The sequence below is a fragment of the Amycolatopsis sp. NPDC028719 genome (genome assembly GCF_055565395.1).
This window is the reverse complement of the sequence record NZ_JBVHUL010000004.1, coordinates 918441-976111: the sequence shown is the minus strand read 5'-3', so window position 1 is coordinate 976111 and position 57671 is coordinate 918441. Positions and strand designations below refer to the sequence as shown.

The 57671-nt window shown below is 71.2% G+C and carries 46 protein-coding genes (1 of these 46 only partly in view); 34 read left to right on the top strand and 12 right to left on the bottom strand.

What is annotated here, in order from left to right; all coding sequences use genetic code 11:
• A protein-coding gene (gene trpS, locus ACZ4TR_RS23180) for a tryptophan--tRNA ligase (protein ID WP_465288939.1) crosses the window boundary here: on the bottom strand, positions 1–976 show its 5' portion. Its footprint begins 44 nt before the window's first position; 976 of the gene's 1020 nt are visible here — the first part of the coding sequence; it begins with the start codon at positions 974–976; its stop codon lies off the left edge, out of view.
• Between the two features lie 215 nt (positions 977–1191).
• On the opposite strand from trpS, the gene ACZ4TR_RS23175 reads away from it, so the two are divergent.
• Entirely contained in the window at positions 1192–1491 is a 300-nt protein-coding gene (locus ACZ4TR_RS23175) for a YciI family protein (protein ID WP_465288938.1), read from the top strand.
• A 25-nt stretch (positions 1492–1516) separates the two neighbouring features.
• Here the strand turns inward: ACZ4TR_RS23175 and ACZ4TR_RS23170 are convergent, their stop codons facing one another.
• The gene (locus tag ACZ4TR_RS23170) at positions 1517–1666 is read right to left on the bottom strand and encodes a hypothetical protein (RefSeq protein ID WP_167455137.1); all 150 of its coding nucleotides are present in this window, start codon (positions 1664–1666) and stop codon (positions 1517–1519) included.
• A gap of 194 nt (positions 1667–1860) precedes the next feature.
• On the opposite strand from ACZ4TR_RS23170, the gene typA reads away from it, so the two are divergent.
• From typA to ACZ4TR_RS23140, 6 genes are all read left to right on the top strand, one after another.
• Complete coding sequence (typA, locus tag ACZ4TR_RS23165; RefSeq protein WP_465288937.1) at positions 1861–3786, top strand: translational GTPase TypA; 1926 nt, start codon at positions 1861–1863, stop codon at positions 3784–3786.
• Positions 3787–4169: 383 nt separating this feature from the next.
• Positions 4170–5906, top strand: a complete 1737-nt coding sequence (locus ACZ4TR_RS23160; RefSeq protein ID WP_465288936.1) for an ABC transporter family substrate-binding protein — start codon at positions 4170–4172, stop codon at positions 5904–5906.
• A gap of 285 nt (positions 5907–6191) precedes the next feature.
• Positions 6192–8000, top strand: coding sequence for an ABC transporter family substrate-binding protein (locus ACZ4TR_RS23155; protein ID WP_364526341.1), 1809 nt, complete (start codon positions 6192–6194; stop codon positions 7998–8000).
• 191 nt (positions 8001–8191) lie between these two features.
• A complete protein-coding gene (locus ACZ4TR_RS23150; protein WP_364526343.1) occupies positions 8192–9208 on the top strand; it encodes an ABC transporter permease in 1017 nt (338 codons plus the stop codon).
• Positions 9201–10130, top strand: a complete 930-nt coding sequence (locus tag ACZ4TR_RS23145) for an ABC transporter permease (protein ID WP_465288935.1) — start codon at positions 9201–9203, stop codon at positions 10128–10130. The genes ACZ4TR_RS23150 and ACZ4TR_RS23145 overlap by 8 nt, the downstream gene beginning before the upstream one ends.
• A 78-nt stretch (positions 10131–10208) precedes the next feature.
• Positions 10209–11225: an ABC transporter permease gene (locus tag ACZ4TR_RS23140; RefSeq protein ID WP_465288934.1), complete on the top strand. Its 1017-nt coding sequence runs from the start codon at positions 10209–10211 to the stop codon at positions 11223–11225.
• Positions 11226–11378: 153 nt separating this feature from the next.
• On the opposite strand, the gene ACZ4TR_RS23135 is transcribed toward ACZ4TR_RS23140, so the two are convergent.
• Complete coding sequence (locus ACZ4TR_RS23135; RefSeq protein ID WP_465288933.1) at positions 11379–13160, bottom strand: ABC transporter ATP-binding protein; 1782 nt, start codon at positions 13158–13160, stop codon at positions 11379–11381.
• Positions 13161–13273: 113 nt separating this feature from the next.
• Between ACZ4TR_RS23135 and mshB the strand changes: the two genes are divergently transcribed.
• The 3 genes from mshB to ACZ4TR_RS23120 are packed head-to-tail and all read left to right on the top strand — an operon-like array spanning position 13274 to position 15280.
• Complete coding sequence (mshB, locus tag ACZ4TR_RS23130) at positions 13274–14116, top strand: N-acetyl-1-D-myo-inositol-2-amino-2-deoxy-alpha-D-glucopyranoside deacetylase (RefSeq protein ID WP_465288932.1); 843 nt, start codon at positions 13274–13276, stop codon at positions 14114–14116.
• Positions 14113–14508, top strand: coding sequence for a hypothetical protein (locus tag ACZ4TR_RS23125; RefSeq protein WP_465288931.1), 396 nt, complete (start codon positions 14113–14115; stop codon positions 14506–14508). Before mshB ends, ACZ4TR_RS23125 begins: the two co-directional genes overlap by 4 nt.
• Positions 14501–15280 (top strand): hypothetical protein, encoded by a 780-nt coding sequence (locus ACZ4TR_RS23120; protein ID WP_364524931.1) that lies wholly within the window; start codon positions 14501–14503, stop codon positions 15278–15280. The genes ACZ4TR_RS23125 and ACZ4TR_RS23120 overlap by 8 nt, the downstream gene beginning before the upstream one ends.
• A 25-nt stretch (positions 15281–15305) precedes the next feature.
• Here ACZ4TR_RS23120 and ACZ4TR_RS23115 read toward each other — a convergent pair whose 3' ends face one another.
• Complete coding sequence (locus tag ACZ4TR_RS23115; RefSeq protein WP_465288990.1) at positions 15306–16067, bottom strand: site-2 protease family protein; 762 nt, start codon at positions 16065–16067, stop codon at positions 15306–15308.
• A 261-nt stretch (positions 16068–16328) separates the two neighbouring features.
• On the opposite strand from ACZ4TR_RS23115, the gene ACZ4TR_RS23110 reads away from it, so the two are divergent.
• Positions 16329–16616 (top strand): WhiB family transcriptional regulator, encoded by a 288-nt coding sequence (locus tag ACZ4TR_RS23110; RefSeq protein ID WP_364524949.1) that lies wholly within the window; start codon positions 16329–16331, stop codon positions 16614–16616.
• Between the two features lie 264 nt (positions 16617–16880).
• Positions 16881–20171, top strand: a complete 3291-nt coding sequence (locus ACZ4TR_RS23105) for a glycosyltransferase (RefSeq protein WP_465288930.1) — start codon at positions 16881–16883, stop codon at positions 20169–20171.
• Between the two features lie 69 nt (positions 20172–20240).
• On the opposite strand, the gene ACZ4TR_RS23100 is transcribed toward ACZ4TR_RS23105, so the two are convergent.
• Positions 20241–20705: a metallopeptidase family protein gene (locus tag ACZ4TR_RS23100; RefSeq protein WP_364524925.1), complete on the bottom strand. Its 465-nt coding sequence runs from the start codon at positions 20703–20705 to the stop codon at positions 20241–20243.
• A 79-nt stretch (positions 20706–20784) separates the two neighbouring features.
• Between ACZ4TR_RS23100 and ACZ4TR_RS23095 the strand changes: the two genes are divergently transcribed.
• From ACZ4TR_RS23095 to manA, 5 genes are all read left to right on the top strand, one after another.
• Entirely contained in the window at positions 20785–21138 is a 354-nt protein-coding gene (locus ACZ4TR_RS23095; protein ID WP_026468546.1) for a DUF3499 domain-containing protein, read from the top strand.
• Positions 21139–21218: 80 nt separating this feature from the next.
• A complete protein-coding gene (locus ACZ4TR_RS23090) occupies positions 21219–22574 on the top strand; it encodes a phosphomannomutase/phosphoglucomutase (protein WP_465288929.1) in 1356 nt (451 codons plus the stop codon).
• 84 nt (positions 22575–22658) lie between these two features.
• Positions 22659–22880 carry a Trm112 family protein gene (locus ACZ4TR_RS23085; protein ID WP_364524921.1) on the top strand — a complete coding sequence of 74 codons (222 nt, stop codon included), beginning with the start codon at positions 22659–22661 and terminating at the stop codon, positions 22878–22880.
• Positions 22864–23958, top strand: coding sequence for a serine/threonine-protein kinase (locus tag ACZ4TR_RS23080; protein WP_364524919.1), 1095 nt, complete (start codon positions 22864–22866; stop codon positions 23956–23958). The genes ACZ4TR_RS23085 and ACZ4TR_RS23080 overlap by 17 nt, the downstream gene beginning before the upstream one ends.
• 54 nt (positions 23959–24012) lie before the next feature.
• Positions 24013–25242 (top strand): mannose-6-phosphate isomerase, class I, encoded by a 1230-nt coding sequence (gene manA, locus ACZ4TR_RS23075; protein WP_465288989.1) that lies wholly within the window; start codon positions 24013–24015, stop codon positions 25240–25242.
• 421 nt (positions 25243–25663) lie between these two features.
• Here the strand turns inward: manA and ACZ4TR_RS23070 are convergent, their stop codons facing one another.
• Positions 25664–28582, bottom strand: coding sequence for an AfsR/SARP family transcriptional regulator (locus tag ACZ4TR_RS23070; protein ID WP_465288988.1), 2919 nt, complete (start codon positions 28580–28582; stop codon positions 25664–25666).
• A gap of 148 nt (positions 28583–28730) precedes the next feature.
• On the opposite strand from ACZ4TR_RS23070, the gene ACZ4TR_RS23065 reads away from it, so the two are divergent.
• The 5 genes from ACZ4TR_RS23065 (at position 28731) to ACZ4TR_RS23045 (ending at position 32979) form a co-directional block, all read left to right on the top strand.
• Positions 28731–29093 (top strand): type II toxin-antitoxin system RelE/ParE family toxin, encoded by a 363-nt coding sequence (locus ACZ4TR_RS23065; protein ID WP_465288928.1) that lies wholly within the window; start codon positions 28731–28733, stop codon positions 29091–29093.
• Positions 29090–29407 carry a helix-turn-helix domain-containing protein gene (locus tag ACZ4TR_RS23060; protein WP_465288927.1) on the top strand — a complete coding sequence of 106 codons (318 nt, stop codon included), beginning with the start codon at positions 29090–29092 and terminating at the stop codon, positions 29405–29407. The genes ACZ4TR_RS23065 and ACZ4TR_RS23060 overlap by 4 nt, the downstream gene beginning before the upstream one ends.
• 84 nt (positions 29408–29491) lie before the next feature.
• Positions 29492–30409, top strand: a complete 918-nt coding sequence (locus ACZ4TR_RS23055; protein WP_465288926.1) for a cation diffusion facilitator family transporter — start codon at positions 29492–29494, stop codon at positions 30407–30409.
• 86 nt (positions 30410–30495) lie between these two features.
• Positions 30496–32022, top strand: a complete 1527-nt coding sequence (locus tag ACZ4TR_RS23050) for an amino acid permease (protein ID WP_465288925.1) — start codon at positions 30496–30498, stop codon at positions 32020–32022.
• Between the two features lie 261 nt (positions 32023–32283).
• Positions 32284–32979, top strand: coding sequence for an LPXTG cell wall anchor domain-containing protein (locus tag ACZ4TR_RS23045; protein ID WP_465288924.1), 696 nt, complete (start codon positions 32284–32286; stop codon positions 32977–32979).
• A gap of 65 nt (positions 32980–33044) precedes the next feature.
• Here the strand turns inward: ACZ4TR_RS23045 and ACZ4TR_RS23040 are convergent, their stop codons facing one another.
• The gene (locus ACZ4TR_RS23040) at positions 33045–35309 is read right to left on the bottom strand and encodes a hypothetical protein (RefSeq protein WP_465288987.1); all 2265 of its coding nucleotides are present in this window, start codon (positions 35307–35309) and stop codon (positions 33045–33047) included.
• A gap of 93 nt (positions 35310–35402) precedes the next feature.
• Here ACZ4TR_RS23040 and ahcY point away from each other — a divergent pair, with 93 nt between their 5' ends.
• Entirely contained in the window at positions 35403–36875 is a 1473-nt protein-coding gene (ahcY, locus tag ACZ4TR_RS23035; RefSeq protein WP_465288923.1) for an adenosylhomocysteinase, read from the top strand.
• A gap of 426 nt (positions 36876–37301) precedes the next feature.
• On the opposite strand, the gene ACZ4TR_RS23030 is transcribed toward ahcY, so the two are convergent.
• Positions 37302–38300 carry a hypothetical protein gene (locus ACZ4TR_RS23030; protein ID WP_285477926.1) on the bottom strand — a complete coding sequence of 333 codons (999 nt, stop codon included), beginning with the start codon at positions 38298–38300 and terminating at the stop codon, positions 37302–37304.
• A 247-nt stretch (positions 38301–38547) separates the two neighbouring features.
• Between ACZ4TR_RS23030 and ACZ4TR_RS23025 the strand changes: the two genes are divergently transcribed.
• From ACZ4TR_RS23025 to ACZ4TR_RS23015, 3 genes are all read left to right on the top strand, one after another.
• Positions 38548–39123 (top strand): papain-like cysteine protease family protein, encoded by a 576-nt coding sequence (locus ACZ4TR_RS23025; protein ID WP_465288922.1) that lies wholly within the window; start codon positions 38548–38550, stop codon positions 39121–39123.
• Positions 39120–39878, top strand: coding sequence for a hypothetical protein (locus tag ACZ4TR_RS23020; protein ID WP_465288921.1), 759 nt, complete (start codon positions 39120–39122; stop codon positions 39876–39878). Before ACZ4TR_RS23025 ends, ACZ4TR_RS23020 begins: the two co-directional genes overlap by 4 nt.
• Positions 39879–39942: 64 nt before the next feature.
• Positions 39943–40596: a dTMP kinase gene (locus ACZ4TR_RS23015; protein WP_465288920.1), complete on the top strand. Its 654-nt coding sequence runs from the start codon at positions 39943–39945 to the stop codon at positions 40594–40596.
• Here ACZ4TR_RS23015 and solA read toward each other — a convergent pair.
• From solA to ACZ4TR_RS23000, 3 genes are all read right to left on the bottom strand, one after another.
• Positions 40585–41715: an N-methyl-L-tryptophan oxidase gene (gene solA / locus ACZ4TR_RS23010; protein WP_465288919.1), complete on the bottom strand. Its 1131-nt coding sequence runs from the start codon at positions 41713–41715 to the stop codon at positions 40585–40587. The genes ACZ4TR_RS23015 and solA overlap by 12 nt on opposite strands.
• On the bottom strand, positions 41712–43769 hold the full coding sequence (locus ACZ4TR_RS23005) for an FAD-dependent oxidoreductase (RefSeq protein ID WP_465288918.1): 2058 nt from the start codon (positions 43767–43769) through the stop codon (positions 41712–41714). The genes solA and ACZ4TR_RS23005 overlap by 4 nt, the downstream gene beginning before the upstream one ends.
• Positions 43770–43856: 87 nt before the next feature.
• Positions 43857–44306 carry a hypothetical protein gene (locus ACZ4TR_RS23000; RefSeq protein WP_465288917.1) on the bottom strand — a complete coding sequence of 150 codons (450 nt, stop codon included), beginning with the start codon at positions 44304–44306 and terminating at the stop codon, positions 43857–43859.
• Between the two features lie 64 nt (positions 44307–44370).
• Here ACZ4TR_RS23000 and ACZ4TR_RS22995 point away from each other — a divergent pair, with 64 nt between their 5' ends.
• Positions 44371–45339 carry a helix-turn-helix transcriptional regulator gene (locus ACZ4TR_RS22995; RefSeq protein WP_465288916.1) on the top strand — a complete coding sequence of 323 codons (969 nt, stop codon included), beginning with the start codon at positions 44371–44373 and terminating at the stop codon, positions 45337–45339.
• On the opposite strand, the gene ACZ4TR_RS22990 is transcribed toward ACZ4TR_RS22995, so the two are convergent.
• Complete coding sequence (locus ACZ4TR_RS22990; RefSeq protein WP_465288915.1) at positions 45336–46160, bottom strand: IclR family transcriptional regulator; 825 nt, start codon at positions 46158–46160, stop codon at positions 45336–45338. The two genes, ACZ4TR_RS22995 and ACZ4TR_RS22990, sit on opposite strands and share 4 nt — an antisense overlap.
• A gap of 300 nt (positions 46161–46460) precedes the next feature.
• On the opposite strand from ACZ4TR_RS22990, the gene mtrA reads away from it, so the two are divergent.
• The 7 genes from mtrA to ACZ4TR_RS22955 all read left to right on the top strand — a co-directional run bounded on the left by mtrA (position 46461) and on the right by ACZ4TR_RS22955 (position 57294).
• Positions 46461–47138, top strand: a complete 678-nt coding sequence (mtrA, locus tag ACZ4TR_RS22985; RefSeq protein WP_005150760.1) for an MtrAB system response regulator MtrA — start codon at positions 46461–46463, stop codon at positions 47136–47138.
• A gap of 7 nt (positions 47139–47145) precedes the next feature.
• The gene (gene mtrB, locus ACZ4TR_RS22980) at positions 47146–48873 is read left to right on the top strand and encodes an MtrAB system histidine kinase MtrB (RefSeq protein ID WP_364527086.1); all 1728 of its coding nucleotides are present in this window, start codon (positions 47146–47148) and stop codon (positions 48871–48873) included.
• Positions 48874–48932: 59 nt separating this feature from the next.
• Entirely contained in the window at positions 48933–50666 is a 1734-nt protein-coding gene (locus ACZ4TR_RS22975) for an LpqB family beta-propeller domain-containing protein (RefSeq protein ID WP_465288914.1), read from the top strand.
• A gap of 50 nt (positions 50667–50716) precedes the next feature.
• Complete coding sequence (locus ACZ4TR_RS22970; protein WP_465288986.1) at positions 50717–51397, top strand: ComF family protein; 681 nt, start codon at positions 50717–50719, stop codon at positions 51395–51397.
• 868 nt (positions 51398–52265) lie between these two features.
• Positions 52266–52952 (top strand): ribosome hibernation-promoting factor, HPF/YfiA family, encoded by a 687-nt coding sequence (gene hpf, locus ACZ4TR_RS22965; protein WP_465288913.1) that lies wholly within the window; start codon positions 52266–52268, stop codon positions 52950–52952.
• 206 nt (positions 52953–53158) lie between these two features.
• Positions 53159–56050 carry a preprotein translocase subunit SecA gene (gene secA, locus ACZ4TR_RS22960; protein WP_465288912.1) on the top strand — a complete coding sequence of 964 codons (2892 nt, stop codon included), beginning with the start codon at positions 53159–53161 and terminating at the stop codon, positions 56048–56050.
• Between the two features lie 65 nt (positions 56051–56115).
• Entirely contained in the window at positions 56116–57294 is a 1179-nt protein-coding gene (locus tag ACZ4TR_RS22955; RefSeq protein ID WP_465288911.1) for a cytochrome P450, read from the top strand.
• Positions 57295–57671: the final 377 nt, after the last annotated feature.

The window sequence follows — 57671 nt, the reverse complement described above, 5'->3', positions numbered from 1 at the left end:
AGCCGCGCTCCCGGGCCCGCTCCGCGCCCGCCTTGCGGACCCGGTCCAGCTCCGCGACGTCGTCGAGCAGAGTTAACGCTCGTTCACGCAGGGGGCGCAGCTCCTCGATCACGGCGTCGGCGACGGCGTCCTTCACCGCTCCGTACGACGAGAACTCCTCCGCCAGGTCCGCCGGCGCGCCACCCCGGCACGCGGCCAGGATCTCCAGCAGGTTCGCCAGCCCCGGGCGGGTGTCCGGGGCGTGCACCGGCACCGTGCCGCCGTCGGTGACCGCGCGGCGGATCTTGCGGCGGATCTGGTCGGGCTCGTCGAGCGCGAACACCACGCCCACCGCGTCACGCGCCGACTTCGACATCTTGCGCGCCGGGTCGGCGAGGTCCTTGACGCGCGCCCCCGCCGGCGGGAGCACCGCCCGGGGGACGGTGAACACGTCGCCGTAGGTGCCGTTGAACCGCTTGGCCAGCGTCCGCGTCAGCTCGACGTGCTGGCGCTGGTCCTCGCCGACCGGCACCTCGTCCGCGCCCTGCAGCAGGATGTCCGCGGCCATCAGCGCCGGGTAGGTCAGCAGCGACAGCCGCACCCCGGCCTGCCCCTTGGACTTTCCATCCATGCCCCCGCCACCGCCCTCAACGGAGGCGCTGCGCGCCGCTGATTTTTCTTTGAACTGGATCATCCGCGCGGCCTCGCCGTAGTTGCAGGTGCACTCCAGGACCCAGGTCAGCGCGCCCAGCTCGCGGGCCAGGTCGGACTGGACGAACACCCGCTCCGGGTCGATCCCGGCGGCGATCAGCACGGCGAGCTGCTCCCTCGCCAGGGATCGGAGTTTCGCCGGGTTGTGCGGGGTCGTCATGCCGTGCAGGTCGGCGACGAAGTACAGGTCGTCCGCGCTGCCCTCACGAGCCCAGCGCCGCACGGCACCGAGGTAGTTGCCGAGGTGGACGTGACCGGAGGGCGTGATGCCCGACAGCTTGCTCATGGTCTTCCTTTCCGAGGGGGGACCACCCCGGAAAAGGCATGAAAAAGGCCGCCCGTCCGGGGCGGCCGCTGGTGATCAGCGCAGGACTAGACGGCCGCCGAGGGCGGCCACCAGTTGGAAGTCTGCGCGTGCATGCGCACCATCCTAGCCCACGCACGTCACCACTTGGCATCGTCCGGACGCGGGAACGCACTCGCGGAGTTACGGTCGTAACCATGTTCGTCGTGCTGCTGACCTACACCGCACCGATCGAAGAGGTCGACCTGGCGCTGCCGGATCACGTCGAGTGGCTGGACCGGCAGTACGAGCGGGGCCTCTTCCTCGCCTCCGGGGCGCGGAAGCCGCGGGTCGGCGGCGTGATCATCACGCGCCCGATGTCCCAGGGGAAGCTGGACGCCATCCTGGCGAGCGACCCGTTCGCGGTGCGGCACCTCGCGAAGTACGAGGTCATCCAGTTCTCGCCGACCAAGACCGCGCCCGCGCTGCGGGAGATCAACGAAGCCATCCCGCACTGAGGTTCCGGACAGCCGGGCCGTGAGACTAGGCCGCGAGGTCGAGCTTCGCCTTCTTGAGCGCCAGCACCGGGCACTTCTTGCACCGCGGCTTCGACCGGCAGCACTTCTTCTTGACCTTGCCGGCCTTCATCAGCTTGCGCACGACCTTCCGCGGGTCTTTCGGCTTCTTGCCCACGCGCACGCACCTTCCGGATCGGCGACGTTCACCGGGTTCCCACGTTAGGTCAGCCTAACCGACGTGGGGGCGTGGGGCCGCTCACAATGGGGTGGCAGGTATCCTGGGTGAGGTCCGCGTGTGACCAGAGCCGGTCACGGGATGCCTGACGGCTTGCGCGGGCCATCCAACCCTTGAAGTTCAGGAGTTCTCGCGTGCCCGCAGCCAGCGCTACCGTCGAAACCGGCCGGCCGACCGGTAAGACCCGGCCCGACCTGCGCAACGTCGCGATCGTCGCCCACGTCGACCACGGCAAGACGACCCTCGTCGACGCGATGCTGCGCCAGTCCGGCGCCTTCGCCGAGCGGGCCGAGCTCGTCGACCGGGTGATGGACTCGGGCGAGCTCGAGCGCGAAAAGGGCATCACGATCCTGGCGAAGAACACCTCGATCCACCGCCAGACGCCCGAGGGCTCGGTGACCATCAACGTCATCGACACCCCCGGCCACGCCGACTTCGGCGGCGAGGTCGAGCGCGGCCTGGCCATGGTCGACGGTGTCGTCCTGCTGGTCGACGCCAGCGAGGGCCCGCTCCCGCAGACCCGCTTCGTGCTGCGCAAGACCCTCGAAGCCGGCCTGCCGGTGATCCTGCTGGTCAACAAGACCGACCGCCCCGACGCCCGGATCGCCGAGGTCGTCGAGGAGACCCACGACCTGCTGCTCGAGCTGGCCAGCGACATCGAAGACGCCGACCACGACGCGATCCTCGACCTCCCGGTCGTCTACGCGTCCGCGCGCGCCGGCAAGGCGAGCCTGGAGCAGCCCGCCGACGGGGAGATCCCCGAGAGCGAGAACCTCGACCCGCTGTTCGACACGCTGCTCCGGCACGTGCCGCCGCCCGCGGCCGACCTCGACGCGCCGCTGCAGGCGCTGGTCACCAACCTCGACGCGTCGAACTTCCTCGGCCGCATCGCGCTGATCCGCATCCACGCCGGCAAGCTCCGCAAGGGCCAGACCGTGGCCTGGATGCGCGAAGACGGCACCGTGCAGAACGTCCGCATCTCCGAGCTGCTGGTCACCGAGGCGCTCACCCGCGTCCCGGCGACCGAGGCCAGCGCGGGCGAGCTCGTCGCCATCGCCGGCATCCCCGAGATCACGATCGGCGACACCCTCGCCGACGCGGACAACCCGGTGGCGCTGCCCCGGATCACCGTCGACGAGCCCGCGATCTCGATGACCATCGGCGTCAACACCTCGCCGCTGGCCGGGCGCAACGGTGGCGACAAGGTCACCGCGCGGCTGGTCAAGGCCCGCCTCGACCAGGAGCTGATCGGTAACGTCAGCATCCGCGTCCTGCCGACCGAGCGCCCCGACACCTGGGAGGTCCAGGGCCGTGGCGAGCTGGCGCTGGCCATCCTGGTCGAGCAGATGCGCCGCGAGGGCTTCGAGCTGACCGTCGGCAAGCCGCAGGTGGTGCTGCGCACGATCGACGGCAAGCTGCACGAGCCGTTCGAGCGCCTCTACATCGACTCGCCGGAGGAGCACCTCGGCGCGATCACCCAGCTCCTGGCCGCGCGCAAGGGCCGCATGGAGGACATGAGCGGCAACGGCACCGGCCGGATCAAGCTGGAGTACGTGCTCCCGTCGCGCGGCCTGATCAGCTTCCGCACCGACTTCCTCACCGAGACCCGCGGCACCGGCATCGCGAACCACGTGTTCGAGGGCTACTTCCCGTGGGCGGGCGAGATCCGCACCCGGCACAGCGGCTCGCTGGTCGCCGACCGCACCGGTCCGGTCACCGCGTACGCGATGATCCAGCTGGCCGACCGCGGCTCGTTCTTCGTCGAGCCGGGCGCCGACGTGTACGAGGGCATGGTCGTGGGCGAGAACCCGCGCTTCGAGGACCTCGACATCAACATCACCAAGGAGAAGAAGCTGACCAACATGCGTCAGTCCTCCGCCGACGTGATGGAGACGCTGGCCCGGCCGCGCAAGATGGGCCTGGAAGAGGCGCTGGAGTTCTGCTCGGTCGACGAGTGCGTCGAGGTCGCGCCGGAGGTCGTCCGGGTCCGCAAGGTCACCCTCGACATCAACACCCGCGCGAAGGAGCGTTCGCGCGCGAAGAGCCGCGACAACGGCTGAATCGGCAGAAATCGCGTAAAGACCTCCCGGCGTACCACGCCGGGAGGTTTTTGCATTGCGTGCCCGTCACCCTCGGTGGATAATCGACCGACGCGAAGTCACGAATTCGACGGTTCTCCTCCTTATATCTTTATAGGGGCATTCGGGGATTCGGCGCCTGGTGTTCACCACCGGGTCGATCCCGTCCCGTGTCCCGCGCGTGTTCGTTCCGCCGTTCCGGAACGGTCCGGGAACCCGGACGGTGTTCCGCGCGTCCTTTTCCATAGCGGCACCGTGGGGCGCCGGGCCCGCCCGATCCGGGTACGGGAATCCCGGTTCCGGCCGCGGACCCGGTCGTGGGAGCATGGCTGACCCGATCGGGGAGATTCTGGGAGGAACGGGGCGTGCGGGTGAATCGCAAGGCGGTGCCGGTGCTGGCGCTCGCGGCCGTGCTGGTCTCCGCCTGCTCGAACACCCCGCCACCGCCGGTGGTGTCCTCGTCGGTCCCGCCCGCCTCGACCACCGGGAAGACGCCGTCGCAGATCGTCGTCGGGGTCGACGACGTGCTCGGCGGGTACAACCCGCACAACCTGGCCGACTCCTCGCAGGTTACGTCCGCGCTGTCGCAGCTGCTGCTGCCCTCGGTGTTCCGGCAGAAGGACGACGGCAGCACCCAGCTCGACAAGAACCTGATGAAGTCCGCCGAGGTGGTCTCCCAGCAGCCGTTCGTGGTCGCCTACGAGATCCGCCCGGACGCCTCCTGGTCCGACGGCGCCCCCATCGCCGCCGAGGACTTCGACTACCTGCGCACCCAGATGCGCGACCAGCCCGGCGTGATCGGGCCGGCGGGCTACCGGCAGATCACCGACCTGCAGTCCCGCGAAGGCGGCAAGCGCGTCGAGGTCACCTTCGCCAAGCCGTACCCCGGCTGGCAGACGCTGTTCTCCGACCTGCTGCCCGCCCACCTGCTCAAGGACGCGCCCGACGGCTGGCGCGGGGCCCTGGCCTCGAACTTCCCGGCCATCGCCGGCCCGTTCTCGATCAAGAGCCTCGACATCGCCCGCGGCGAGGTGATCCTCGAGCGCAACGAGCGCTACTGGGAAAAGCCCGCGGCGATCGACCGGATCGTCCTGCGCCGCTCGGACCAGAACACCCTGCTGGCCGCGCTGCAGAGCGGCAACGACCAGTTCGCGCTGGCCCGGACGACCGGCGACGAGCTCAAGCGGCTCGGCGACCTCGGCCCGGCCGTGCAGCTGCACACCGTGGCCCGGCCGCTGGTCGCCGACGTGCTGCTGCGCCCGGTCAGCGCGACGCTGCACGACACGCAGGTCCGCGCGGGGATCGCCGCGCTGATCGACCGGGGCAAGCTGATCACCGAAGGCGTCAACGGCGGCCCGTCGTCGCAGCTGCACGCCGACGCGCAGGTGACGGCCCCGTCGGTGAAGGGCTACACCGCGACCATCCCGCCCGGCCCGCCCACCGCGCCCGACGTCGCGAAGGCCGAGGAGTCCCTGAAGGCGGCCGGCTACGCCAAGACCGCGGGCACCTGGCGCAAGAACGGCAAGGCGCTCTCGCTGGTCATCGCCTCGCCGGGCACCCAGGAGCCGTACGCGACGATCGCCAAGGAGCTCACCGGCCAGCTCGTCGCGCAGGGCGTCGAGGTCAACGCGATCACGCCGCAGCCGCGCGACCTGTTCAGCGGCCTGCTCGCGATGCCGGTCGCCGCCGGGGTCCAGCAGCCGACCGGCGATTCGGCGGGCAGCGTCGGCATCGACATCGCGGTCGTGCCGCAGGAGGTCGGCGGCGACACGGCTTCGGTGCTCGCGTCGACCTTCGGCTGCCGTCCCGAGCAGACGGCGTCGGGGGCGGACCCGGCGAAACCCGTCGTTCCGGGCAATTCGGCGGGTTTCTGCGACCCGGCGCTGCAGCCGTCGATCGACGCGGTGCTGTCCGGGTCGACCCCGATCGCCGAAGCGCTGACCACTCTTGAGCCTGAACTTTGGCGCCAGAACGTGGTGCTGCCGCTGTTCCAATTGGCTGACACCCTGGCGATCGGTTCGGGCATCTCGGGCGTAACCCCTGGTCCACCGATGGTGGGCCCGTTCGGGTCGGCGGTGAACTGGACTCGCGGCCCGAAGTAATCGCTCGGCTACGCATTCAGTACTACCGGGTGATCTTGACGCACGCCTTCGAGTGGGACCGGATGAATCCGTGAGGTAACCGTCGTATTTCTGGATGTCGGCTGGAAGTCACCCTTTGGTCACGATCGACCCTGAACTGGTGACTGTCGGTGCTTTTCCTTTCTAGCGTGCACCCGCAGTGCGCCAGTTGAGTGTCGCTTGGCGTGTCGTAGGCTCCGGCACCAAACCGGAGCGGTGTGGGTCCTTGTCACAATTCAAGGGCTCAGTGCTAGGAGGGCACACTTCATGAGGAGAACCAAAGCAGTCTCCGCCTTGTCGCTCGTCGCAGGCGCCTCGCTGCTGCTGAGTGCCTGCAGCGGTGGCGACTCGGGCTCGGGCAGCACCGACCAGAACGGGTCGTCGTCCGACGTCAAGTCGATGGCGGTCGGCAAGGCCGAGCAGGGTGACTCGTTCAAGCTCGCGGACGTCAAGGGCTGGGACGGCACGGTCACGGTCGGGATCGACGACGGGTACTCCGGGTACAACAACAACACCCCGGACACCAACAGCTCGTACAACACCTACATCTTGACCACTGTCCTCGAAGACTCGTTCGTCCTCGACGGCAACAACAAGGTGCTGCTCAACAAGGACATGTTCGACTCGGTCGACGTGACCTCCAAGGACCCGCAGGTCGTCACCTACAAGATCCGGCCCAACCTCAAGTGGTCGGACAACGAGGCGTTCGACTGCAAGGACCTGTACCTGAACTGGCTGTCGCAGAGCGGCCAGGCGAAGGGCACGGACGGCAAGAACCCGTTCAACGCCGCTTCGACCACCGGTTACGACAAGATCAAGACCGCCACCTGCAAGGACAACCTGACCTTCGAGACGGACTACAGCGAGCCGTACCTCGACTACAAGGGCCTGTTCAGCGGCGTCTCGATCCTGCCGGCGCACATCCTCGAGAAGCAGACCGGCATCCCGGACATCACCAAGCTGGCGCCGACCGGCGACCCGGCCCTGCTGTCCAAGGCCGGCGACTTCTGGACGAACAAGTGGAAGGGCTTCGACAAGGCCCTCATGCCGGCCTCCGGCCCGTACATGATCGACTCGTTCGACGCCAACCAGAAGTCCGTCACGCTCGTGAAGAACCCGAACTGGGCGGGCGGCAAGGGCGGCCCGGCCAAGATCGTGGTCCGCGCCATGGAAGACACCAAGGCGATGGCGACCGCGCTGCAGAACGGTGAGATCGACGTCGCGGCGTCGACCCAGCCGGACGCCACCGCGGCCACCACGATGAAGGGCCTCGCGGCGCAGGGCGTGACCTACGGTTCGGCCGCGCAGCTGACCTACGAGCACCTCGACCTGCAGTTCAACCGCATGTTCAAGGACGACGCGCTCCGCAAGGCGTTCTTCGAGGTCGTCGACCGCAAGGCGATCACCGACAAGCTGCTCAAGGAAGTCCAGGCCGACGCGGCCCCGCTGAACTCGATCGTGTTCTTCCAGGGTGAAGAGGGCTACACCGACCTCTACGGCAGCAAGGCCGGCCTGGGTGCCGAGGCGGCGGCGAAGACGCTGACCGACGCGGGCTGGGCCAAGGGCGCCGACGGCATCTTCGCCAAGGGCGGCCAGCGGGCTTCGTTCAAGATCACGCACAACCAGAACGCCCGCCGCAGCCAGACCGTCGAGATCATCATCTCGCAGGCCAAGGCGGCCGGTATCGAGGTCAAGGACGAGACCGACGCCAACTTCCTCAAGGGTGGCCGCGTCTCGACCGGTGACTACGACATCGCGCTGTTCGGCTGGTCCTCGGCGCCGTTCAAGTCGCAGTCGCGGTCGATCTACGTCTGCCCGGACAAGGGTGGCGACCAGAACTACCAGAACCTCTGCGACCCGAAGATCGACGAGTCGTTCAACGCCGCGGTGAAGGCGACCGACGAGTCCGTCAAGACGCAGAGCTACCAGGCCGCCGACAAGGCGATCGCGGACAAGTACGCGACCATGCCGCTGTTCCAGACGCCGAGCATGTGGGCGTTCAAGGGCATCGACCGCGTGTACATGCAGTCCTACAACGGTGTCCTGTGGAACGCCGGCGAGTGGGAAAAGAAGTAAGCAGGGCCTAGCCCCGCAGCTTCTTTCCCCTCGTTCCAGATGACCTGGGAGGTACCGGGGCCCGGCCACGAGCCGGGCCCCGGTACCCACCGGAAGTAGCTGTTGACCGTAGGGTTACCCCCACTACGGTAGACAACCGGGTAGCGGTCCAGCGCACTTCTGAAGACCAGGCCCGGATGAGGAGCAGTTCGTTGAACCTGGTGATCTACATCCTTCGCCGTCTGGCGATATCGATTCCCGTCCTGCTGGTCGGGACCTTTTTGTCGTTCGTGATGGTCGCCGCCACCGGTGACCCGCTGGGCGAGCTCCGCAACAACCCGCAGCTGAGCAAGGACGCGATCGACGCGCTCTCCCACAAGCTCGGGCTGGACCAGGGCATCGTGCCGCGCTACTTCAGCTGGCTCGGGGACTTCCTGTCGGGTGACTGGGGCACGTCCATCGCGCAGGGCAACGCGCTGCAGCCGGTCGCGCCGAAGGTCCTGGCGGCGTTCGGCGTCACGTTCAAGCTGGTCGTCGGGGCCGAGATCCTCGCGCTGATCATCGGCATCATCGTCGGCGTGCTCGCCGCGGTGAAGCAGTACTCGATCGTCGACTACCTCGCCACGACGCTGGCCTTCCTGCTGTTCTCGATGCCGATCTTCTGCATCGCGATCGTGCTGAAGAACTACGCGATCGAGATCAACGGCTGGGTCCGGGACCTCGGCCTGCAGGACGTCCTCGGCAATCCATGGCTACGCACGACCAGCCCGGAACAGCTGAAAACGGACGGCGTCGGGGACTTCATAACGAGCACGATCGGTGCCTACCTGCTGCCGACGCTGTCGATCATGGCGATCAGCTTCGCCGCGTACAGCCGGTTCCAGCGGGCCTCGATGCTCGAAGTGATGAACTCCGACTACGTGCGCACCGCCCGGGCCAAGGGCCTCGCGAACGGCCGGGTCATCTTCCGGCACGCGTTCCGCAACGCCCTGATCCCCGTGACCACGCTGTTCTCGGTGAACTTCGGGTCGGTCCTCGCCGGCGCGATCATCACCGAAACGGTGTTCAACTGGCACGGTATGGGCACGTTGCTGGTGGAAGCCGTCAACAAGAACGACACCCAGGTGATGATGGGCTGGCTCGTGGTCATCGCCACCAGCGTGATCGTCGCCAACCTGATCGCCGACCTGGTGTACGGCATCCTGGACCCGAGGATTCGCGTTGGCTGACTTGAACTCCCTTCTCGCGAGCGAAACCGCGACCAAGGACGGCACCCTCCCGCCGGAAGCGCTGCCGGAACCCCGGAGCCAGGGCAAGCTGGTGCTCCGGAAGTTCCTGCACCACAAGCTGGCGATGGCGTCGACCGCGGTGCTGGTGCTGATCATCCTGCTCAGCATCATCCTGCCGATCTTCTGGAAGCACAGCTACGAGGACAGCTCCTTCCCGTCCTTCGCCAAGCCGAACGGCGACTTCCCGCTCGGCACCACGCAGGTCGGCAAGGACATGGTGTCGCAGATCCTGCGCGGCACCCAGTTCTCGCTGCTCATCGCGCTCACGGTGTCGATCCTGTCGACCGTGGTCGGCGTGGTGCTCGGCGCGCTGGCCGGCTACCTGCGCCGGTTCACCGACTCGGCGGTCTCGCGGGTGACGGACCTGTTCCTGATCATCCCGCAGATCGCCGCGGCGGCGATCCTGGCGAAGGTGTTCGGGAGCGGCTCCTGGTACATCGTCGCGCTGGTGCTGGCGGCGTTCGGCTGGATGCAGATCGCCCGGATCACCCGCGCCGAAGCGATGTCGCTGTCCCAGCGCGAGTTCGTCGACGCGGCTCGCGCTTCGGGTGCCGGCACGTTCCGGATCATCTTCAAGCACCTGGTGCCGAACATGGTCGGCAGCATCACGGTCAACGCGACCCTCGCGGTCGCGCAGGCCGTGCTGGCGGAAGCCGCGCTGTCGTTCATCGGCCTCGGTGTCCAGCTGCCGGACACCTCGCTCGGCCGCGTCATCCTGGAGAACTACGCCCAGCTGCAGACGCGGCCGGCGCTGTTCTTCGGGCCGTTCGTCGTGCTCGTGCTGATTTCACTGACGATCAACTTCATCGGTGACGGTCTTCGCGACGCCTTCGACCCGCGACAGCGGAGAATGAAGGCCTGAACGCCGACGCGGGGGTGACCGGTTCCGGTCGCCCCCGCGTCCGTTTGCGCGAGGGATCGCCGGACCTGGGGGTTTCGGATGAATCTCGTGCTCTACGTGCTCCGCCGGCTGGCCATCTCCGTCCCGGTCCTGCTGCTCGGCACGTTCCTCTGCTTCGTCATGGTGGCCAACACCGGCGACCCGCTCGGGGAGCTGCGCAACAAGCCGGGGATCAATCCCCAGGCCATCGCCGAAACCGAGCACCAGCTGGGGCTCGACCAGAGCGTCGTCGCGCGGTACTTCACCTGGCTCGGCCACTTCCTCAGCGGCGACTGGGGTATCTCCGTCGCGCAGGGCAACGCCTTCCAGCCGGTGGCGCCGAAGGTGCTGGCGGCCTTCAAGGTGACGCTCGAGCTGGTGCTGGCGGCGTCGATCCTGGCCCTGGTCTTCGGCGTGCTGGTCGGGGTCCTCGCGGCGGTCAAGCAGTACTCGATCTGGGACTACCTCGCGACGACGCTGGCGTTCCTGATGTTCTCGATGCCGATCTTCTGCATCGCCATCGTCCTCAAGGGTTACGCGATCCGCCTCAACGGCTGGGTGCGGCAGCTGGGCCTGGCCGACGTCCTCGGCGACCCGTGGCTGCGCACGACGAGCCCGGAGAGCCTCTCGGCGACCGGCGTCGGCGACGCGCTCGCGAAGTACGTCGGCGCGTTCCTGTTGCCGACCCTGTCCATCATGGCCATCACGTTCGCCGCCTACAGCCGGTTCCAGCGGGCGTCGATGCTGGAGGTCCTGGGCGCCGACTACGTCCGCACGGCGCGCGCCAAGGGCGTCTCGAACAGCCGCGTGATCTGGCGGCACGCCTTCCGCAACGCGCTGATCCCGGTGATGACGCTGTTTTCGGTCAACTTCGGCGCCACGGTGACCGGCGCGATCATCACGGAGACGGTCTTCAACTGGCACGGCATGGGCACGCTGCTGGTGGAGGCGGTCAACAAGAACGACCCCCAGGTGCTGATGGGCTGGCTGGTGGTGATCGCGGCGAGCGTCGTGGTGGCGAACCTGGTGGCCGACCTGATGTACGGCATCCTGGATCCCCGCATCCGCGTGGGCTGAAAGCGCCCCAATGTGGCGTTGGTTGCGTCAGACGCACCCAATGTGGCGTTCGGTGCGTCAGACGCACCGAACGCCACATTGGGGCGCTTGGGGCCCTGGAACGCGGAAGGGCCCCATCCGGCGCTCGGGTGGGGCCCTTCGCGTGAAGAGGGGTCAGTCGGCGACGGGGGCCAGCTTGCCGGCCTCCCAGGCCGCGCGGCGCTCGGCCTGCAGCACCGGGTCCGCGACCGGCGCCGCCGACAGCAGGCGGCGCGTGTAGTCCTGCTGCGGCGAGTGCAGCACCTGGTCGCGCGTGCCGATCTCGACCAGCTTGCCGTGCTGCATCACCGCGACGCGGTCGGCGAGCAGGTCGACCACCGCCAGGTCGTGGCTGATGAACAGGCACGCGAACTGCAGCGACTGCTGCAGGTCGAGGAACAGGTCCAGCACGCGGGCCTGCACCGACACGTCCAGCGCCGACGTCGGCTCGTCCGCGATGAGCAGCGCCGGGTCCAGGGACAGCGCCCGGGCGATGGCCACGCGCTGGCGCTGGCCGCCGGAAAGCTCGTGCGGGTAGCGGTTCATGTAGTGCCCGCCCAGCTCGACCTTGTCGAGCAGCGACCGCACGCGGGCCGACAGCTCCTTGCCGGCCAGCACCTTGTGCAGCACCATCGGCTCGGCGATCGACTCGCCGATCGTCATCTTCGGGTCCAGAGTGGACGCCGGGTCCTGGAACACGATCGAGAAGTACCGGCGAAGCGGGCGAAGCTCCTTCGCCGACATCTTCGTGATGTCCTTGCCGGCGATCGCGATGGTGCCCTCGGTGGCCTGGAGCAGGCCGACGGCGCAGCGGCCGACGGTCGTCTTGCCCGAGCCGGACTCGCCCACCAGGCCGACGATCTCGCCCTTGGCGATGCTCAGCGAGACGTCGTCCACCGCGCGGTTCTTGCCCTGACCGCGACGGCCCGGGTACTCGAGCACCAGGTTCTTGATCTCGAGGGCCGGCGCGGCCTCCTCGATCACGGCCTCGAGCTCGGCGTCGGCCAGCCGGATCTCCTCGGCGATCTTGGCCGCCTCGGTGCTGTCGGAGGCGATCCCGGAGTCGTCGAGCAGACGGCGCCCCTCGGGGCGCTGGCCGAGCACCGGCACCGCGGCCAGCAGCCGCCGGGTGTAGTCCTCCTTCGGCGACGCGAACAGCTCGCGCGACGGGGCCTCTTCGACGATCTCGCCCTGGTACATCACGATGACGCGGTCGGCCATGTCGGCGACGACGCCCATGTCGTGGGTGATCAGCACGATCGCCGTGTCGAGGGTGTCCCGCAGCTTGCGCAGCAGGCCGAGGATCTCCGCCTGCACGGTGACGTCGAGCGCGGTGGTCGGCTCGTCGGCGATGATCACCTTCGGGTCGCAGGAGATCGCCATGGCGATCACGACGCGCTGGCGAAGACCGCCCGAGAGCTGGTGCGGGTACTGCTTGAACCGCAGCTCCGGGTTCGGGATGCCGACCATGTCGAGCAGCTCGACCGCGCGCTTGTCCGCGGCGGCCTTGGAGATGTCCAGGTGCGAGCGCAGGGCCTCGCGCAGCTGCCAGCCGATCGTGTAGACCGGGTTCAGCGCGGTCATCGGCTCCTGGAAGATCATCGCGACCTGGTTGCCGCGGATCTTCTGCATGTCCTTTTCTTTGAGGTCCGCCAGGTTGCGCTCGCCGAGGCGCAGCTCGCCGGCGATCCGGCTGGTCTTGGGCAGCAGGCCCAGCACCGACATCGACGTGACGGACTTGCCGGACCCGGACTCCCCGACCACGGCGACGATCTCGCCGGGCTGCACGTCGAACCCGATGCCCTTGACGGCGTCGACGACACCGTCCTCGGTCTGGAACGACACGCTGAGGTCGGAGATCGACAGGACCGAACCGGACACGCCGGCGACGTCCGCCGAAGTTGCTTCAGTGCTCACCAAGATGCCCTTCGTGGGGGTACAGACGATCGCGACGCGGCGGTCGCGACTCGCGCGAGGATAACCGAGGGTGTCCCCGACGAAGGTCGGAGCACGGGAATTACGCTCAACCCGTGATCTCCCCGGTACCGCGCAGGCTGCTGCTCGTCCACGCCCATCCCGACGACGAGAGCATCACCACCGGCGCCACGATCGCACGATACGCCGCCGAAGGTGCCGAAGTGACCGTCGTGACCTGCACGCTCGGCGAAGAGGGCGAGATCATGGCCGGTCTGCCGGAGCTGGCCGGGCTGGGCGCCTGGGCGGCCGACCAGCTGGGCGGCTACCGCGTCGCCGAGCTGAAGGCCGCGTGCGCCGCGCTGGGGGTGTCACGGCATCGTTATCTGGGCGGGATCGGCCGGTGGCGCGATTCGGGCATGGCGGGCACGCCGTCGGCCGCGCACCCGCGGGCGTTCACCGGGGGGAGCGCCGAGGAGCAGGCCGCGCAGCTGGCGGAGATCCTCGACGAGGTGCGACCCCAGGTCGTCGTCACGTACGACTCCTTCGGCGGCTACGGCCACCCCGACCACATCCGCGCCCACGAGATCACCATGGCCGCGGCCCCGCGCGCGGAGTCGGTGGCGCGGGTGTTCCACGTCGTCACGTCGAGTGACGCGATGCGCACCGGGCTGGCCACGCTGCGGTCCGGCGAGACCGCGTATCCCGTGCCGGCCGACGACGAGCTGCCCGTGACGCCGGACGAGGAGATCACGACGACGCTCGACGTCGCCGCGTACGTCCCGGCGAAGCTGGCCGCCCTCCGTGCGCACGCGACGCAGCTGGCCGTGGTCGAGGGCGACGTCCCGTACTTCGCGCTGACGAACGAGCTCGCCCAGCCGATCCCGGCGCGCGACTCCTTCGTGCTGGCCCACGGCCCGGCCGACGGCGCGGCGGACGACCTGTTCGGCGGGCTGTGACGGTGCCCGAGCCGCTGACCGGGGAGCAGAGGCTGTTCCTGCTGCTGCTCGCCCTCGACACGGTGCTGCTGGGCGTGCTGGAGCTGTTCTTCCTGCCGCTGCGGATCGGCGTCGTGCCGCTGCCGCTGATGGTCGTCGTCGGCGCCGTCACCACGCCGTGGCTGGTGTCGACGACGGCGAAGCTGGTGCGGCCCGGGCTTTCGTGGGTACCCCTGGCGGTGTGGGTGGTCGTCGTGTTCGGCGTCGGCCTGCTGGGCCCGGGCGGTGACCTGGTGCTGATCCAGGACTGGCGGGCGCTGGTCCTGCTCGGCGCGAGTGCGCTGCCGGGCGCGCTGGTGCTCGGCGGCGGGCTGGGCCGCGCCGCCGCGGGAAGGAGTCCGGAACGTGGGTGAAGCGATCTCCGACCGTCAGGTCGTGGCCGTGCTGCGGCCGTTCGTGCGGGCGTGCGGGCCGATGCTCGACGCGCTGCGCGAGTCCGACCCGTTCGGCCTGCAGGCACGCGCGGCCGACGACCTCGCCGAGGTCGAGTCCGGGCTGAAGGCGAAGCTGATCCACGGCGTGACGTCGGTGAAGGTGCCGGGCACGGCGGCGTGGGCGCGCATGACGGGCTACGACCGGTCGAGCTGGTGGATGAACCGCGTCGGCCGGTTCACGGCGCTGCTGACGTCGATCCCGGGCCTGGGCGGCGCGCTGGCCGACCGGCTGCCGGTGCAGGACACGCTCGGCGCGGCCTCGCAAGGGCTGCTGCTGTGCGCGATCGCCGGCGAGTACGGCGTGACGGACGTGGGCACGCGGGTCCGGCTGATCGCGTGGGTGCTGTTCGAGCGCGAGATCGACGCCGACCTCGCGGCGGGCAAGCACCCGGAGCACGACGAAGCGGCGGAGGCAGACGAAGCGGCGAGGCTCACCGAAGAGCTGACGGCGTCGGAGAAGAAGCACGGCAAGGCGACGGTGAAGGCGGCAGGCCGCACGCTGTGGCGGCTCGGCCGCGGACTGCTCGGGATCACGGAGGAGCTCGAGAAGCGCCCGCGCGGCAACCTGTTCCACCGGGCGCTCGGCCTGCTGCCGGTCGTGGGTGCGGCGGGGGACTACCTCGGGGAGCGCTCGGGGCTGCGCGTGGTCTGGAAGCGGGCGCACGCGTGGCTGACCGAGCACCGCACGTGATCCCGCGCGGTGCCCGGTCCGCGCCTCAGTTCCAGAACTGGAAGACGCTGAACCCGATCTGGGCACCGTCCACGTAGCCGCCGAAGGCGCCGAAGATCGCGTACGAGCCTTCCCACAGGGCCGTGTTCGCCGGGCGGAAGAACCACAGGACCGCGAACAGGATGATCGGCGCCCACGGGCGCACCTTGGCGCCGAGTTCGCGGGCCCGCGGCGGGAGGTACGGCTCGATCGCGCCCCAGCCGTCGAGGCCCGGGATCGGGAGGATGTTCAACAGGAACGTCACGATCTGGAGCAGCGCCAGGTAGGACATCGCGATCACCAGGCCGCCCGCCATCGGGACCAGCGACACCACCAGGGCCAGCGCCGCGCCGACCGCGAGGTTGCTCAGCGGCCCGGCCAGCGACACCCACGACGACGTCCCGCGGGACTTCAGCGCGCCGCGGTTGATCCAGACCGCGCCGCCGGGGAGCGGGATGCCGCCGATGATCAGGAAGATCAGCGGCAGGATGATCGACAGGACGGGGTCGGTGTACTTCCGCACGTCCAGCGTCAGGTAACCCTTGTGGGCGACGCTGTAGTCACCGCCGCGGTAGGCGACCATCGCGTGGCCGAACTCGTGCAGCGACAGCGACGCCACCCAGCCGGCGGCGACGAAGATCACGACCCCGGCGATGAGCAGCGGGTCGCGGTCGCGGACGAAAACGGTGTTGATGTCACCGAACGCGGCCATCGCGCCACCGGCGACGGTGAGCGCGAGGATGCCGAGGAAGACCGGGCTGGGACGCACTGCTGACTTCTGCACGCTTCCAGTCTTCCGTATGCCCGGTGTGAAGTTACCGGCGTGTCCCCTTGCGCGGTCGGGCCCGAACGTCCCCCGAACTCGCTACTCCGCTTGACCTGACCGCACTACACGGGTGTAATCACAGTGATGTCATTCGTTGTCGAGGGGACAGCGAGTGTCGTTTCACCACCGCCAGCCTGGGGAGTGCTAGGGAGCGAGGAGGCGGACGTGCGGTTGGAAGCCGATGGTAAGGAATGGGGGCACGTCATGAGTTGGGGCGAGATCCCGGAGCAGGCTCTGGGAGATCTCACCGAGCTCATCGATGCCACCGAGGAAGAGCAGGATTGGCAGGAGCGCGCCCTGTGCGCGCAGACGGACCCGGAGGCGTTCTTCCCCGAGAAGGGCGGCTCCACCCGTGAAGCCAAGCGGATCTGCCTGGGCTGCGAGGTCAAGGACGAGTGCCTTGAGTACGCGCTGGCCAAGGACGAACGCTTCGGCATCTGGGGCGGTCTGTCCGAGCGGGAGCGCCGGAAGCTGAAGAAACGAGCGATCTAGGGAGAGGTGTGTTCGCGGAACGCGCGAACCATGATCGCTCGTTTCAGTGCCTTCTGGGGGTGCAACCCCCAGACCCCGCCCGGGGGCAAGCCCCCGGACCCCCGCCGTGGTCGCGTTGAGCGCGCAGCTTCGGCTTCGGCAGTTGTCTTGATCGTTCGCCCACGCGGTTCCACTGCGTGGGCGCACGGCGTGGGTTCACCATCGGGTGACGGACCGGGGCCGTAGGGTGGCCGCACCGATCCGCCGCCTGATCTGGAGCGTTCGTTGCCCCGCACCGCCGCGCCGCCCGTCCTGCGCACCGCGCCCGTTCTGGCCATTGTGGTCTGTCACAACGGCGAGAACTGGCTGCCGCTGGCGCTTTCTTCGTTGCGCCGCAGCACCGTCCGGCCCCGGCACGTGCTCGCCGTGGACACCGGTTCCACCGACGCGACCCCGCGGCTGCTCGCCGAGGCGGCCGCCGATCCCGGCCCGGACTCCGCGCCCGTCCTCTCCGGCGTCATCACCCTTTCCGGTGACACCGGCTTCGCCGCCGCGGTCGCCGGAGCCGTCGAGCACGCCACCGAGCGCTGGGGCGACCCCGGTTCGTGGCTGTGGCTGCTGCACGACGACTGCGCGCCCGAGCCCGGCTGCCTCGACGAACTGCTGCGCGTCGCCACGAAAACCCCGTCGGCGACCGTGCTCGGCTCGCTCGGCCTCGACTGGACCGACCCGCGGCTGATCGTCGAAGCCGGCCTGTCCACCGACGCCTCCGGGCACCGCCAGCAGGTGGCCGCGCTCGGCGAAGAGCCCGCCGAGGTGCTCGCCGTGCCCAGCGCCGGCTCCCTCGTGCGCCGCGACGCCTGGGACGAGCTCGGCGGCTTCGACCCCGACTTCCCCTTGCTGCGCGAGGATCTCGACTTCGGCTGGCGCGCGAACGCCGCCGGCGGCCTCGTCCTCTCCGTGCCGTCCGCGCGGGTGCGGCACGCGCGGGCCGTCACCACCGGGCAACGCGCGGCGGACGCCCTCACCACCCCGCTCGCGGCCGCGAACCGCGCTCACGGGCTGCGGGTGTTCCTCGTGAACTGCTCGTCGTTTTCCTTCTGGCTGGGGATGATCCGGCTCCCGCTGCTCTCCGTCCTGCGCGCGCTGGCCTTCGTCCTGCTGCGCCGCACCGGCGAAGCGCGGGCCGAGTTCGCCGCCGCGACGTACCTCCTCAGTGGACGCGGCGGATTGCGCGCCGCCCGCGCCCGCCGGCGGCGGAATCCGCGGCCGGGCACGGTTCGCGGGCTCTTCACCGGCCGCGGGACGCGCTTGCGCAACGCCGTCCGCGCCGGCGTCGTCGGGCTGGTCCGCCGCGGCGTCGAGGAAGACGTCGCGCTCGGCCGCATCCCCGAGACCGTCGAGACCGAGTCGGCGTGGATCACGCCCGAAGCACTCGACGCGCGCGAGACCCGCCCGGTCGGGCCGGACGCGCTGCCCGCCGGCGCCCTGCGGGGGCTCAGCTCGCGCGGGAACGGGCTGCGCAAACCGGGCACGCTCGTCGCCGTCGCACTGCCGGAAACCGCGGCGCCCGAACCGGTCTCCGCCACCGAAGACCCGGCAGCCACCGAAGTCACCGAAGCCGTCTCGGAAGAGCCGGAGCTCGTCTTCGTCGAGGTGAACCGCCGGCGCGTGCTCGCGGCGACGATCTTCGCGCCCCCGGTGGTGCTGCTCGTCGTGATGACCGCGCTGGGGCTGGTGGTCAACCGCGCCCGGCTCGGCCTCGACGTCTTCGGCGGCAAGCTGCTGCCGGTCGGCGGGCTCGGCGAACTCTGGTCGTCGTACCTGACGCCGTGGCACGCGATCGCCGGCGGCACCGGCGCGCCCGCGTCGGCCACCCTGCCGGTGCTCGGCACGCTCGGCGCGGTGTTCGCCCCGATCGGCGGCCCGGCCGCGCTGGTGGCGATCCTGCTCCTCGGCGACATCCCGCTGGCCGCGCTGAGCGCGTACGCGGCGACGCGACGGCTGCGCGTGCGCCGCTGGGTCCGCGCGGTCGTCGCCGCGACCTACGCGCTGCTGCCCGCGGCGACCGCCGGAGTGGCGCAGGGGCGGCTCGACGTCGTCGTGGTGCACCTCGTGCTGCCGCTCGTGGCCGCGGGCATCGCCGGGCTGCTGGTGCGGGCGGACACGCGGTGGCTGCACGTGTCCGCGCTCTCGGCGTTCGGGGTGGCGCTGCTCGGCGCGTTCTCCCCGCTGGCGCACGGGCTCGCGCTCGCCGGGCTGCTGATCGGGTTCGTCGTGCTGCCCGCGCCGACCGGGCTGGCGCGGCGGATCGCGTCGGTCGGCATCGTGGTCCTGCTGCCGCTGGCGTTGCTGCTGCCGTGGCCGACCGTGCTGCTGCGGCACCCGGAACTGCTGGTGCAGGGTCTCGGCGGCGCGGCTTCGGCGGTGTCCGGCACCGACCTGGCCGGGCTCGACCCGGGCGGGCCGGGTGCCTGGCCGATCGGTGTCGCGGTGATCGCGGCGGCCCTGATCGCGATCGTCGTCCGCCCGACGAAGCTCGCGGCGGGCGGGCTCGCGCTGGCCGCGCTGGGGGCCGGCGGCCTGGTGCTGGTGCGGCTGGTGACGGCGACGCCGATGCAGGGTGGATCACCGGCGCACGGCCACGCCGGCGTGCCGCTGCTGATCGTCGGCGCCGGGCTGCTGTGGGTCGTGCTCGGCTCGTGGCAGCGCGGAGGTTCGGCCGGGGTGCCGTCGCCGTGGCTGCCCAAGGTGTTCGCGGTCGCCGGGGTCGGAGTCTTCCTCGCGCTGGCGGCCGGCGCGGTGGTCGTCGGCGGTCAGGGACCGCTTCGCGCCGGCGAACGGCCCGCGCTCGCGCCCGAGGTGTCGGCGGAGGTGTCGGCGTCCGGCCGGTCGGTGCTCGACCTCGCGTCGGACGCGACCCGCCAGATCGGCGGCCGCCTGCCCCACTACGGCGACGACGAACTGGCCCCGACGCCCGGCACCCCGGCCCGGCTGGCGGCGTGGCGCCGCGACCTCGGCCAGGGCGACGCGCCGGCGGTCCAGCGCGCGTTCGCCGCCGCGGCCGCCTCGGGCGTGCAGTTCGTGGTGCTGCCGGCGGGAGTCGACCCGCGGGCGTACGTGCCGCTGGCGAAGGACCTGGTTTCGGTGGCCGCGCCGACGTCCGACGGCCGAGGCGTGCTGCGCCTGCTCCCGCCGGCCGGACAGGTGATCTTGATCTCCCCGGAGCAGGCGAAAGCGGCGGTGACGGGTGGCGGCGCGCCCGGGAACGCGCCGGGCGTGGCGCCGGTCCAGGCAGGGCTGCCGGACGTGCGGGTCCGGGTGTCCGACGGGCCGACCGGGCGGCTGCTGGTGCTCGCGGCGGAGCAGGAAGCGGGCTGGAAGGCGTCGGTGGGCGGCAAGAGCGTCCCGATCGTGCCGGCCTGGGGGCACCAGGTGGCGGTGTCGGTGCCGCCGGCGTCGTCCGAGGTGACGGTCGAGTTCCCGGGGACGGAACGGAACCTGCTGTTGCTGGCCCAGCTGGCGGCGGTGCTGTTCACGCTCCTGACGGCGGTCCCGGCCCGGCGCCGCCCGTAGCGCCCCAATGTGGCATTGGGTGCGTGGGACGCACCGAACGCCACATTGGGACGCTCGAGACGCGCCCCGCTACTCGCCTTCGATGACGTCCGGTTCCACGCCGAGGTAGCCCGCCACCTGCTCGACCAGCACGTCGTGCACCAGATCCGCCAGCTCGGACGGATCCTTCGCCCGCGCCTCCAGCGGCCGCCGGTACAGCACGATCCGCGCCCGCGTCGGCATGCCGGTCCGGTCCACGCCCGCCGGTACCAGCCGCGACAACGGCACCGAGCCGTCGTGCAGCACGCCGTCGGACGGCGCCCGGCCGTTCTCGCGGACTTCGGGCACGTCGTCCACCGCGACGTCCAGCTTCGTCAGCTCGTGGCGCCACCGCGCCTCGATCGGTTCGAGCGCGTCGAGCACCAGCGCGTCGAACCGCTCCGCGCGGCTCGCGGCGGCGGGCAGGGTCGCCGGGTACAGCGTCCCGCGCAGGCCCCGGCCGTGCCGGTCCCGTCGCGAGCGCCGCCGCTGTCGGTAGTCACGAGCCGTCGCCACCCCGGAAGTCTATGCGGTCGGCACGTCCCAGCGCGTGTCGCTCCTCCTACCTTGCGGCGACGCGCTATCGTTTCGAATCGTGCGGAGCGTACGGAAGTGTTCGCGTACCGGCTGTCTCGAGCCGGCTGTGGCCACGCTGACGTATGCCTACAGCGACTCCACCGCCGTCGTCGGCCCCCTGGCCACCGCTTCCGAGCCGCACTCCTACGACCTCTGCGAAGCCCACGCGCTGCGGCTGACCGTCCCCAAGGGCTGGGAAGTCGTCCGGCACGAAGGCGCCTTCGCCGCACCGGACCCGTCGGCCGACGAGCTGACGGCGCTGGCCGAGGCCGTGCGCGAGGCCGGCCGCCCCGGCAAACCGGCCCCCGCGCCCGAGCCCGAAGGCCCTTCCGGGCGCCGCGGGCACCTGCGGGTCCTCCCCGGTCGCGCCTGAACGCGTAACCCACTCACCTCGCCGGTAGGCTTTCCGCGCGGCGCAGCGGGCGCCGGGACGACTATTCGCGGGGAGACGGCGTGCCAGACCTTTCGGGCATCGTGAAGGCCTACGACATTCGCGGCGTGGTCGGCGAGCAGCTCGACGCGGCGCTCGTCCGCGACTTCGGCGCCGCGTTCGCCCTGCTCATCAAGCCGGAAGCGCCGGCGGTGGTGATCGGGCACGACATGCGTGACTCGTCGCCCGGCCTGGCGGCGGCCTTCGCCGACGGTGTCACGTCCCAGGGGCTGGACGTCGTGAGCATCGGGCTGGCCAGCACCGACCAGCTCTACTTCGCCTCGGGTTCGCTGAACCTGCCGGGCGCGATGTTCACCGCGAGCCACAACCCGGCCAAGTACAACGGCATCAAGATGTGCCGCGCCGGCGCCTCCCCGGTCGGGCAGGACACCGGGCTCGCCGAGATCCGCGACACCGTCGAGCAGGGCGTGCCGGAGTTCGAGGGCCAGCGGGGCACCACGAGCGAGCGGGACGTGCTCGCCGACTACGCCGCCTACCTGCGCAACCTCGTCGACCTGTCCGGCAGCCGGCCGCTGAAGATCGTCGTCGACGCCGGCAACGGCATGGGCGGGCACACCGTCCCCACGGTCTTCGACGGCCTGCCGATCGAGGTCGTCCCGATGTACTTCGAGCTCGACGGCAGCTTCCCGAACCACGAGGCCAACCCGCTGGACCCGGCCAACATCGTCGACCTGCAGGCGAAGGTGCGCGAGGTCGGCGCGGACGCGGGCGTGGCCTTCGACGGCGACGCCGACCGCTGCTTCATCGTCGACGAGCGTGGCGAGCCGGTTTCGCCGAGCGCGATCACGGCGCTGGTCGCGGTCCGCGAGCTGGCGAAGGACCCGGGCGGCACGATCATCCACAACCTGATCACGTCCAAGGGCGTCCCGGAGATCGTCGCCGAGCACGGCGGCAAGCCGGTCCGCACCCGCGTCGGGCACTCGTTCATCAAGGCCGAGATGGCCCGCACCGGCGCCATCTTCGGCGGCGAGCACTCCGCGCACTACTACTTCCGCGACTTCTGGCGCGCCGACACCGGCATGCTGGCGGCGCTGCACGTGCTCGCCGCCCTCGGCGAGCAGACCGGCCCGCTGTCCGACCTGACCAGCGCGTACTCGCGCTACGCGGCCTCCGGCGAGATCAACTCGACGGTGGACGACCAGGTCGCGAAGATGATGGCGGTCAAGGACAGCTTCGGGACCCGCTCCGGCGTCGAGCTCGACGAGCTGGACGGGCTGACCGTCCAGCTGCCGGGCGGTGCCTGGTTCAACCTGCGCCCGTCGAACACCGAACCGCTGCTGCGGCTCAACGTCGAGGCCGCGAACGCCGAGGCCGTGCAGGGGCTGGTGGACGAAGTACTCGCGATCATCCGCAGCTGACCCGTCCCCGTGGAGGGGCTTCCGGGGCCAACTGTGTCCGGAAGGTGCCCTTCACCACACCTCATCGCGTGGTATGGAGGAACCATGGCCATCACGCTCGACGCCCAGCTCCTCGAGATCCTGGCGTGCCCGTCGCCCGATCACGCCCCACTGCGCCCCGGGGCACCGGACGACCCCGAGGCCGACGCACTGACGTGCACCGAGTGCGGCCGGGTGTACCCGGTCCGTGACGGGATCCCGGTGCTGCTCCTCGACGAGGCGACCTTGCCCGGTGACACCGGAACGTCCGATGCCGACAGTGCTTGACGACTCGCTGCTCGACGACCCCGCGCGGCTGGCCGAGGCCGACAGCGCGGGGCTCCTCCGGGCGGCCGCGATGGCCGGCGCGCAGGTGCGGGCGACCGCCGAGCTGGCCGCCGAACTGGAGCTGTCCGACCGGCTCGACGTGGGCCGGCCGCGTGCCGTCGTGCTGATCGACCGGCCGGGCGTGAGCCGGACGCTCACCCGGCTGCTCGCGGCGCTGCTGGCGCCGTCGTGCCCGGTGCCGGTCGTCGTGGCCGAAGTGGTGCCGAGCTGGATCGGCGCGCTCGACGTCGTCTTCGCGCACACCGACGACCCCGGCGACCGCGAGCTCGCCGCGTCGCTGGAACGCGCCGCGCGCTTCGGCGCTTCGGTGGTGCTCTCCGCGCCGGCCGAAGGTCCGGTCCCGGCCGCCGTGGCGGGCAAGGGCGTGCTCCTGACGCCGCGCGTCCCGGTGCCGCCGGAGCTGGCGTTCCCCCGGGGCCTGGCCGCGGGGCTGCTCACCGCGAACGCGCTGGGCCTGCTGGTCGCCGACGTCCAGACGCTGGCCGACCAGCTCGACCTGGAGGCCGGGAAGGACTACCTGGCCCGGGATTCGTTCGAGAACCCGGCCAAGGCGCTCGCCCTGCGGGTCGCCGACCGCGTGCCGTTGCTGTGGGGGCTGGACCCGGTCGCGGTCGCCGTCGGCGAACACGCTGCGCACGCTTTCGCCGCCCACGCGGCTACTGTGTGCGACGTCGAGGACTATCGTCAGGCACTGGCGCGCCCCGCGTTGCGGCGGGCAGCGCAATCGAGTGGCGCGGAGCGTGACATCTTCGCCGATCCGGACGATCCCTCAGGTGACATCCCGACCCGGGTGCTGCTCCTCTCGGTGCGGACCGGTCCGGCCACGGACGCGGCGCGCTACCAAGTCGAGGACCTGCTGCCCGGTGCGGACGTCATCGCCCCGGCCGAGGAGATCGAGGCGGACGAAATCGTGCGGGCCGCGGTGCTGGCGCTGCGGTTCGAACTGGCGGCGGTCTATCTCGGGCTGGCGGCGGGCAGCATCGGCGGCGCGGGCCGCTTCGAGCCCGTGACGGCGTGAGACCCGCCGAGTACCGGTAGCGGCCGGTGCCGAAGGAGTGGAGTTGAGGTGACAGTGGAGCTGCTGCGCAACGCGGTGCGGCCCTACGCCTGGGGATCGCGGACGGCGATCCCCGAGCTGCTGGGCCGTCCGGTACCCGCGCCGCACCCCGAGGCCGAGCTGTGGATGGGCGCCCACCCGGGTGACCCGTCGCACGTCATCGGTCCCGACGGGACCGAGCGGAGCCTGCTCGAGCTCGTCGACGCCGACCCGGTGCGGCAGCTCGGCGAGCGGTGCGCGAAGCGGTGGGGTGGGCGGCTGCCGTTCCTGCTGAAGATCCTCGCCGCGGAGGAGCCGCTGTCGATGCAGGCCCACCCGTCGGCGGCGCAGGCCGCGGAGGGGCACGCCCGCGAGGAGCGGCTGGGCATCCCGCGCGACGCGGCGAACCGCAACTACCCGGACCCGACGGCGAAACCGGAGCTGGTCTGCGCGCTGACGGAGTTCCACGCGCTGGCCGGTTTCCGCGAGCCGGAGCGCACCGTCAAGCTGCTGAAGGCGATCGAGACGCCGGGGCTGGCGAAGTACACCGGGCTGCTGGAGGCCCAGCTTGACCCGTCCGGGCTGCGGGCGCTGTTCACGACGTGGATCACGCTGCCGCAGTCGTCGCTCGACCGGCTGCTGCCGGAGGTGCTCGACTCGTGCGTGAAGCACGTCCAGGAGCACGGCGAGTTCGCGGTCGAGTGCCGGACCATCCTCGAGCTCGGGGAAACGCACCCGCGGGACGCGGGCGTGCTGGCGGCGTTGCTGCTGAACCGGCTGACGCTGCGCGCGGGCGAGGCGATCTACCTGCCCGCCGGCAACCTGCACCTCTACCTGCACGGCACGGCCGTGGAGATCCTGGCGAACTCGGACAACATCCTGCGGTGCGGCCTGACGCCGAAGCACGTGGACGTCCCGGAGCTGCTGCGCGTGGTCGACTTCGCGTGCGGCGAGATGCCGGTCCAGTGCGGCGACAGCGAAGACCGTCTTTCGGTGTACCGCACGGACGCGCCGGAGTTCGAGCTTTCGCGCGTCGAGTGGGCTGCCGGTGAGGACGACGAGATCTCGGTCGACAGCGTGGGCCCGCAGATCCTGCTGTGCACGGCCGGCGACCTGCTCGTGACGGCCGACGACGGCGAGAAGGTCGAGCTGCGCCGGGGTCAGTCGGTGTGGCTGCCGGCGGCGGACCCGCCGGTGCGCGTGCGCCCGCTGGACGGTGCGCGGGCCCAGCTGTTCCGCGCGACCGCGGGAAACTGCGAGGACTGACGGGGTATGCCCGAAGGCCACCACCGGGGCGCCGGTGGTGGCCTTCGTCGTTTCGCGTGCGGTCGTTCTGAGGATTGGTCGTTTCTGTGTGCGTTCCGTGTGGCGACATCGGCGACTATTGACCCCAAGGGGGGACCCTGGTGCGGCGACGCGCGCAGCCGGTCCGCTGGGGGTGGCGCCGGTCGGCAACGCCCGGCGCCCATGGGCTGAGGGTGGTGCCGCGAGGGGGCGGCACCACCCCGCTCATCGCTGGTCCGGAGGCGGATCCGGCGTGATCGGGGACACAACTCGGGTGATCGAGGACGGATCTCGCGTGATTGAAGGGGCATCTCGCGTGATTGGAGGGGCATCTCGCGTGATTCGAGGGGCATCACGCGTGATGGAGGGGCGACACGGCCGGTCGGGTGGGAAGGCCGGGACGTCAGGCGGGTTCCGTGAGGGCCAGCAGCGCCCGCCGCAGCGCTGCCGCGCTCGCGTCGCGCGGATCCGCCAAGCTCGCCGCTTCGGCGGTCGCCGAAGCGGCTTCCTCCGGGAAACCCGCCGCTTCGCACGCCCGGCTCAGCACGAGCCACGTCAAGCCGGTCGCGGATCGGCCGCCCATCTCGCGGAACTCGTCGAGGCACGCCCGCAGCACCGGGATCGCCTGCGCCGCGCGGCCTTCGCCGATCCAGCTCGCCGCGATCGCCCGGGTGCACGACAGCTCGCGGGGCCGCTCGTCCAGGTCGCGCGCGAGGGCGCGGGCCTCCTCGAACGCCGCCGTCGCGCGGTCGCGCGCACCCGTCGCCGCCGAGATCGCGCCCAGCGTGCGCAACGACTTCGCCAGCGCCGAACGCGCCATCGTGCCGCGCAGCAGCTCCACCGACTCCGCGATCGCCGCTTCCGCCTCCTCGTCGTCGCCCGTCAGCAGGGACGACCACGCGAACCCGTGCAGCGCCGTGCCGATCCGGCGCGGGTCGCCGCCGGCGCGGGCCGAGGCCAGCGCCAGCAGGTCGGCTTCGTGGGCGTCCGCCACCCGGCCCAGCCGCAGCAGCGCCGCCGACTCCGCCTCCCAGACCAGGAGCGCCTCCGGTTGGTCGTCCGAAACAGACAACGCGCGCGCGGTCTGCAACGCCTCTTCGGCGCGGCCCAACCCGATCAGGCAGTGCGCCAGGTTCGCCGAAACCCACGCGTGCGTGCGGTGGTCGCCGTGGGCGTCCAGCTCCTTCGCGCATTCGCGGTACGCGGCCGCGGCCTCCTCGTACTGCCCGCGCGCGTGCCGCAGCAGCGCCAGGTTGGCCTCGGCGATCGCCGCCGACGGGCGGTCGTCCGTCGCCGCCAGGACCGTTTCGTACGCCGCTCTCATGTCGGCGTAGTGCCCGTGCAGGTACAGGTACACGCTCAGCTTGTCCAGCAGCAGCAACGCTTCCCGCGCGCCCAGCGACCCGATGAGCCGCACGAGGTTCGCGCGCTCGGCCGCGAACCACTCCTCCGGACGCTCCAGCAGCCGCTCGACCAGCGCGGCCGGCAACGGCTGCGGGAACGGCTCGTGGGCCATCGCCGGCATCGGCACCGTGCGCGGCAGGCGGGCCGCCGCCGCGTCGGCCAGCGCGAGGGTCGCCGCGAGCACCGTCGAAGCACCGCCCTCGACGGATGGCCCTTCCGCCGCGTACAGCCGGACGAGGTCGTGCATCCGGTAACGGCCCTCGCCGGTCGCGTCCGGTTCGCGCGCCTCCAGCAAGCTCGCTTCGACGAGCTCCTCGACCGCCTCGTCCGCGTCCGGTTCGCCGATGAGCGTCGTGACCGCCCACGCCGGCAGGTCGACGAGCTTGCACCGCCCGAGCAGCTGGAACGCGCGCCGCGCCGGGGGCCGGAGTCCTTCGTGGCTCAGCGCGATGCTGCTCCGGACGGCGAGGTCGCTCACGGTCAGCTCGTCGAGCCGGCGAACCTCGTCCTCCAGGCGATCGGCCAGCTCGCCGAGCCGCAGGTGCGGGCGGATGGCCAGGCGGCTGCCCGCGATCCGCAGGGCCAGGGGCAGCCGCGCGCACGCCGCGACGATCCGGCCGGCCTCGGCGCGCTCGCGGGCCACCCGCGCCCCGGCGAGCCGGTTCAGCAGCTCGGTGGCTTCGGCGTCGGACAGCGGGCCGAGGGACAGCCGGTGCGCGCCGGCCAGCCCGCTCAGGCGCTGCCGGCTCGTCACGAGCACCGCGCAGCCCGGCGTGCCCGGCAGGAGGGCGCGGACGTGCTCGGGGTCGCCGGCGTCGTCGAGCACCACCAGCACCCGCCGGTCGGTCAGCCGGCCGCGGAACACCGCCGCGCGGGCGCGGGCGTCGTCCGGGACCGCCGGTCCGGGCACGCCGAGGGCGCGCAGCAGGTCGGCCAGCACCTCGCCGACGTCGCGCCCCAGCGGCACGTACAGCTGGCCGTCCGGGAACCGCGCCCGCAGCCGATGCGCCGCGCGCACGGCCAGGGTGCTCTTGCCCGCGCCGGGTTCGCCGCTGAGCACGGCGAGCGGGACGCCGGCGCCGCTGCCCAGCACGGCGGTCAGCTCGGCGAGCTCGGCCTCGCGGCCGGTGAAGTCCGCGATGTCCGGCGGCAGCTGGCACACCGGCCAGACCGGCGGCGGCATGCGCGGGACGGGGTCCTCGCCCCGCAGGACGGCGGCGTGCACGCGACGCACTTCGGCGCCCGGTTCGACGCCGAGCTCCTCGATCAGCGTGGTCCGCAGCCGCCGGTAGATCTCCAGGGAGTCGCCCTGCCGCCCGGCCCGGTGCAGCGCGATCATCAGCTGCGCGGCCAGCCGTTCCCGCAGCGGGTGCTCGGTGATCATGGCCTGCAGCTCGCCGGTCAGTTCGCCGTGGCGCCCGGCGGTGAGCTCGGCGTCCACGCAGTCCTCGAACACGGCGAGCCGTTCGGACTCCAGCCGCGCGACGTCGGCGTCGAGCCGCGGGACGTGCAGCCCGGCCAGCACCGGCCCCCGCCACTGCGCGAGCGCCCGCCGGTAGTGCCCCGACGCGGCGAGGGCATCCCCGGCCCGCTGCCCCTCGGCGACGGCCGACCGGAAGACGAGCAGGTCCAGCTCGTCCGGCTCGACGCACAGCCGGTAGCCGAGCGGCCCGTGTTCGACGCGCAGGCCGTCGATCCGCTCGCGCAGCCGCGAGAGGTAGGTGTGCAGGTTCGAGGCGTAGGACTTCGGCGGCCGCTCCGGCCACAGCGCTTCGACCAGCACGTCGACGTGGACGTGCTGGTTGGCGTTGAGCAGCAGCACGGCCAGCAGGGTGCGCTGCCGATCGCCGCGCAGCGCGACCCAGTGCCCCGGCGGGCTTTCGATGGCGAGCGCCCCGAGCACGCCGAAGTGAGCCATGTCCACCTTTCCCAGGCTGGGGAGCAGGGAAAGTCACGGTAGCGGAGGGGTACGACAGAAACCGGCGGCCGGGGAGGTCCACCGAAGGCGACAGTCCGACCTGGTGTTCGCCCGTTCGTGTGGGTATAGTAATCACTATACTCGCGTGATGGCCGGCCAGGACTGGGAAATCCATGTCGTCGACGAAGTCCTCGAGTGGGTCGAGCAACTCGACGATGCGACGCACGCTCGCGTCGTCCAGGCGATCGACGCGCTGGCGGAAGGTGGTCCCGGCTTGGGGCGGCCGCTGGTCGACACGATCGTCGGGTCGAAGATCCAGAACCTGAAGGAACTGCGGCCGGGCACGGTCCGCATCTTGTTCGTCTTCGACCCTTGGCGGTCCAGTGTCCGGCTCGTCGCCGGGGACAAAGCCGGACAGTGGAACGCCTGGTACCGGGAGGCGATCCCGTTGGCCGAAGACCGGTACGACCACTATCCGAAGGAACGTCAGGCAGAGGAGGGACGACTGTGACGGGGTACACGCGCTGGAAGGACGTCCGTGCGACGCACGTCGAGCGGGCCGGTGGTGAGGAAGCGGTCGAAGCCGGCAAGCAGGAGCTGCTCGCCACGGTCCAGGGGCACCGCCTCGCCGAGATCCGCCGCAGCCGGGGCCTGACCCAGCAGCACCTGGCCGAGCGGATGGGGGTCACCAAAGGACGGGTGTCCCAGATCGAACAGGGCAAGATCTCCGGCCTGGAGGTGCTCGCCCGTTACGCCGCGGCTTTGGGTGGCCGGTTGCACCAGGCGATCTACTTCGACGACGGCGACATCGCGGCCATCGCCTGAGTGAACCCCCGGCCGGTGGCGACCCGGCACCGCCGCCCCTATTACGCTCCACCCGGACATTCAGGACCAACCAGGGGAGCGGTCGTGTCAGCTGGAGGCGGAACCAAGGCGATCATCGCCGCGCTCGGGGCGAACGCCGGGATCGCGGCCGCGAAGTTCGTCGGCTTCCTCGTCACCGGGTCGTCGTCGATGCTGGCCGAGTCCGTGCACTCGCTGGCCGACACCACCAACCAGGGCCTGCTGCTGCTCGGCCAGAAGACGTCGAAGCGCGCGGCCGACAAGGAACACCCCTTCGGCTACGGCCGCGACCGGTACTTCTACTCCTTCATCGTCGCGCTGATGCTCTTCACCCTCGGGTCCGCCTTCGCGATCTACGAAGGGGTCCACAAGGTCGGCCACCCCGAACCGCTGGAATCGCCGATCGTCGCCGTGATCATCCTGCTCGTGGCCGTCGGCCTGGAGGGCTACAGCTTCTACACCGCCATCGGCGAGTCGAAGAAGATCAAGGGCGACGCCAGCTGGTGGGGCTTCATCCGCCAGGCCAAGGAGCCCGAGCTCCCCGTCGTCCTCCTGGAAGACGCCGGCGCGCTGCTCGGTCTCGTCCTGGCGCTGCTCGGCGTCGGGTTGTCCGTCATCACCGGCAACCCCGTCTGGGACGGCCTCGGCACTCTCGCGATCGGCGCGCTGCTCGGTGTCATCGCGATCATCCTGATCATCGAGATGAAGAGCCTGCTCATCGGCGAAGGCGCCACCGAGCCGGTGCTCGCGACGATCGTCGACGAGCTCGCCGCGGGCAAGGTCGAGCGGGTCATCCACATCCGCACCCAGTACATGGGCCCGGACGAGCTGCTCGTCGCGGCGAAGCTGGCGATGGTGCCCGGCCTCGACACCGCCGAACTGGCCTCGGCCATCGACGACGCCGAGGCACGTGTCCGCGCCAAGGTGCCCGTCGCCCGGCTGATCTACCTCGAACCGGACCTCGACCGCAGTCTCGCGAAGTAGGCCCGATCGCTCGGCGAGCCGTCACGCGCTTGACCCGATAGGGTGACCTACCGCGATACACGCAGGCCAGCCGCAGGAGGTCAACGGTGCCCGGAACGGGATTGTGGCGCACTAAATCGATCGAACAGTCCATTGCGGACACCGACGAGCCGGACACCAAGCTCCGGCGGAACCTGAGTGCGTGGGATCTCACGGTGTTCGGCGTCGCGGTCGTCATCGGTGCCGGCATCTTCACGCTCACCGCGCGCACGGCCGGTGACTACGCCGGCCCGTCGGTCTCGCTGGCGTTCGTCTTCGCCGCGATCGCCTGCGCGCTGGCCGCGCTGTGCTACGCCGAGTTCGCCTCGACCGTGCCGGTCGCGGGCAGCGCGTACACGTTCTCCTACGCCACGTTCGGCGAGTTCATGGCGTGGATCATCGGCTGGGACCTGATCCTCGAACTGGCCGTCGGCGCGGCCGCGGTGTCCAAGGGCTGGTCGGTCTACCTCGAGACGGTGCTCGGCTACCTCTTCGGCAAGGGCACCAAGACGACGTTCGACATCGGCAGCGTCACCGTCGACTGGGGTGCCCTGCTCGTCGTCGCGATCCTGACGACGCTGCTGGTCGTCGGCACGAAGCTGTCTTCGCGGGTCTCGATGGTGATCACCGGCATCAAGGTCGCCGTCGTGCTGTTCGTGATCATCCTCGGCCTCTTCTACATCAAGGGCGCCAACTACTCGCCCTACATCCCGCCGGGCTCGACCGGCGGCTCGGGCCAGACGGGCGTCGACCAGTCGCTGTTCTCGCTGATCGCGGGCGGTGCGAGCAGCTCGTTCGGCGTCTACGGCCTGCTGGCCGGCGCTTCGCTGGTGTTCTTCGCGTTCATCGGCTTCGACATCGTCGCGACCACCGCCGAGGAGACGAAGAACCCGCAGAAGGCGGTCCCGCGCGGGATCATGGGCTCGCTGGCGATCGTCACCGTGCTGTACGTCGCGGTTTCGCTGGTGGTCGTCGGCATGACGTCGTACAAGGACCTGGCCACCTCGGCCGGCGACGGCAGCCACAAGACCCTCGCCACGGCGTTCTCCGCGAACGGCGTCGACTGGGCGGCCAACATCATCTCCTTCGGCGCGCTGGCCGGCCTGACCACCGTCGTCATGGTGCTGATGCTGGGCCAGGTCCGGATCATCTACGCGATGTCGCGCGACGGCCTGATGCCGCGCAAGCTGGCGAAGACGGGTGAGCACGGCACGCCGAAGGGCGCGACGCTGATCGTCGGCGGCCTGGTCGCGCTCGCGGCCGGCTTCTTCCCGGCGGACAAGCTCGAAGAGATGGTCAACGTCGGCACGCTGTTCGCGTTCGTGCTGGTCTCGGCGGGCGTGCTGATCCTGCGCCGGACGCGCCCCGACCTGCCGCGCGCGTTCAAGGTGCCGCTGGTGCCGCTGATCCCGATCCTGGCGATCCTCGCGTGCCTGTGGCTGATGCTGAACCTGACCGTGCTGACGTGGCTGCGGTTCGTCGCCTGGATGGTGCTCGGGGTGCTGATCTACTTCGGCTACAGCCGGCGGCACTCGCTGCTGGGCAAGCGGCAGTCCGGCGGCCTCGACGAGCCCGTCAAGGCTCCGGAGGCCTAGCGTCACCCACTCGTTCGTGATGCCCCGCCGCCCCGCGTTCGCGCAGGTCGGCGGGGCTTTTTCGGGGGACTTCACATCGGACGATCTTGCGTTTCGTGCTTAAAAGGGGACCCCGTGTAGCGGGGGAAGTGACGTGCGATACCTTTCGATCCTTCGCGCACCACTGACGGGTGAATTACAGCAGCGTGATTCGCGCGTTCCGTGGTTTCGCGACCCCCAGATTTTGCAAGTGCTCTCTTCCCGCCGGTACAGGAGTTCTGAATGCGCAGACGTACCTTCCGCGGCGCCGTCGCGATCATGGCGCTGACCACCGCTGCTCTCATCGGCACCGCCGGCTCCGCGCTGGCGTGCGTCCCCGGTGACGACCGTGCCGAAGGCACCGTCGGCAACGCCACGAAGTGCTCCGACGTCGGTCTGGGCAAGGCCATCGACGTGAGCGACCTCCTCGAGGTCACCGGTGGCACGACGAAGGACCAGTACCTGACCGTCGACAGCGTCCCCAAGGGCGTCACGGTCGCGGCGATCGTGGTCAAGGGCGGCAACGAGTACAACACCTACCGGCCGGGCAAGAAGGGCCTGTCGGCCACGCCGCCGTGGGAGAAGCTGCACGCCCCGATGGTCGGCAAGGACTTCAAGAACGTCCCGGCCATCAGCCACTGGTTCGCCTGCGGCACCAAGAAGGACACCCCGCCGGAGACCAGCACCGCTCCGACGAAGCCGTCCCAGCCGACCGAAACCACCAAGCCGAGCGCTCCGGCGACCTCGGACACCTCGGTCGCGCCGACCAGCACCACCGGGGCGGCCGTCGTGCCGGCGGGCAACGAGTCCGGCACCGGCGGCGGCCTGGCCAACACCGGTTTCGACAACATGTGGCTGGTCTGGATCGCGGCCCTGCTGATCCTCGGCGGTGGCGGCCTGCTCGCGCTGCTGAAGTTCCGCCGCAAGGCCTCCGAGTGAGGCTGAGCTAGCCAGAAGTTCCGTGAAGGCCTCCTTACCGGCTCAAGAAGCCGGGAAGGGGGCCTTCACGGCTTTCCGGGGAATCCGAAGTCCCCGAAGAGCAGACCCTGTTCGCCGCCGGACGGCTTGCCGAGGCCGGCGGCCATCGCGACGGCGTGGTCCCATTCCGCGTCGACCACGTAGTCCTGGTGCTTGAGCACCCCCGGCGCCCAGCGGTGCCGCCCGGTCGGGCCGCGCAGCGGGTCCGGCAGCCAGTGGTCGCCGCCGAGGATGAGGACGCCGTTCGCGTCGGCCCTCGCCTTCAGCGGCCCGATGCCGCCTTCGGGCTGGTAGCCGACGCCGTAGAGGCAGCGGTCGGAGACCTCGTGCCGCCAGGTCGTCACGCCGCCGCCGAAGATGTCGGTGCCCCGGCACAGGGCCCGCCAGCGGCCGTCGAGGTCGCCGAAGAGCCGTTCGAGCGCTTCCTGCGGGAGCAACGCCGGGAAGGCGCGCTGGTAGCCCCACTGCAGCGGGGAGCCGGCGGTGAGCACGCCGACGCGTTCGAGGTCGGCTTCCGGCAGTTCGGCCGCGAGCCGGGCGGCGGCCATGACCGTGAGCAGGCTGCCGAGGTTGTAGCCGGAGAGCACCACCCGCGTCCCCGGTTCGGCGAGGTGCTCGCGCGCCCGCGCGGCCAGTTCGGGGACGACCTTCAGCGCGTAGCACGGCGGCACGGTCGGGTGCGCCGCCCGCGGCCAGAAGCAGACGAGGTCGGCCAGCGCGCCGAGGTGCCGGCTGCGCTGCGGGGTCCGCGCGGCCGTGTAGACGACGCGCAGCAGGCCCGCGGCCAGCGCGCCGAGCGCGACCACGCCGATCGCGGACAGCGGCCCGAACCAGCCGGGGACCAGCCCGAACCCGAACCGCAGCACCAGCAGCGCCGCGCCGCCGGCGGACATCGCGGACGCGACCGTGAGGGCCAGGTGGTGCAGGTGCCGCCGTTCCCACGCCGAGCGCGCCCACGCCGCCGCGGCCTGGGCCTCCTGCCGCTCGTCGTGCTCCATCAGCTCGACGATCTCCGGGACGCCCCGCCGCAGCCGGCGCAGCGGGACGGCGACCGCGAAGCCCAGCACGGCGAGCACCGCGGCCAGCGCCAGACCGGCTCCCCACAGGACCGTGACCAGCAGGTACGTGTCGGGTACGCGCAGCAGTTCCGCGCCGGAAAGCCGGCGGAGCGCTTCGGCGAGACCGGCGCCGAACCCGCCGCCGAGCAGCCCGGCCAGCGCGAGCACCGGCGCGGCCGCCCAGCCGCCCAGCCACGGCCGCAGCCGGCGCGGCTTGTGCGCCCAGCCGGGCCGGGCCAGCAGCGCGGCCGGGGCCAGGAAGAGCGCGAACAGCACCGTGACGGCGACCAGGGCCGCGCCCAGACCTTCGACGACGCCGTTGGTCCCGGGCAGCGGACCCGGGCCGGGCCGCAGCCGCACGGCGGCCACGACGACGAGCAGCGCGGCCAGCGCGATCACGCCGGGGCGCGCGAACCGGCCGGTGTCGACGCCGATCGCGGCCGCCACGACCGTGGCGAGCACCAGCGCCAGCGTGATGATCCACACCACCAGGCCGAAGCCGTCGCCCGGCACCCGGAACGGCCCGCCGAGCAGCAGCAGCGCGACCGAGACCAGCGCCGCGACGGTGTGCAGGCAGCGCAGCGCCGGGGTGTCCGGGTCCGCGCGCATCCGCAGCGGGCCGCCGGTGAGGTCGCCGTCGGCGTGCACCGCCCACGTCGCCGACGAGATCCGGTGCAGCACGAAGATCACGGCCAGCAGGGGCACGACGCCGACCGCGATCCGCGCCGGCACCGAGCGGAGGACGTCGGGGACCACGGGCAGGCAGCCGGACCCGGGCGCGAGGCACTGCGCGGCGAAGAGGTCGAGCGCGATCGCCGCGAGCTGGCCCATCAGCAGCATCGTGAGCAGCAGCGCGCCGACGCGCAGCAGGCCGCGGCACACGGCGCCGAGCACGCGCGGCAGCCGGCGGTCCGGCGGGACCGGCGGCAGCATCCAGAACGCGACGTTGGCCAGGGAGAACGGGAACAGCAGCGCCCAGGTCGCCTTGGCGGCGCCGCCGGAGGTCATCCCGTGCCACAGGTAGCCTTCGAGGGTCCGCGGGATCGACCGGCCGAGCGCCGGCAGCACGGGTCCGGGCGCCGGCCGACGCAGCCGGTCGGCCGGGCGGATCACGCGGCCCAGCCCGTCGCCGGCGACGTCGACGGTGGACACCGCGTCGAGCAGCGTCTCGCCGCTGGTGCCGACGAGTCCGGCGACGCGGATTTCGACGACGCGGGTGTCCGGGCCGGGCATGGGCACGGTAAAGGCCTCCTACGCGATCCTGGGGCAGGTCGAGCGGACAACGGTAGTGTTCGGACGTCATCGAGTCTTGGAGGAATCGCCACTATGCCCCCCGAAAGCGTTGCCAAGCGGCACCAGACCTTGGGCGGCATCGAGTTCGCCGTCGCGGACCTCGACGCCGCCGAATTCGGCCGCAAGGAGATCCGCCTCGCCGAGCACGAGATGCCGGGCCTGATGGCGCTGCGGCGCGAATACGCCGAGGTCTACCCGCTGCGCGGCGCGCGCGTCTCCGGTTCGCTGCACATGACCGTGCAGACGGCCGTCCTGATCGAGACGCTGGTCGCGCTGGGTGCCGAGGTGCGCTGGGCGTCCTGCAACATCTTCTCGACGCAGGACCACGCGGCCGCCGCGATCGTCGTCGGCCCGCACGGAACGCCGGAGCAGCCCCAGGGCGTCCCGGTCTTCGCGTGGAAGGGTGAGTCGCTCGAGGAGTACTGGTGGTGCACCGAGCGGATGCTCACCTGGGACGGTGAGGGTCCCAACATGATCCTCGACGACGGCGGCGACGCCACCATGCTGGTGCACAAGGGCACCGAGTTCGAGAAGGCCGGCGTCGTCCCGACCCCCGACGAGAACACCTCGGACGAGTTCCGCGTGTTCCTCGAGCTGCTGCGCGATTCGGTCGCGGCCGACAAGGGCAAGTGGACGAAGATCGGCGCGGGCATCCGCGGCGTCACCGAGGAGACCACCACCGGCGTCCTGCGGCTCTACCAGCTCGCCGCGGCCGGTGAGCTGCTGTTCCCGGCCATCAACGTCAACGACGCCGTGACGAAGTCGAAGTTCGACAACCGCTACGGCATCCGCCACTCGCTGATCGACGGCATCAACCGCGGCACCGACGTCCTGATCGGCGGCAAGGTCGCGGTGGTCTGCGGCTACGGCGACGTCGGCAAGGGCGCGGCGGAGTCGCTCCGCGGCCAGGGCGCGCGGGTGATCGTCACCGAGATCGACCCGATCTGCGCGCTGCAGGCGGCGATGGACGGCTACGCGGTCCGCAAGCTCGAGAGCGTGCTGCCCGAGGCCGACATCATCATCACCACGACCGGCAACAAGGACGTCGTGCTGGTCGAGCACATGGCGAAGATGAAGCACCAGGCCATCCTGGGCAACATCGGCCACTTCGACAACGAGCTCGACATGGCGGGGCTGGCGCGTTACCCGGGCATCCGGCGCATCAACATCAAGCCGCAGGTCGACGAGTGGATCTTCCCGAACGGCAACACGATCATCGTGCTGTCCGAGGGCCGGCTGCTCAACCTGGGCAACGCGACCGGGCACCCGTCGTTCGTGATGTCGAACAGCTTCTCGAACCAGGTGATCGCGCAGATCGAGCTGTTCACCAAGCACGAGGAGTACGACAAGGAGGTCTTCCGGCTGCCCAAGAAGCTGGACGAGAAGGTCGCGAAGATCCACTTGGACGCTCTGGGTGGCGAGCTGACGAAGCTGACCAAGGAGCAGGCCGAGTACATCGACGTGGACGTCGAAGGCCCGTTCAAGCCGGAGCACTACCGGTACTGAGGTAACGGCGTTTCAGCAGTTCAGGGCCGCCCCGAACGTGTTCGGGGCGGCCTTTCTGCTTCACGTCGCCAGGATCTCGTGCCGTTCACCGCGGCCACCGAGTCCGATGCCCGCCCGATCACGCGAGATGCCCCTCCGATCACGCGAGATGCCCCTCCGATCACGCGAGTCGCGCGCCCGATCACGTGTGTCGGCTCTCCCATCACGAGAGCCGGCTCCTCAATCACGTGAGCTGACTCTCCGATCACGCAAGCCGGCCATCCGGGCACATGGTCAGCCGAAGCGGTCCGGGGAGAACTCCGCATCCTCTGCGATCAGACCGGCATCACGCGTGACTGGAGGGGCATCACGCGTGATTGGAGGGGCATCACGCGTGATCGGGGAGCCGACACGTGTGATTTCGGGGACGACACGCGGCGACGGCCCTCAGTTCCACTCGACGGCGACGCCGGCCAGCCCCGGCCCGGCGTCGCTGAAGAACGCGCTGCTCACGCCGCCCATGTCGCATGCCAGCTCCTCCGCGACCACCGGCAGGGCGTCGTCGCGTGCCCGGACCTGGCGGGTGCAGCGGGCCGGCAGCGCGTTGCGGTCGAAGCGCAGCTGGACCAGGTAGCTCGCGCACCGGTCGCGCAGCATCCGGTAGTAGCCCGGCGACGCCGAGCCCGAGTCGTCGCGGACCTCGTAGCAGAACACGTGGATGTCGCCCTCGGCGAGCTTGCGGTCGAACAGCAGCTCCGTCGCCATCGTGTCCGCGTCGGGGTTGCGGCGCATGCGGCCGATCCGGCAGCCCTCGTCGGTGATCAGCTCGACGTCGTCGATGCGGCAGCCCGGGTCGCCGTTGTAGACCGTCAGGTAGCGGTCCGGGCCGTGGCGGCGGGCCCGCGTCACCAGCCGCGTGCGCAGGCTGACCTGGCGGTGCTCCGCGTCGAACGTGATCGTGTCGTGCACCGACAGCAGCTCGAGGTCGGCGTTGTAGTGGTTCGACGACGGGTACGCGCCCAGCTCGGCGAGCAGGTCCTCGACGATCGACCCCATGTCACCGGAACGCAGGTCGTGGAACGACGCCGCCGGCTGGTGACCGCGGCGGACCAGTCGCGGCCCGATCAGCACCACGAGGGCGTCCGCGGGCAGCTGGAGGACCGATTCCAGGGCCCGGACCGCCGGGAGCGCCTTGGGCACCTCGGGCTGGCGCAGGCCGCGTTGCCAGTAACTCAGCGTGGACTGTCCGATTTGGACTCCGCGCAGCGCGAGGTGCGCGCGCAGCCGCGCGAGCGAGAGGCCGCGATAGGCGATCGCCAGTCTCAGGGCATGGTGGAACTCGCCGGTGCGGAGCGCCTCGGTCAGCTCTTTCGGCAGTTCGGCGACCGATGCCCGGGTCGTGCGGGCGCCATCGATGATCAGTGGGAGGTTCCCGTCTTGTGCCACCGCTCGTCCCTTCACCCGACCAGTGTGTGCGCTGGGCGTGAACACCGCGGAACGTTCACGTTAGCAGCGTAGAGTGCCCGGGCCGACCCCCGTTCAGGGTGGTTGGCCTCGTTGTGGTGACTGTTCCGCGTTCCGGCCGGCCCCCGGAACGGTCCGTTCCACCGGATGGCGTTCTTGCTCCTTGTGACCGGGTTGTTCACCGTTGTGACCACCGCTGGTTCGCCCACGTTCGAGCAGGAGGCCGTCCGTGCTGGTGAAGTCGAGCCGGGTACACGCCACGTTGGCCGTGTGCCTGATGTTGTGCCTGGTCGCGCCGGCCACTGCCGGAGCCGCGCCCGGAGTGCCGTCGACCTTCCAGACCCGAATCACGATGCAGTCCCAGGAACGGAGCCAGTGGTGCTGGGCGGGCTCCGGCGCCACGATCGCGGCCTTCCACGGCGCCGCCGTCAGCCAGACGCGGTTCTGCCAGCTCGCCCACGGTGAGACCGCAACGGACTGCGCGAACCTCCCCGGTACCCTCGCCGACCCGCAGCGAGCCTTCGCCAAGCTCGGGTTCGCGTCGCCGGGGCGCTACCTCGACCACCGCATCTCCTACGCCGACATCCGGACGCAGACCGCGGCGAACCGGCCGGTCGAGACCCGCGTCGGGTACCGCTCAGGCGGCGGCCACGCGCACGTCCTCTACGGCTACGACACCAGCGGCGGCTGGGTGTACTGGGCCGACCCGGGGCCCGCCAAGCGCTACAACTGGTCGATCTACGGCTACTACACGCACAACTCGTCGTTCACCTGGACGCACACGCTCACCGGGATCTCCCGATGAGCAGGCGGGCGCTCGTGCTCGCCGTGCTGACCGGCGCGGCGCTGCTGATGACGGCACCGGTGTCAGGCGCGGCCCAGGCCGCCGGCATCAGCAGCGCCGACGCCGTGGCCGCGCACGCCGCGGCGGCGGACCTCCAGGACACGCTGGTGCGGTTCTTCGCGCAGGCCCCGGACGCGAAGGGGCCGGTGACGGTCCAGGTATCGCCGGAGACATATCCGGTCTACGAGCTCTCGCCGGACTTCGTCGTCGGCAAGCCGGGCGTGTCACCCGGGGAATTCGCCTACTTCGCGATCCCCGTCCGGGCCTCCGACGGCCGCACGGCGACCCTCTGGTCGGTCCGCGACGGCGGCGGCGCGTGGCAGATCGGCAACATCGCCTCGGGCGACGTCGAGACCGCGTACGCGCAGAAGCTGCCGGCGGGCGCCCAGCTGCTGCACGAGCCCCAGGTCGACGCCTGGTACGCGGTGCGCGACGGCAGCGTGACGCCGTTGTCGGAAACCAAGGCCGCGGTCACCGTGGCCGACTACCAGCGGACGGTTTCGCAGCGCTACGCGGACAAGCTGCCCGGCTCGGCCTACGCCCGTCAAGGCGAGGCGGGTGGCTACGACGCGACGTCCCAGGTGATGCCCCGCGGCGACGGCGGCCCGGCACCGTCGAGCCACGACACCGGCTGGGTGCCGCTGCTGATCCTGGTCGGCGTGCTGGCCGTCAGCGGCGCCGGCTACGTGCTGCACCTGAGGCGGATCTCCGCCTGAAGACGAACCGGCGGGCTCGGCGTCGATCACCTTCCACCGAGCCCGCCGGTCCACCACCGTTAGGGTGGCCTCCGTGGGTCGACTGGTGGTCATCGAAGGGCTCGACGGCGCGGGCAAGCGCACGCTCGCCGACGGGCTGACGGACGCGCTGGGCGCGAACGGCGCGAGCGTCGCGAAGCTGGCGTTCCCGCGCTACGGCGAGAGCGTGCACGCCGACCTCGTCAAGGAGGCGCTGCACCGCGGGCACGGCGACCTCGCGGACTCGGTGTACGGCATGGCCGTGCTCTACGCGCTCGACCGCAGCGGCGCGGCGGACGACATCCGCGCACTCCGGGACACGCACGACGTCGTCCTGCTCGACCGTTACGTGGCGTCCAACGCCGCGTACGCGGCCGCGCGGTTGCGGCAGGACGCGGCCGGCGAAGTCGTGAAGTGGGTGTGGGAGCTGGAGATCGGGCGGTTCGGCCTGCCCCGCCCCGACGCGCACCTGCTGCTGCGGGTGGCGCCGGCGGTGGCGGCCGAGCGGGCGGAACGGCGCGCGGAGGCGGGGACCGGCCGCGAGCGCGACGCGTTCGAGACCGACGACGGGCTCCAGCGCCGGTGCGCGGCGGTGTACGACGAGCTGGCGGCGTCGGGCTGGCTGGCGCCGTGGCACGTCCTGGACGGCGTCGCGGGCGTCGACCTCGAAGCACTCGCGAAGACGCTGCTAGCTCAGTAGCCGCGCCGGGTCGAACCTCGCGATCGGGTGGGCCGTCGTGCCGTCGACCACCAGGTCCGCGACGATCTCGCCGATCACCGGCGCGAACTTGAACCCGTGACCGGAGAACCCGCACGCCAGCACCACCCGTTCCTCTTCCGGGTGCGGTGCCACGACGAAGCTCTCGTCGGCCGTGTCGGTGTACATGCACGTCGCCGCGCGGAGGAACGCGCCGGGCAGCGTCGGCAGGTGCCGTTCGACGACGGACGAGATCTCGAGGACCTCCTCGACCGACACCGTCCGGTCGATGCCGTCCGGGGTGCACTCACGGCCGCCGGTGTGGAACGCGACCTTCACGCCGTCCGCGGGCGCGTTGTGCGCCGGGAAGCCGTAGAACGTGTAGCCGTCGCCTTCCCAGAGGTACACCGGGTGCCGCCGGAACGGCGCGACCCCGCCCGCCGGCGCGAACCAGTACTGCACCTGCCGCCGGACCGTGAACTCCACGCCGAAATCGCGCAGCAGCTCGCCGGCCCACGCGCCGGGCGCGAGCACCAGCCGGTCGGCCGTGTAGTAGCTGTGCGACGTCCCGACGCGCACGCCGCCGGCCAGCGTGCTCCAGGTGAACACCTTCTCCTCGTGGTGCAGCTCGGCGCCGCACCGCGCGGCGAGCTGCAGGTGCGCGGCAACGCTGCCCTCGGGCGACACCAGCCCCGCGCCGGGCTCGTACAGCGCGACTTCATCGCTCGATGGCGCCAAGGTCGGGAACCGCCGCCGGATCGCGGGAGCGTCCAGGAGCTCGTGCGGGATACCGAACGCGCGAGCCGAAGCCAGGCTGCCGGTGATCGTGCGCGAGCCGGCCGTGCCGACCATGATCCCGCCGCAGCGGGTGAACAGCCGCCGCCCGCTGTCGCGCTCGAGGCCCTCCCACAGCTCGTGGGCGCGCAGCAGGAGCGGGACGTACTCGGGGCCTTCGAGGTACGCCTGGCGCGTGATCCGCGAACCGCCGTGGCTCGACCCGCGGTTGTGCACCGGCGCGAACTGGTCGATGCCGAGCACCCGCTGCCCGCGCCGCGCCAGCCGGTACGCCGCGGCGCTGCCCATCCCGCCGAGGCCGAGCACGATCACGTCGTAGTGCGTCATGCGACCCTCCCCGGCACGCGCTCGCCGTAGAACTCGATCTCCACCGGTGTCCCGGATCCGCTGTGCTCCACCGGGAGCCAGGCGAAGGCGAGAGCCTGACTCACGGTGTGGCCGTACCCGGCGCTGGTGACGTACCCGGCCGCGCGCCCTTCGACGTACACGGGTTCCTTGCCCTGCAGCACTTTCCCGGTCGTCAGCCGGGTCAGCCGGCGGCTCACGGTCGCCGGGGACCGGCCCGTCAGCGCGTCCCGGCCGAGGAAGTAGCCCTTGTCCCGGTGGACGGCGTCGCCGAGCCCGGCTTCGTAGGGGTCGTGCTCGGTGGTGAAGTCCACGCCGGCGACGGGCGTGCCGGCTTCCAGCCGCAAGCTGGTGAACGCCTGGTGGTCGGCGACGGCGATGTCCCGTTCGCGCAAGGTGTCCCACAGGCGGCGGCCGAGGTCCGCCGTCGTGTGCAGTTCCCAGCCGGGCTCACCCACAGTGGACAGCCGCAGCGCGACGACCGGGACGTCGCCGACGTACGTCTCCTCGGCCGGGAAGTCCGTCGTGGACAGTTCCGGCAGCAGTTCCCCGGCGAGCGGACCCCAGACGCCGGCGCAGCACGTGCCCGACGTCGTTTCGTGGACTTGGACGCTGCCGTCGCCCGGCAGGTGCCGCCGCAGCCAGGCGAAGTCGAGACGGCCGCCGGCGCCGACGTGGAACCGGTCGTCACCGAGGCGGGCCACGGTGAGCCGGCCGCGCACCCCGCCGTCTTCGCCGAGCAGCAGCGTTTCCGTGACCGTGCCCGGTGGTTTCGCGAGATCGCCGGTCGTCATGGTGTGCAGGAACGGCAGCGCGCCGGGGCCGGTGACGGCCAGCCGCGGCACGGACGTCAGGTCGAACATCGCGACGCGCTCGCGGGTCACGAGCGCTTCCGCGCGGGCCTCGGACGAGTACCGCTCCGGCCGCGCCCAGCCGTCCGCCGAACCGAACTGCGTGCCCAGCGCGAGCTGCCGCTCGTGGAAGGGCCCGGTCCGCACCGGCGCCGCGGTGAACCGGGCCGACGGCGCGAACCGGGCGAGGTCGCAGCCGTGCAGCGCGAGGGCCGGCTGCCCGTCGACGAGCCAGCGGGCCAGCTCGCGCGCGACCCCGGCGGAGTGCTCCGCGCGGACGGCCTTCGCCACCCAGAAGCCGTCGATCTCCGGGTGTTCGCCCAGCAGCGGCATCCCGTCGGGGGTGCCGGGCAGCAAGATCGTCGTCGTGGCCCCGGCTTCGGCGTCCCGGAGTGCGGGCAGGAGCGCGACCGCCGGCTCCCACGGGCCGCCGACGCCGAGCCGGTCGACGTGCTCGCGGACGGTCAGCCCGGTGCCGAGGTCGCGCAGCACCGGTTTGCCCGCCTGGACGTGCTCGTCGTTGTGCCCGGCCAGTTCCGGCAGCGGCGACGACCGCGTGTACCGCAGCCGCAGCGGCGCTTCGGGCAGGGCGAGCCCGTCCGAGCCGTCGCAGAAGACGACGACGTCGGCCCGCACCCGCCCGGCCGCGGTGACGACGCCGGTGACGCGGCCGCCGGCCCGCTCGACCGTCACGACCTCCTCGGCGGTGAACCGCGCGCCCCGCGCCTTCGCCCGCCGGGCCTGGGCTTCGGCCGCACGCCGCCCGTGCAGCAGGCCGTCACCGGGGACGTGGAAGCCGCCCAGCAGCCGGGTTTCGTCGAGGAGCGGGTGCAGGTCGGCGCACTCGCGGGGCGTGCGCAGGAAGCCGCGCACGCCCCACGACGTCGCCCAGCCGTGGCGCCGCCGCAGGTCCGCGAGCCGCTCGGGCGTGGTCGCGAGGTCCAGGCTGCCCACCGGGTTGAAGCACCACTGGCCGTCGAGGCCGCCGTACTTCGCGGCGGTGTACTTCGCGAACTCGGTCAGCGTGCGGTCCGCGTCGGTCCGGAACAGCAGCCCCGGCCCCTCGTCCGCCTCGCCGCCGCCCAGGACCGTGACGTCGGTCCAGCCGCGTTCGGTCAGCTCGTCGGCCAGCGCGCAGCCGAGCAGGCCGCCACCGGCGACGACCACCCGGGGCCGTGCTGCCATCGTGTTCCTCCGGGCGACGAAGTTGCGCCTTCGGCAACAACGTGCGTTATGCGCGACGCGGTGTCAAGCGCCCGAAGAGGTGCCCGCTCAGGCGCGGGCGAAGTCCATGACCCAGTTCGATTCCCAGGTCCGCCCGCCGTCGGCGGAGAACTCCTGCTCCCACCGCGGCGAGGACGTGGTCGTGCCGGTCCAGGCGTAGTGCACCTTCACAGGCACGCCGTCGTGGGTGTCTTCGCCGTGGAAGTCGCCGCGGTCGCCGGTGAAGGTGCCGGTGACCGGCGGCTGGAGCAGCCCGGTCCGGCTGTTGGCCCAGTACAGCGACCACTCTTCGCGTTCGACGTCGAAGAGCCGGAGGGTGCAGCCGCGGCCGCCGAGGGTCGGGAAGACGATCTCGTCCATGTTGCCGCCGCCTTCGAAGAGCGACCAGCAGGTCGTCGTGCCGGGGAAGACGGCCCAGTCGTCGCTGCCGGCGAGCAGCTTGCCGAGCCGCCGGTTGGTCACGGTCCAGGAGCCGATGAGGAAGTCGAAGTCGTTCATGGCGGTGATCTTGGGTGGCTGCCACTGACACCTTCTGTCAGTGGTGGCCGGCAGACTTCGCCGGGTGCGTGCGAGCCGGCTGGTGTCCCTGCTTCTGCTGCTGCAGAACCGCGGCCAGATGAGCGCTTCGAAGCTGGCCGCCGAGCTCGGCGTGACCCCGCGGACCGTGTACCGCGACGTCGAGGCGCTCGCGGCCGCGGGCGTCCCGATCTACGCCGAGACCGGTCCCGACGGCGGCTACCAGCTGATGGACGGCTACCGCACCCGGCTGACCGGGCTGACCGCAGGCGAGGCCGGGTCGCTGTTCCTCACCGGCCTGCCGCAACCGGCCGCGGAGCTGGGCCTGGGCGCCCAGGTGGCCGCGGCCGAGCTGAAGCTGATGGCCGCGCTGCCGACGCCGTACCGGGACGCGTCGGTGCGGATCCGGCAGCGCTTCCACCTCGACGCGCCCGGCTGGTACCGCGAGGCCGACCCGGTGCCGCAGCTGCTCGCGGCGGCGGAAGCGCTGTGGCAGGACCAGGTCGTCGAGGTCTCCTACCGGCGCTGGTCACCGGCGCCCGGCGTGGTGACGCGGCGGCTGCACCCGCTCGGCCTCGTGCTCAAGGCCGGTGTCTGGTACCTCGTCGCCGGGCCGAAGGTGCGCACCTACCGCGTCGGGAACATCGAGGAGCTGCGGACGCTCGACGAGCGCTTCACCCGGCCGGCGGGGTTCGACCTGGCGGATTTCTGGCGCGCGAACGTCGAAAGCTACGAGGAGGGCGAAGCCGGCGAGACGGCCGTCGTGCGGCTCTCGGCGGCCGGAATCGCCGCCCTGCCCGACATCCTCGGCCCGCGGGCGGCCCGGCTCGTCTCCCGCACGCTCGAACCCGAGGACGACGCGGGGTGGCGCCGCGCCCGCGTGCCGCTGGAGAACGTGCCCCACGCGGCCGCGGGGCTGCTGCGGCTCGGCGCGGACGCGCAGGTGCTCGAGCCCCCGGAACTGGTGGCCCACATGGGAAACACGATCCGCGCGATGGCGCGGCTGTACCCCTAGTCCCTGAAGTAGCCCAGCTGCGCGGAAAGGTCGTCCGCCGCCTCGGTCATCGGCCGCACGATCTGCTTCACCCGCTGCTTCGAAAGCCGGTACGACGGGCCCGAAGCGCTCATCGCCGCGACGACGTCGCCGCCCGGGCCGTGGATCGGCACGGCGACCGCGTGCATGCCGAGCTCGAGTTCTTCGTAGCAGGCCGCGAAGCCGTCTTCGAGCACCCGTTCCAGCTCGGTCAACAGCTCGTCCGGCTCGACCGTCGTGCGGGGCGTGTACTGCTCGAGCTTCCGCTTCAGCACGCGCTTGCGTTCGGTTTCGGCCATGTACGCCAAGAGGATCTTGCCGCTGGAGGTCGCGTGCAGCGGCGTGCGCTGGCCCGTCCAGTTCTGCGTCGTGATCGCCGCCGAGCCGCGCGCCTGGCTGATGTTGATCGCGACGCCGTCGTCGGCGATGGCGATGTTCACCGTCTCGCCCAGCTCCTCGGCGAGCGAGAGGCAGCTGGCGCGGCCGAGCTTGGCCAGGTCCATCCGGCCGGTCGCGGCGCCGGCCAGCCGCACGATGCCGAACCCGATCGCGTACTTCCCGCGGTCGCCGAGCTGCTCGACGAGGCCTCTGGACTCCAGGACGCTGAGCAGCCGCGACGCCGTCGACTTGTGGACGCCCAGCTCGCCCGCGATCTCGGTGATGCCGGTCTCGCCGTTGCGGGCGAGCAGCTCCAGCACGCTGATGGCCCGGTCGACCGACTGCACCTGGCTTGGGGTCGCGTTGCCGCCGGCCGAGGCCCGCTTTCCCGCCGAGGTTGCGTCAGCAGAGTCCTGGTTCCGCATAGCGCAACACTATCCGTTTTGTGCCGGTCCTATCGGCTGAGTGGGCGAATCTCTTGACGCGGCCGCCGCCGGAGTCCGTGTTCCACACCGAGGACGGCTCCTTCGCCGTCGACGGCACCGGCACCGGCACCCGACCCACCAGGACGCCTCACTGGCACGTCGACGCACCTGTCCCGGCCGTCTCCTGAACCGTCCGGGGGCACCCGGATGGAGCAGGCGCCGGTCGCGATCTTGATCTTTCTGGTGGTCAAACACGCGGGTCGCGCGTCCGGCCGCCGGAACTAGTGCGAATATGTGGACATGAAGGCACGTGTTCTCGTGGTCGATGACGACCCCGCCCTCGCGGAGATGCTCACCATCGTGCTCCGTGGGGAGGGGTTCGACACGGCCGTGGTCGCCGACGGTTCGCGCGCGCTGCCCGCGTTGCGCGAGCTGAAACCCGACCTCGTCCTGCTCGACCTGATGCTGCCCGGGATGAACGGGATCGACGTCTGCAAGGCGATCCGCGCCGAGTCCGGGGTGCCGATCGTCATGCTCACCGCCAAGAGCGACACCGTCGACATCGTCCTCGGCCTGGAGTCCGGCGCGGACGACTACGTCGTCAAGCCGTTCAAGCCGAAGGAGCTGGTCGCGCGGGTCCGGGCCCGGATGCGCCGCACCGAGGCCGAACCCGCGGAGTCGCTCACCATCGGCGATCTGGCGATCGACGTGCCGGGCCACGAGGTCACGCGCGAGGGCAAGGCCATCCCGCTGACCCCGCTGGAGTTCGACCTGCTGGTGGCGCTGGCCCGCAAGCCGCGCCAGGTGTTCACCCGCGAGGTGCTGCTCGAGCAGGTGTGGGGCTACCGGCACGCGGCGGACACCCGCCTGGTGAACGTGCACGTCCAGCGGCTGCGTTCCAAGGTGGAGAAGGACCCGGAACACCCCGAGGTGGTGTTGACCGTTCGCGGTGTCGGGTACAAGGCCGGCCCACCGTGAGGAGTCGATGACCACCACGGAGACCGGTAGACGGCTCCCCGCGTTCGCGCGTTCGACGGCACGCCTGGTGCGGCGTGTCGTCGTTTTCGCGCGCCGTCGCGCGGTTGCGTTCAACGAGCTGTGGAAGCACTCGCTGCAGTTCCGCGTCACCATCTCGACGCTCGCGCTGTCCTCGGCCGTGGTCTTCGTGCTCGGCATGGTGCTGCAGAACCAGATCACCGAGCGCCTGCTGGACACCAAGCGCGAAGCGGCCTTCGCGCAGACCCGCGCGGCTGCGGACACCGCCGCCGGCGAGCTCGTCGGCCTCGGCGGCGAGACGGACGAGGCGATGACCGGCCGCCTCCAGAACGCGCTCAAGAAGATCGCGATCACGCCGACCAGCCAGGACGCGGCCGGCTCGGCGGCCGGCACGTTCGTCCCGGTGCTGGCCAGCGGCGGCCACGACCAGTCCGGCAAGGAACCCACGTCGGCCGGGCCGTTCCAGAACGTGCCGCCGCGGCTGCGCCAGTTCGTCGAAGCCAACGAGATGAGCTGGCTCGAGCACACGGTCAGCGACACCGACGGCGGGCGCACCACGTACCTGATCGTCGGCACGCCGCTCAACACCGTCGCCAGCCCGCTGCAGCTCTACCTGCTGTTCCCGCTGACGACCGAGCAGAACACCGTCGCGACCGTGCAGAACACGCTGCTGGTCGGCGGGCTGGTGCTGCTGCTCCTGCTCGCGGGGATCACGAACCTGGTGACGCGGCAGGTGGTCCGGCCGGTCCGGCAGGCCGCCGCGGCGGCCGAGCAGTTCGCCGGCGGCGATCTCGACCAGCGCCTCACCGTGCTCGGCGAGGACGACCTGGCGAAGCTCGCGGTGTCCTACAACGGGATGGCCGCGAGCATCCAGCGTCAGATCCGCCAGCTCGAGGACTTCGGCGGGCTGCAGCGCCGGTTCACCTCCGACGTCTCGCACGAGCTGCGCACGCCGCTGACGACCGTCCGGATGGCCGCGGACGTGCTGCACGCGTCGCGCGAGCAGTTCCCGGCCGGGCTCGCGCGCTCGACCGAGCTGCTGGTCGACGAGCTCGACCGGTTCGAGTCGCTGCTCGGCGACCTGCTGGAGATCAGCAGGCTCGACGCCGGTGTCGAAGACCTGTCGGCGGAGTTCATCGACGTCCGCCCGATCGCCACCCGCGCGGTCGAGCAGGTGCGGGTGATCGCCGGCAACGCGGGCAGTTCGGTGGAGCTCGTGCTGCCCGACGAGGAGGTCATCGCCGAAGTCGACGCCCGGCGCGTCGAGCGGATCCTGCGCAACCTGCTCGGCAACGCCGTCGACCACAGCGAAGGCCGGCCGGTGGTGCTCACCGTCGGGGCCAACGAGACCGCGGTCGCGGTGACCGTCCGGGACCACGGCGTCGGCCTGCGGCCCGGCGAGGCCGACCTGGTGTTCAACCGGTTCTGGCGCGCCGACCCGTCGCGCAACCGGCGCACCGGCGGCACCGGGCTCGGCCTGGCGATCAGCCAGGAGGACGCGCGCCTGCACGGCGGCGAGCTCGACGCGTGGGGCGAGCCCGGCGACGGCGCGTGCTTCCGGCTCGTGCTGCCGCGCCGGCAGGACGTGCCCGTCGGCGACCCGCCGCTGGCGCTGCCGCCGCCCGACCGCGTGGCCGCCGAGGTGCCCCTCGGGCTGATCGAGATCACGCCGGCGCCCGAGGCGATCTTCGCGGAACGTGAGGAAATCGGTCAGTGACACATCACGCTTTTCGGGGGTCCGGGTGGCGGAGCCCCCGGCCCGGGGCGGAGCCCCGGTTGGCACAGGGTTTGCGGAGGGGCAGGCGGCTGCTGCTGCCTGTGGCGCTGTGCCTGGCGCTGGTCGCCGGCTGTGCGAACGTGCCGCTGGAGTCGCAGCCCGTCGTCGTCTCCGGCGAACGCCAGGGCCAGGGCTCGGGTGACGTCGTGCCGGAACCGAAGCCCAACAGCGACCCGCTCACCCTCGTGCGCGACTTCGTCGGCGCGACCCTGAAGCCGGGCCAGAACAACGCCGCCGCCCGCGCGTACCTCGACGAGCAGGGCCGGGCGAACTGGCGCCCGAGCCGAAGCCTGACGATCATCCAGGACACCTTCGGCACGGTCTACGACCCGGCTCCGCAGCCGGACCCGAACACCCTCGTGGTCAACGTGCGCGGGATCGACATCGGCACGCTCGACCAGAACAGCGCGTTCGTGCCGGACTACAGCCCGGCGGCGCTCAAGATCAAGGTTCGCAAGCAGGCGAACGGCCAGTGGCGGATCGTCGACCCGCCGCCGGACCTGTACGCGACCGAGTCCGACTTCAGCGAGAACTACACCGCGGTGCCGGTGAACTTCTACTCGGAGCAGTCGGCCACGTTCGTCCCCGACCGGCGTTACGTCGTCGCGAAGCCGCAGTCCGGGTTGCCGAGCCGGGTGATGTACCTGCTGGTCAACGGGCCGTCGACGAGCCTGGCCGGGTCGGTGAAGAACCTGCTCGGCGAGCCGGTGGAGATCGACACGAACGTCAAGAGCCTCGACGACGGGACGCTGCTGGTGCCGCTGACCGGGCTGTCCGGGGTCGCCGACGACATCCGGAACCTGATCGCCGCGCAGATCGTCCTCACGCTGCAGTACGTGACGTCGGCGCGGATCCGGATCCTCGCCGACGGCGCCCCGCTGGTCGCGAACCACCCGGACTGGCGGTCGAACGACCTGCCCTCCTACGGCGCGAACCTGTCGCCGAACCTGGTGCTGCAGGGCCTGATGACGGTGGACGGCCGGGTGCGGTCCCTGAGTGACGGTGCCCCGGTCGGGGGCCCGGCGGGCAACGGCGGCTACGACGTCGTGAGCGCGGCCCAGTCGATCGACGGGAAGCGCCTGGCGGTCGTGGAGCGCGACAGCGGCCGGGTCCGGCTCCGCATCGGCGACCTGGGACACGACCTGCCGCCGGCGGGCCTGGCCGGGTCGACGTTGAGCCGGCCGACGTGGCGGCCGGGCACCGGTGAGGTGTGGACGGTGGTCGACCACACGTCGGTGGGCCGGATGGTGGTGAACCAGGACAACCAGTGGACGGCGCTGGTGGTCAACGCGACGGACCTCACCCAGCAGGGTGACATCACGGAGTTGCGGTTCTCCCGCGACGGCGCCCGGGTGGCGGCGGTGGTGAAGGGGCAGCTGTGGGTGGCGTCGGTGGTCGGCACCGGCGATTCGGTGGCCCTGCGCGAGCCGCGGCTGCTGCAGCCGCACGACCTCAACGACGTGGTCGACGTGGACTGGGTGGCCCAGGACATGCTGGTGGTGGCGACGAGGTCGCCGTCCCAGCCGGTGGTCCGCGTGACCGTGGACGGGCAGCGGATGGACGCGTTCAACAGCTCCAACCTGACGCCCCAGGTCCACGGCGTGACGGCGGCGCCGAGCCGCGCGATCGTGGTGGCGGACGCGAACGGGCTGTGGGTGGCGTCGGCGCTGGGTGAGGTGTGGCGGCCGCAGGCCCACTCGATGAAGGACGCGGATCCGTTCTACCCGGGCTGATCAGGCCGGTTTCGGAAACTGTCGGTGGTGGTGGGGACACTGTCCGTGTGCTGCTGCTCGATTTGCTGATCCCCGCCCGGTGCGCCGGCTGCGGGGCCCGCGGAGCGCCGTGTTGCGCCCGGTGCGCGGGGGTGTGGAGTTCGGTGTCCGAGGTCGTCCGGGTCCCGGTGGCCGGGGTGGCGCGGGTGTTCGCACTGGCCCGGTACCGCGGCGTGGCGCGGCGGTTGCTGATCGCCTACAAGGAACGCGGGCGCCGGGATCTGGCCGCATCCCTGGGGCGGGCGTTGGCGGAGGCGCTGGTCGTCCTGCCGCCGCGCGCTTTCGCAGGTGCCCGGAATGGTTCGGATTCCGCGCGGGCTCGGGCGGTTTGCCTGGTGCCGGCCCCGAGCCGTCGATCGGCGGCCCGGGTACGCGGCGGCCCCCACGTGGAGCGCCTGGCCGCCGCGGCGGCGAGCGTCCTGGCGGGGTGGGGTTTCGAAGTCGCGGTGGCCCCGGCCCTGGAGCTGACGGGCGGCGCGCGTGACGCGGTCGGCCTGGATCGCGCGGAGCGGGCGGCCAACCTCGCGGGCCGGCTGCGGTTCCGCGAAGCGGGGCGTCCACCGCCGGGATTCCCGGTGGTGGTGCTGGACGACGTGATCACGACCGGGGCTACGGCGGCCGCTTGCGTGCGAGCTTTGGAGGGGGAGGGAATCGAGGTCGCCGCGGTGCTGACGCTGCTCGCGGCCGGGTGATTCGTGGCGCCTTTACCGCGCGGGCGCCGGCTCCGGCGCTGCTCGGTATCCGGCATGGCTCAGCAGTGCCCGAACCCGCGCTGGAGGACTCCCGCCGCCAGTCGACGAGGTAGCCCGCCGCTGCCATCCGTGCCACCGGCCTCGGCTGCAGCGGTTCCGCGAGACGGCTGCAGCGGTTCTGCCCACCGCAGGCCGCGGCACTGCCGCGGCTGCCGCCCGGCTTCACTCGTCGGTGTGGCAGGCCGTCCCTGCTCGCGCACAGCCGCGCCGACCACCGCAAACCCACCACCGCGCCCGCGCCCCCGGCCTCACCCCGCACCCGGGTGACCCCAACGTCACCTACACGAGTGACATCCGCCGGGAACGCAACCAGCCCCGCGGCCGTTGTCCGGGCATGAGGGTGTCGATCACCAACACTCGGCCGCCGCGCCACTCCACCGGGGTGGCGGATGCGGCGGACGTGGCCGTCACCCTCGGCGTCCACCAGCCGGCGGCGCTGCGCCGTCCGTGTGAACCCGCGGCGATCGCGCCGCGTCCGACCAGCGGGAGTTTTCTGGTGTTCACCCTCCGCTCACTGCGCGGGGTGACGGAGTCTCATTCCTCGACATCCCCCGGCTCGGGGGCTGTTGCAACGGGCGTGAGGAAGCTAACGTGCTCCGCTATCAGCAATCCCCGCAGGCAGGGAGGTGACGAGCCCATGTCCCTGGCGCCGGAGGTGCGCTGAGTCCGCGCTCGGGCTCCCGGCACGAGACGTCGTGAACCGTTCCCGAGTTCCTTCTCAGCCCGCGATCCGGGCTTCCGTCCCCGCTACACCGGCGCCGTGTGTGAACTCAACAGCTCGCAGTCATCTCAGCGAGGGAGGTCGTGTATGGACATCGTCGTTAAGGGCCGCAACGTAGAGGTGCCCGAGCACTATCGGGCACTCGTCAGCGAAAAGCTGGCCCGCCTCGAGCGCTACGACAGGAAAGTCATCCGGTACGACGTGGAACTGTTCCACGAACCCAATCGGCGTCAGGCCAAGAGCTGCCAGCGCGTCGAAATCACCGGAAAGGGGCGTGGCCCGGCCGTACGCGCTGAAGCGTGTGCCGCCGACTTCTACGCAGCGCTCGATTCCGCAGTCACCAAGCTGGAAAACCGGCTGCGGAGGACACACGACCGGAGGCGCGTGCACTACGGGCGCAGCCGCCCGGAATCGGTCGCCGAAGCGACCTCGGTGCTGCCGAGTGGTGGATCCCCGGCCGCAGCCAGTCCCGCCGCGCGTACCGCGGTGTTGGAAGCACCCGAAGCCGAACCGCAGACGAACGGCTTCGCGAGTGCGGGAGAGATCCATCTGCCCCAGCAGCAGAGCTGGGCCGACGACGACCTCGGTCACCAGCCCGGTCGCGTCGTTCGCGAGAAGCAGCACACCGCGGAGCCCATGACGGTGGACCAGGCTCTCTACGAGATGGAGCTGGTCGGCCACGACTTCTACCTCTTCAACGACTCGGACGCGGGCCGGCCCAGCGTGGTCTACCGGCGGAAAGGCTTCGACTACGGCGTGATCCGGCTCGGCTGAGCCGGCACTGAAGGAGGCCTGCCGGATGGCCCGCACGCGGCTCGCGTGCGGGCCATCCGCACGTCAGGACCTACGGCGTGTGCACACGACGCCTGCCGTTCCCTACGATGGGGTGGGACGGTGGCGCCGACCACGGCGGCCGCCGCGGGAAAACCTGCCCGGGACCGGCCCGGGCGCACTCATGATCAGCTAGTGAGGTCGACCGGATGGTGCTGAACCGCCTGCTCCGCGCGGGTGAGGGCAAGATGGTGAAGCGGCTGCGCAACATCGCCGATCACATCAACACCCTCGAAGACGACGTCAAGGACCTGACCGACGCCGAGCTGCGGGCCAAGACCGATGAGTTCCGCAAGCGGAACGGCGAGGGCGAGTCGCTCGACGACCTGCTGCCGGAGGCCTTCGCGGTCGTCCGGGAAGCGGCCAAGCGGGTGCTCGGCCAGCGTCACTTCGACGTCCAGCTCATGGGCGGCGCGGCGCTGCACCTCGGTCAGGTCGCCGAGATGAAGACCGGTGAGGGCAAGACGCTGACCTGCGTTCTCCCGGCCTACCTCAACGCCATCCCCGGCAAGGGCGTCCACGTCGTCACGACGAACGACTACCTGGCCAAGCGCGACTCGGAGTGGATGGGCCGCATCCACCGGTTCCTCGGCCTCGAGGTCGGCGTCATCCTTTCGGAGCAGCAGCCGGAGGTCCGGCGCGCCCAGTACAACGCCGACATCACCTACGGCACGAACAACGAGTTCGGCTTCGACTACCTGCGCGACAACATGGCGTGGAGCCTCGACGACTGCGTGCAGCGCGGGCACTACTACGCCGTCGTCGACGAGGTGGACTCGATCCTCATCGACGAGGCCAGGACGCCGCTGATCATCTCGGGCCCGGCGGACCAGTCGTCGCGGTGGTACGTCGAGTTCGCCCGGCTCGCCCCGCTGATGAACGGCATCGACACCACGAACATGGGGTCGCGGGAGCGCACCGAGAAGGCGAACCTGATCAACTCGAAGTACCACTACGAGGTCGACGTCCGGAAGCGCACCGTCGCCGTCACCGAGAAGGGCGTCCGGTTCGTCGAGGACCAGCTCGGCATCGAGAACCTCTACGAGGCCGCGAACACCCCGCTGGTCGGCTACCTGAACAACGCGCTGAAGGTCCAGGAGCTCTTCCACAAGGACAAGGACTACATCGTCCGCAACGGCGAAGTCATGATCGTCGACGAGTTCACCGGGCGCATCCTGGTCGGCCGCCGCTACAACGAGGGCATGCACCAGGCGATCGAGGCCAAGGAAAAGGTCGAGATCAAGGCCGAGAACCAGACGCTGGCGACGATCACGCTCCAGAACTACTTCCGCCTCTACGAGAAGCTGTCCGGCATGACCGGTACGGCCGAGACCGAGGCCGCGGAGTTCCACCAGACCTACAAGCTGGGTGTGGTGCCGATCCCGACGAACCGCCCGATGGTCCGCGCCGACCAGCCGGACCTGATCTACAAGACCGAAGAAGCGAAGTACGAGGCGGTCGCCGAGGACATCGCCGAGCGGCACGAGAAGGGCCAGCCGGTCCTGGTCGGCACGACGAGCGTCGAGAAGTCCGAGAGGCTGTCGAAGCTGCTGGTGAAGCTGAGCGTGCCGCACGAGGTGCTGAACGCGAAGCACCACGACCGCGAGGCGCTGATCGTCGCGCGGGCCGGCCAGAAGGGCGCCGTCACGGTCGCCACGAACATGGCGGGCCGCGGTACCGACATCGTGCTGGGCGGCAACCCCGACCTGATCGCCGACCAGGTGCTGCGGGAGCGGGGCCTGGACCCGGTCGAGCACTCCGAGGAGTACGAGGCCGCGTGGCCCGAGGTCCTGGAGCAGGTCAAGGCGGAGTCGAAGGCCGAAGCCGAAGAGGTCCGCGAGGCCGGCGGCCTGTACGTGCTGGGCACCGAGCGGCACGAGTCGCGCCGCATCGACAACCAGCTCCGCGGCCGGTCGGGCCGCCAGGGCGACCCCGGCGAGTCCCGCTTCTACCTCTCGCTCGGTGACGAGCTCATGCGCCGCTTCAACGCGACGATGGTCGAGCGCGTCATGACGACCATGCGGCTGCCCGACGACGTGCCGATCGAGCACAAGATGGTCTCCAAGGCCATCAAGAGCGCGCAGACCCAGGTCGAGCAGATCAACATGGAGCAGCGCAAGGACGTCCTCAAGTACGACGAGGTCATGAACGAGCAGCGCAAGGTGATCTACGCCGAGCGCCACCGCGTCCTGGCCGGCGAGAACATGCGCGAGCAGATCGAGGGCATGCTCGTCGACGTTGTCAACGCCTATGTGGACGGCGCGACCGCCAACGGCTACGCCGAGGACTGGGACCACGAGAAGCTGTGGACGGCCCTGAAGCAGCTCTACCCGGTCAGCATCGACTGGGACGACCTGATGGAGGACGGCGACCTCGACGCGCAGGGCCTGCGTGACGCCCTGGTGCAGGACGCCCGCAACGCCTACGACAAGCGCGAAGCGGAGATCAACGCGCTCGTCGGCCCGGACGGCATGCGGACCCTGGAGCACCAGGTGATGCTGACGGTCCTGGACCGCAAGTGGCGCGAGCACCTCTACGAGATGGACTACCTCAAGCAGGGCATCGGCATGCGGGCGCTCGCGCAGCGCGACCCGCTGATCGAGTACCAGCGCGAGGGCTTCGACATGTTCCGCGCGATGCTCGACTCGCTGAAGGAGGAGGCCGTCGGCTTCCTGTTCAACCTGCAGGTCGAGCGGGCCGAGGCGCCGCCGGCGGAAGACGCCGCCGCGCTGCCCACGGGCGTCGCTTCGGGCAACGGCCAGGCAGCGCCCTCGGAAGGCCGGCACGCGCGGCCGGCGCCGCCGCAGCCGCCGACGACCGACACCGAGTCCGTCCCGGCCGCCCTGCGCGGCAAGGGCCTCGGCGGCGGTGGCCAGCCGTCGGGCGTGACGCTGTCCGGCCCGGGCGAGGACGGCGAGGTCGAGTCCCACGCCGACGGCGGGGCGCAGGCCGCGGGCGGTGGCGGCGGGGGAACCCGCCGGGACCGTCGTGCCGCGCAGCGTGACGCCCAGAAGAAGGGCAAGAAGGGCCCGCGTCGCTGACGTAGTGAACAGGGCCGGGGTGCGTGCGCACCCCGGCCCTGTTTTGTTGCCAGGGGGAGCAGCTGATGGATCCGCAGGAGTTCTTCGCGTTGTTCGGTGCCGGGCGGCGGCCGGATCCGTACCCGCATTACCGGCGGTGGCGCGAGCGCTTCCCGGTCGCGGAACTGGCCGAGCGGATGTTCGCGGTCAGCGGGTTCGCCGAGGCGACGCAGGTGCTGCGCGACCCGGCCTTCGGGCACCCCGAACCGGAGTACCTGGATCCGGCGGACCGGCTTCCGGACCAGCCGGTCGACGAATCGGGACGCGTGGTCCGGGCGTTCCTGTCCCTGAACCCGCCCGACCACACGCGGCTGCGGCGGCTGGCGGCGAAGGCGTTCACACCGCGGATGGTCGAGCGGCTGACGCCGCGGATCGAGGAGCTCACCGCGTCACTCGTCGACGGCATGCGGGGCGAGGCCGACCTGATGACGTCGCTGGCGAAGCCGTTGCCGGTCGAGGTGATCGCGGAGCTGCTCGGCGTGCCGCTGGACGACCGCGAGCGCTTCGCGGAGTGGTCGCACGCGATGGCGCGGGCGCTGGACCCGCCGTTCCTGCAGCACCCGGACACGATCGAGCCGGCGGTCCGGGCGCGGCAGTCGTTCGTCGGCTACTTCCGCTCGTTGGCGGAGCAGCGGCGGCACGAGCCGGGCGACGACCTGTTGTCCGCGCTGGTGGCGGTGTCCGACGCGGGTGACGTGCTCAGCGAGGGCGAGCTGCTGGTGACGCTGACGCTCCTGCTGATCGCCGGCCACGAGACGACGACGAACCTGATCGGCAACGGGGTCCTGGCGATGCTGCGCCACAACGGGCTGAGCGCGGCGGCGCCCGAGCGCGTGGTGGAGGAGGTGCTGCGCTACGACTCCCCGGTCCAGCTGACGGCCCGGACAGCGTTGCGCGACACGGCTTTGGGTGGGCTGCCGGTGCCGACGGGCAGCCAGGCGATCGTCCTGATCGGAGCGGCCAACCGCGACCCGGCGGCGGGCCCGGACCCGGAGTCGTTCGACCCGCTCCGGCCCCCGGGGCGGCACCTGGCGTTCGGCCAGGGAATCCACTTCTGCCTCGGCGCCCCGCTCGCGAGGCTGGAGGCCCGCATCGTGTTCCGGGAGCTGGCCCGCCGCGCGCCGGAGATGCGGCCGGCGGAACCTCCCGAGTGGACGGCGACGACGACCCTGCGCGGCTTGGCGAAGCTCCCGGTCGTGCTCTGAAGGCCACCATGAGGCATCCAGTGCTCTCATGGTGGCCTTCAGAGACTCGGGCCGTCGGGGTGTGGCGGTGAGCGGGCCGCCAGGAGGCGGCTCACGCCGCCGCCGGGCGGCGGGTATGCCGGCTTGGCCATTCTGGCCCAGCCACGACGTCCGATCTCGACCGAATCCCGCTGCCCAGCGGCTTCCGCCGCCGGGCAGCGGGTCTGCCGGGCCGGCTACTCCGGCCCGGCCGCGTCCGTCCGATTCCGACCGAATACGGGCCGGCGGCCCGGCGACCAGCGCACCCGGCGGGGGGGGGGGGGGGGCCTGCCCCCGCAACCCCCTCCCGCCCTTCTACCCTCCCACAAACCCCCCATGTTGCGCTCCGGGTCTCCCCT

Excerpts from the sequence above, each read along its gene's own strand:
- ACZ4TR_RS23175 (WP_465288938.1), top strand. The coding sequence starts at position 1,192 with ATGTTCGTCGTGCTGCTGACCTACACCGCACCGATCGAAGAGGTCGAC.
- ACZ4TR_RS23155 (WP_364526341.1), top strand. The coding sequence starts at position 6,192 with ATGAGGAGAACCAAAGCAGTCTCCGCCTTGTCGCTCGTCGCAGGCGCC.
- ACZ4TR_RS23140 (WP_465288934.1), top strand. The coding sequence starts at position 10,209 with ATGAATCTCGTGCTCTACGTGCTCCGCCGGCTGGCCATCTCCGTCCCG.
- ACZ4TR_RS23110 (WP_364524949.1), top strand. The coding sequence starts at position 16,329 with ATGAGTTGGGGCGAGATCCCGGAGCAGGCTCTGGGAGATCTCACCGAG.
- ACZ4TR_RS23085 (WP_364524921.1), top strand. The coding sequence starts at position 22,659 with ATGGCCATCACGCTCGACGCCCAGCTCCTCGAGATCCTGGCGTGCCCG.
- ACZ4TR_RS23080 (WP_364524919.1), top strand. The coding sequence starts at position 22,864 with ATGCCGACAGTGCTTGACGACTCGCTGCTCGACGACCCCGCGCGGCTG.
- ACZ4TR_RS23070 (WP_465288988.1), bottom strand. The coding sequence starts at position 28,582 with ATGGCTCACTTCGGCGTGCTCGGGGCGCTCGCCATCGAAAGCCCGCCG.
- ACZ4TR_RS23065 (WP_465288928.1), top strand. The coding sequence starts at position 28,731 with ATGGCCGGCCAGGACTGGGAAATCCATGTCGTCGACGAAGTCCTCGAG.
- ACZ4TR_RS23045 (WP_465288924.1), top strand. The coding sequence starts at position 32,284 with ATGCGCAGACGTACCTTCCGCGGCGCCGTCGCGATCATGGCGCTGACC.
- ACZ4TR_RS23040 (WP_465288987.1), bottom strand. The coding sequence starts at position 35,309 with ATGCCCGGCCCGGACACCCGCGTCGTCGAAATCCGCGTCGCCGGACTC.
- ahcY (WP_465288923.1), top strand. The coding sequence starts at position 35,403 with ATGCCCCCCGAAAGCGTTGCCAAGCGGCACCAGACCTTGGGCGGCATC.
- ACZ4TR_RS23020 (WP_465288921.1), top strand. The coding sequence starts at position 39,120 with ATGAGCAGGCGGGCGCTCGTGCTCGCCGTGCTGACCGGCGCGGCGCTG.
- solA (WP_465288919.1), bottom strand. The coding sequence starts at position 41,715 with ATGACGCACTACGACGTGATCGTGCTCGGCCTCGGCGGGATGGGCAGC.
- ACZ4TR_RS23005 (WP_465288918.1), bottom strand. The coding sequence starts at position 43,769 with ATGGCAGCACGGCCCCGGGTGGTCGTCGCCGGTGGCGGCCTGCTCGGC.
- ACZ4TR_RS23000 (WP_465288917.1), bottom strand. The coding sequence starts at position 44,306 with ATGAACGACTTCGACTTCCTCATCGGCTCCTGGACCGTGACCAACCGG.
- ACZ4TR_RS22990 (WP_465288915.1), bottom strand. The coding sequence starts at position 46,160 with ATGCGGAACCAGGACTCTGCTGACGCAACCTCGGCGGGAAAGCGGGCC.
- mtrA (WP_005150760.1), top strand. The coding sequence starts at position 46,461 with ATGAAGGCACGTGTTCTCGTGGTCGATGACGACCCCGCCCTCGCGGAG.
- mtrB (WP_364527086.1), top strand. The coding sequence starts at position 47,146 with ATGACCACCACGGAGACCGGTAGACGGCTCCCCGCGTTCGCGCGTTCG.
- hpf (WP_465288913.1), top strand. The coding sequence starts at position 52,266 with ATGGACATCGTCGTTAAGGGCCGCAACGTAGAGGTGCCCGAGCACTAT.
- secA (WP_465288912.1), top strand. The coding sequence starts at position 53,159 with ATGGTGCTGAACCGCCTGCTCCGCGCGGGTGAGGGCAAGATGGTGAAG.
- ACZ4TR_RS22955 (WP_465288911.1), top strand. The coding sequence starts at position 56,116 with ATGGATCCGCAGGAGTTCTTCGCGTTGTTCGGTGCCGGGCGGCGGCCG.